Source organism: Comamonas sp. (genome assembly GCF_009360615.1).
GTDB lineage: Bacteria > Pseudomonadota > Gammaproteobacteria > Burkholderiales > Burkholderiaceae_C > Comamonas.
Genome location: NZ_SPEY01000030.1, coordinates 1 through 57,671, shown reverse-complemented (window position 1 = coordinate 57,671; position 57,671 = coordinate 1). Strand labels below are relative to the sequence as shown.

General features: G+C 63.3%; 45 protein-coding genes and 2 pseudogenes (1 of these 47 running past the window's edge). 10 read left to right on the top strand and 37 right to left on the bottom strand.

Annotation, left to right across the window (positions count from 1 at the left end):
- The 4 genes from E2583_RS11055 to E2583_RS11040 form a co-directional block, all read left to right on the top strand.
- A protein-coding gene (locus tag E2583_RS11055) for an efflux RND transporter periplasmic adaptor subunit (protein WP_291595717.1) crosses the window boundary here: on the top strand, nt 1–995 show its 3' portion. It extends 229 nt beyond the left edge of the window; the window shows 995 of its 1,224 coding nt (coding positions 230–1,224); the start codon falls outside the window, past its left edge; its stop codon occupies nt 993–995.
- Between the two features lie 28 nt (nt 996–1,023).
- Nucleotides 1,024–4,209, top strand: coding sequence for a CusA/CzcA family heavy metal efflux RND transporter (locus E2583_RS11050; RefSeq protein ID WP_291595716.1), 3,186 nt, complete (start codon nt 1,024–1,026; stop codon nt 4,207–4,209).
- Between the two features lie 46 nt (nt 4,210–4,255).
- Nucleotides 4,256–5,656 (top strand): efflux transporter outer membrane subunit, encoded by a 1,401-nt coding sequence (locus E2583_RS11045; protein WP_291595715.1) that lies wholly within the window; start codon nt 4,256–4,258, stop codon nt 5,654–5,656.
- A gap of 972 nt (nt 5,657–6,628) precedes the next feature.
- Nucleotides 6,629–7,483 carry an AlpA family phage regulatory protein gene (locus E2583_RS11040; protein ID WP_291595714.1) on the top strand — a complete coding sequence of 285 codons (855 nt, stop codon included), beginning with the start codon at nt 6,629–6,631 and terminating at the stop codon, nt 7,481–7,483.
- A gap of 343 nt (nt 7,484–7,826) precedes the next feature.
- Here E2583_RS11040 and E2583_RS11035 read toward each other — a convergent pair whose 3' ends face one another.
- The 3 genes from E2583_RS11035 to E2583_RS11025 all read right to left on the bottom strand — a co-directional run bounded on the left by E2583_RS11035 (nt 7,827) and on the right by E2583_RS11025 (nt 11,028).
- Nucleotides 7,827–8,330, bottom strand: a complete 504-nt coding sequence (locus E2583_RS11035; protein ID WP_291595713.1) for a macro domain-containing protein — start codon at nt 8,328–8,330, stop codon at nt 7,827–7,829.
- A 1,300-nt stretch (nt 8,331–9,630) separates the two neighbouring features.
- Entirely contained in the window at nt 9,631–10,434 is an 804-nt protein-coding gene (locus E2583_RS11030) for an anti-sigma factor (RefSeq protein ID WP_291595712.1), read from the bottom strand.
- Between the two features lie 18 nt (nt 10,435–10,452).
- Nucleotides 10,453–11,028 carry a sigma-70 family RNA polymerase sigma factor gene (locus E2583_RS11025; RefSeq protein ID WP_291595711.1) on the bottom strand — a complete coding sequence of 192 codons (576 nt, stop codon included), beginning with the start codon at nt 11,026–11,028 and terminating at the stop codon, nt 10,453–10,455.
- A gap of 236 nt (nt 11,029–11,264) precedes the next feature.
- Between E2583_RS11025 and E2583_RS11020 the strand changes: the two genes are divergently transcribed.
- Both E2583_RS11020 and E2583_RS11015 read left to right on the top strand, forming a co-directional pair.
- Nucleotides 11,265–11,858 carry a ferritin-like domain-containing protein gene (locus E2583_RS11020; protein WP_291595710.1) on the top strand — a complete coding sequence of 198 codons (594 nt, stop codon included), beginning with the start codon at nt 11,265–11,267 and terminating at the stop codon, nt 11,856–11,858.
- Between the two features lie 121 nt (nt 11,859–11,979).
- A pseudogene (locus E2583_RS11015) lies at nt 11,980–12,350 on the top strand (DUF3455 domain-containing protein); the annotation flags it as partial.
- 282 nt (nt 12,351–12,632) lie between these two features.
- Here the strand turns inward: E2583_RS11015 and E2583_RS11010 are convergent.
- From E2583_RS11010 to E2583_RS10990, 5 genes are all read right to left on the bottom strand, one after another.
- Complete coding sequence (locus tag E2583_RS11010; protein ID WP_291595709.1) at nt 12,633–12,977, bottom strand: DUF4148 domain-containing protein; 345 nt, start codon at nt 12,975–12,977, stop codon at nt 12,633–12,635.
- Between the two features lie 233 nt (nt 12,978–13,210).
- Entirely contained in the window at nt 13,211–13,828 is a 618-nt protein-coding gene (locus E2583_RS11005) for a YdeI family protein (protein WP_291595708.1), read from the bottom strand.
- A gap of 149 nt (nt 13,829–13,977) precedes the next feature.
- Nucleotides 13,978–15,333 (bottom strand): chromate efflux transporter, encoded by a 1,356-nt coding sequence (chrA, locus tag E2583_RS11000; RefSeq protein ID WP_291595707.1) that lies wholly within the window; start codon nt 15,331–15,333, stop codon nt 13,978–13,980.
- Between the two features lie 333 nt (nt 15,334–15,666).
- On the bottom strand, nt 15,667–16,950 hold the full coding sequence (locus tag E2583_RS10995; RefSeq protein WP_291595706.1) for a hypothetical protein: 1,284 nt from the start codon (nt 16,948–16,950) through the stop codon (nt 15,667–15,669).
- Nucleotides 16,951–17,028: 78 nt separating this feature from the next.
- Nucleotides 17,029–18,027 carry a tripartite tricarboxylate transporter substrate binding protein gene (locus E2583_RS10990; RefSeq protein ID WP_291595705.1) on the bottom strand — a complete coding sequence of 333 codons (999 nt, stop codon included), beginning with the start codon at nt 18,025–18,027 and terminating at the stop codon, nt 17,029–17,031.
- Nucleotides 18,028–18,195: 168 nt separating this feature from the next.
- Here E2583_RS10990 and E2583_RS10985 point away from each other — a divergent pair, with 168 nt between their 5' ends.
- Nucleotides 18,196–19,086 (top strand): LysR family transcriptional regulator, encoded by an 891-nt coding sequence (locus E2583_RS10985; protein ID WP_291595704.1) that lies wholly within the window; start codon nt 18,196–18,198, stop codon nt 19,084–19,086.
- A 147-nt stretch (nt 19,087–19,233) separates the two neighbouring features.
- Here E2583_RS10985 and E2583_RS10980 read toward each other — a convergent pair whose 3' ends face one another.
- The 18 genes from E2583_RS10980 to E2583_RS10895 all read right to left on the bottom strand — a co-directional run bounded on the left by E2583_RS10980 (nt 19,234) and on the right by E2583_RS10895 (nt 38,521).
- Nucleotides 19,234–19,518, bottom strand: coding sequence for an MliC family protein (locus tag E2583_RS10980; RefSeq protein ID WP_291595703.1), 285 nt, complete (start codon nt 19,516–19,518; stop codon nt 19,234–19,236).
- Between the two features lie 152 nt (nt 19,519–19,670).
- On the bottom strand, nt 19,671–21,140 hold the full coding sequence (locus E2583_RS10975) for a GGDEF domain-containing protein (protein WP_291595702.1): 1,470 nt from the start codon (nt 21,138–21,140) through the stop codon (nt 19,671–19,673).
- A 121-nt stretch (nt 21,141–21,261) separates the two neighbouring features.
- Complete coding sequence (locus E2583_RS10970) at nt 21,262–22,284, bottom strand: sensor domain-containing diguanylate cyclase (protein WP_291595701.1); 1,023 nt, start codon at nt 22,282–22,284, stop codon at nt 21,262–21,264.
- A gap of 152 nt (nt 22,285–22,436) precedes the next feature.
- Nucleotides 22,437–23,804, bottom strand: a complete 1,368-nt coding sequence (locus tag E2583_RS10965; RefSeq protein WP_291595700.1) for an ATP-binding protein — start codon at nt 23,802–23,804, stop codon at nt 22,437–22,439.
- Nucleotides 23,801–24,460: a response regulator transcription factor gene (locus E2583_RS10960; RefSeq protein WP_291595699.1), complete on the bottom strand. Its 660-nt coding sequence runs from the start codon at nt 24,458–24,460 to the stop codon at nt 23,801–23,803. Before E2583_RS10960 ends, E2583_RS10965 begins: the two co-directional genes overlap by 4 nt.
- Nucleotides 24,461–24,567: 107 nt before the next feature.
- On the bottom strand, nt 24,568–24,972 hold the full coding sequence (locus tag E2583_RS10955) for a hypothetical protein (RefSeq protein ID WP_003051562.1): 405 nt from the start codon (nt 24,970–24,972) through the stop codon (nt 24,568–24,570).
- An 88-nt stretch (nt 24,973–25,060) separates the two neighbouring features.
- Nucleotides 25,061–26,608 carry an ATP-binding cassette domain-containing protein gene (locus tag E2583_RS10950; protein WP_291595698.1) on the bottom strand — a complete coding sequence of 516 codons (1,548 nt, stop codon included), beginning with the start codon at nt 26,606–26,608 and terminating at the stop codon, nt 25,061–25,063.
- 281 nt (nt 26,609–26,889) lie between these two features.
- Nucleotides 26,890–28,425: a Do family serine endopeptidase gene (locus E2583_RS10945; protein ID WP_291595697.1), complete on the bottom strand. Its 1,536-nt coding sequence runs from the start codon at nt 28,423–28,425 to the stop codon at nt 26,890–26,892.
- Nucleotides 28,426–28,597: 172 nt separating this feature from the next.
- The gene (gene arsC / locus E2583_RS10940) at nt 28,598–28,978 is read right to left on the bottom strand and encodes an arsenate reductase (glutaredoxin) (protein WP_291595696.1); all 381 of its coding nucleotides are present in this window, start codon (nt 28,976–28,978) and stop codon (nt 28,598–28,600) included.
- Between the two features lie 371 nt (nt 28,979–29,349).
- A complete protein-coding gene (locus E2583_RS10935) occupies nt 29,350–30,702 on the bottom strand; it encodes a nucleobase:cation symporter-2 family protein (RefSeq protein ID WP_291595695.1) in 1,353 nt (450 codons plus the stop codon).
- A 284-nt stretch (nt 30,703–30,986) separates the two neighbouring features.
- Nucleotides 30,987–32,375 (bottom strand): 8-oxoguanine deaminase, encoded by a 1,389-nt coding sequence (locus E2583_RS10930; RefSeq protein ID WP_291595694.1) that lies wholly within the window; start codon nt 32,373–32,375, stop codon nt 30,987–30,989.
- Between the two features lie 103 nt (nt 32,376–32,478).
- Complete coding sequence (locus E2583_RS10925) at nt 32,479–33,387, bottom strand: LysR family transcriptional regulator (RefSeq protein ID WP_291595693.1); 909 nt, start codon at nt 33,385–33,387, stop codon at nt 32,479–32,481.
- A gap of 42 nt (nt 33,388–33,429) precedes the next feature.
- Nucleotides 33,430–34,200 (bottom strand): 1-acyl-sn-glycerol-3-phosphate acyltransferase, encoded by a 771-nt coding sequence (locus E2583_RS10920; RefSeq protein WP_291595692.1) that lies wholly within the window; start codon nt 34,198–34,200, stop codon nt 33,430–33,432.
- Between the two features lie 232 nt (nt 34,201–34,432).
- The gene (locus tag E2583_RS10915) at nt 34,433–35,725 is read right to left on the bottom strand and encodes a dihydroorotase (protein WP_291595691.1); all 1,293 of its coding nucleotides are present in this window, start codon (nt 35,723–35,725) and stop codon (nt 34,433–34,435) included.
- A gap of 207 nt (nt 35,726–35,932) precedes the next feature.
- Nucleotides 35,933–36,895 carry an aspartate carbamoyltransferase catalytic subunit gene (locus E2583_RS10910; RefSeq protein ID WP_003051536.1) on the bottom strand — a complete coding sequence of 321 codons (963 nt, stop codon included), beginning with the start codon at nt 36,893–36,895 and terminating at the stop codon, nt 35,933–35,935.
- 2 nt (nt 36,896–36,897) lie between these two features.
- Nucleotides 36,898–37,428 (bottom strand): bifunctional pyr operon transcriptional regulator/uracil phosphoribosyltransferase PyrR, encoded by a 531-nt coding sequence (gene pyrR, locus E2583_RS10905; protein WP_003051528.1) that lies wholly within the window; start codon nt 37,426–37,428, stop codon nt 36,898–36,900.
- Complete coding sequence (ruvX, locus tag E2583_RS10900; RefSeq protein WP_291595682.1) at nt 37,425–37,925, bottom strand: Holliday junction resolvase RuvX; 501 nt, start codon at nt 37,923–37,925, stop codon at nt 37,425–37,427. The genes pyrR and ruvX overlap by 4 nt, the downstream gene beginning before the upstream one ends.
- Complete coding sequence (locus E2583_RS10895) at nt 37,922–38,521, bottom strand: YqgE/AlgH family protein (RefSeq protein ID WP_291595681.1); 600 nt, start codon at nt 38,519–38,521, stop codon at nt 37,922–37,924. The genes ruvX and E2583_RS10895 overlap by 4 nt, the downstream gene beginning before the upstream one ends.
- Before the next feature lie 22 nt (nt 38,522–38,543).
- On the opposite strand from E2583_RS10895, the gene E2583_RS10890 reads away from it, so the two are divergent.
- A complete protein-coding gene (locus tag E2583_RS10890; RefSeq protein ID WP_291595679.1) occupies nt 38,544–40,034 on the top strand; it encodes a deoxyribodipyrimidine photo-lyase in 1,491 nt (496 codons plus the stop codon).
- 198 nt (nt 40,035–40,232) lie between these two features.
- On the opposite strand, the gene E2583_RS10885 is transcribed toward E2583_RS10890, so the two are convergent.
- The 6 genes from E2583_RS10885 to E2583_RS10860 are packed head-to-tail and all read right to left on the bottom strand — an operon-like array spanning nt 40,233 to nt 50,658.
- Nucleotides 40,233–46,823: an Hpt domain-containing protein gene (locus E2583_RS10885; RefSeq protein WP_291595677.1), complete on the bottom strand. Its 6,591-nt coding sequence runs from the start codon at nt 46,821–46,823 to the stop codon at nt 40,233–40,235.
- Between the two features lie 59 nt (nt 46,824–46,882).
- A complete protein-coding gene (locus tag E2583_RS10880) occupies nt 46,883–49,126 on the bottom strand; it encodes a methyl-accepting chemotaxis protein (protein WP_291595675.1) in 2,244 nt (747 codons plus the stop codon).
- 19 nt (nt 49,127–49,145) lie between these two features.
- Nucleotides 49,146–49,673: a chemotaxis protein CheW gene (locus E2583_RS10875; protein WP_291595673.1), complete on the bottom strand. Its 528-nt coding sequence runs from the start codon at nt 49,671–49,673 to the stop codon at nt 49,146–49,148.
- Nucleotides 49,674–49,687: 14 nt separating this feature from the next.
- A complete protein-coding gene (locus E2583_RS10870) occupies nt 49,688–50,050 on the bottom strand; it encodes a response regulator (protein WP_291595671.1) in 363 nt (120 codons plus the stop codon).
- Nucleotides 50,050–50,454, bottom strand: a complete 405-nt coding sequence (locus tag E2583_RS10865) for a response regulator (RefSeq protein WP_003051508.1) — start codon at nt 50,452–50,454, stop codon at nt 50,050–50,052. The genes E2583_RS10870 and E2583_RS10865 overlap by 1 nt, the downstream gene beginning before the upstream one ends.
- A 51-nt stretch (nt 50,455–50,505) precedes the next feature.
- Entirely contained in the window at nt 50,506–50,658 is a 153-nt protein-coding gene (locus tag E2583_RS10860) for a rubredoxin (protein ID WP_034399566.1), read from the bottom strand.
- Nucleotides 50,659–50,773: 115 nt separating this feature from the next.
- Here E2583_RS10860 and E2583_RS10855 point away from each other — a divergent pair, with 115 nt between their 5' ends.
- Nucleotides 50,774–51,742, top strand: a complete 969-nt coding sequence (locus E2583_RS10855) for a bifunctional hydroxymethylpyrimidine kinase/phosphomethylpyrimidine kinase (protein WP_003051503.1) — start codon at nt 50,774–50,776, stop codon at nt 51,740–51,742.
- A complete protein-coding gene (gene hemL / locus E2583_RS10850; RefSeq protein ID WP_043375092.1) occupies nt 51,726–53,030 on the top strand; it encodes a glutamate-1-semialdehyde 2,1-aminomutase in 1,305 nt (434 codons plus the stop codon). Before E2583_RS10855 ends, hemL begins: the two co-directional genes overlap by 17 nt.
- Before the next feature lie 164 nt (nt 53,031–53,194).
- Here the strand turns inward: hemL and E2583_RS10845 are convergent, their stop codons facing one another.
- From E2583_RS10845 to purH, 5 genes and pseudogenes are all read right to left on the bottom strand, one after another.
- The gene (locus E2583_RS10845) at nt 53,195–53,830 is read right to left on the bottom strand and encodes a DNA-3-methyladenine glycosylase I (RefSeq protein WP_291595665.1); all 636 of its coding nucleotides are present in this window, start codon (nt 53,828–53,830) and stop codon (nt 53,195–53,197) included.
- 138 nt (nt 53,831–53,968) lie between these two features.
- Nucleotides 53,969–55,453, bottom strand: coding sequence for an amino acid permease (locus E2583_RS10840; RefSeq protein WP_211457021.1), 1,485 nt, complete (start codon nt 55,451–55,453; stop codon nt 53,969–53,971).
- A 285-nt stretch (nt 55,454–55,738) separates the two neighbouring features.
- Entirely contained in the window at nt 55,739–56,434 is a 696-nt protein-coding gene (locus E2583_RS10835; protein ID WP_291595660.1) for a hypothetical protein, read from the bottom strand.
- 113 nt (nt 56,435–56,547) lie between these two features.
- Nucleotides 56,548–57,000: a c-type cytochrome gene (locus E2583_RS10830; protein ID WP_291595657.1), complete on the bottom strand. Its 453-nt coding sequence runs from the start codon at nt 56,998–57,000 to the stop codon at nt 56,548–56,550.
- Between the two features lie 186 nt (nt 57,001–57,186).
- A pseudogene (purH, locus tag E2583_RS10825) lies at nt 57,187–57,671 on the bottom strand (bifunctional phosphoribosylaminoimidazolecarboxamide formyltransferase/IMP cyclohydrolase); the annotation flags it as partial.

The following is a 57,671-nucleotide window of genomic DNA, read 5'->3' as shown; positions in this document are numbered from 1 at the left end:
AATTCAGCAATGTGCGCCACTCCATCGGCGTCATCGACTTCAACCAGGATCGCACCGCCAAGGTGCTCTCGCCGTATCAGGGTCGGGTTTCGCAAGTGCTGGTCAAGGCGGGAGACGATGTCCGGACGGGCCAGGTGCTCTACACCGTGGCAGTCCCGGAGATGGCCCAGGCCGCCTCCGCACTGATCAGTGCCAGTGCCACTTTGCGCAATTCCAACGAAACCCTCAAGCGCGCCGAGACGCTGTCCAGGGACAACAGCATTCCCCAGAAGGAATTTCTTCAGGCCCAGGCCGACCAGCAAAGCGCCAAGGCCGCCTATGACGCAGCCCACCAGAATCTGCGCCTGTTTGACCTGAGCGACGCGGACATCAGCCGCATCGAGCGTGAGCGCAAGATCGGCCTCGAATTCGCCGTCAAAAGCCCGATCTCCGGCCGCGTGACTTTGCGCAGCACACAGCCAGGGCAACTGGTGCAACCCGGTAGCGACCCTGCCCCGATCGTGGTTTCCGACATGCGCTCGCTGTGGATGGTAGCCAATGTTCCCGAGTCCGAGTTCAGCCAGTACCGGCTGGGCCAGCCGGTGCAGGTCCATGTCGCAGCATGGCCAGGCAGGAGTTTTGACGCCAAGGTCTCCTATGTCGGCGACAGTGTCGATGCCGAAAGCCGCCGTTTGGTGGTGCGTGCAGAGGTCGCCGATCCCGACCATGTGTTGCGCCCGCAGATGACGGCGGACTTCAATATCACCGTCGCCGCCGCGGAAGACAGTCTGGCTGTGCCCGCCCAGGCCGTGGTGCGCGAAGGCAACGGCCATGACGTGGTGTGGCTGGCCATGGGCAAGGATGCAAAGGGGCCGTTGTTTACCAAGGCCGTCGTAGTGCGCGGCAAGACTGCCGACGGCTGGGTACAGATCGAGCAAGGTCTCCACAGCGATCAGCTGATCGCCCGCAAAAACGCGCTGTTCCTGAGCAGCCTGTACGAGACAGGTGCGCAGTAAGACTGCCGTCTGCATCAGGAGTATTGCCGTGTTCAGACCTTTGCTGGCCTTTGTTCTTTCGCGCCGCCCCATCGTGCTGCTGGCCCTGCTGGCCTTCATGGGCGCGGGCCTGCTGGCCTTCTCCAAGCTCAATGTGGAGGCCTACCCCAACCCTGCGCCCGTGATTCTCGAAATCACGGCCCAAGCCTCCGGCCTGTCCGCCGAGGAGATGGAGCGCTACTACACACGTCCGATGGAGATCGGGCTGGCCACCACCCCCAATGTGGACAACATCCGCTCCACATCGTTCTACGGCCTGTCCTTTGTGCGCATCACCTTCAAATACGGCACGGACTATTATTTTGCGCTGTCGCAGGTGGCCAACAATCTGCAGGCCAATGTGAACCTGCCCGGCGGTGTGCAGCCGCAGATCCAGGCTTCCAGCCTGGTGGGGGAAATCCTGCGCTACCAGGTCAAGGGGCCTTCAAGCTACAGCCTGACCGATCTGCGCACCCTGCAGAACTGGGTGATCGAAAAACGGCTGCTGACCGTGCCCGGCGTGGTGCAAGTCGTGACCTGGGGCGGCACGACCAAGGAATACCATGTCGATGCCGACCCCAAGCGGCTTGAGGCCTATGGCATCACACTCAAGAACCTGCTGGATTCCATAGGCAATGCCAACCTCAACGTAGGCGGGCGCGCCATCAGCGTGGGCGACCAGTCGGTGAACATTCGCGGCCTGGGTCTGGTCAACAACCTGGACGATATTGCCAATATCGTCGTGGGCCAGAAAAACGGCATGCCCATTCAGATCAAGGATGTGGCCAGCATCCGGGAAGGCACGATACCGCGCTTGGGCGAGGCAGGCCGCGACAACCAGAACGATGTGGTGACTGGCGTGGTCATCATGAACCGCACCTTGCACACCAGCGATGTGATCGACAAGGTAAAGGCTGCGGTGCAGAAGATCAACGCCGACGGAAGCCTGCCCGCCGGCGTCAAGCTCGAGCCCTACTACGACCGCGCCGTGCTGGTGGGCGTGACGACGCATACCGTGCTGCATAACCTGATCTTCGGCTGTCTGCTGGTCTTCCTCATCCAATGGATATTTCTGGGCGATCTGCGCAGCGCCGTCATCGTCAGCATCAACATTCCCTTCGCATTGTTCTTCAGCATCATGATGCTGGTGCTGACGGGCGAGTCCGCCAATCTGCTGTCGCTGGGCGCGGTGGACTTCGGCATCATCGTGGATGCGGCCGTGATTCTGGTGGAGAACATCTTCCGCAATTTCCAGAGGCCGGCCCCCATCCGGGCCTCACTGCTCAAGGCCATGTCCAAGGGCCCCGACGGTGCGCGCACCCAGCCCGGGGATGGCTGGACCTCTCGGTTGCGCATGATCTATTTGAGTGCCACCCAGGTCGACAGCTCAGTGCTGTTCTCGACCTGCATCACGATTGCCGCGTTCACGCCGCTGTTTGCCATGCAGGGCGTGGAAGGCCAGATCTTCGGCCCCATGGCCAGAACCTATGGCTATGCGCTGGCCGGCGCGCTGATTGCCACGTTCACCATCACGCCGGTGCTGGCCAGCTATCTGCTTCCCGCCAAGATCGAGGAGAAGGAAACCTTTGTCGTTCACGCCATCCATCGCATCTATGAGCCGGCCCTGAGCTGGACGCTCAGGAACGCTCGCCTGGTGGTCATGCTGGGTGTCGCTGCACTGGCTGGCGGCGCGCTCATGGCCACGCAGCTGGGCAGCGAATTTCTGCCTGCGCTGGAAGAAGGCAATTTGTGGATTCGGGCCTCCATGCCACCCACCATCTCGCTGGAGTCGGGACGCTCGCGTACCGACCGTATGCGCCAGATCATCAACGAGTATCCGGAGGTCATCACCGTGGTGTCGCAGCACGGCCGACCGGACGACGGATCGGACGCTTCGGGCTTCAACAACGTGGAGCTGTTTGCCCCGCTTCAGCCCTTTGAGAAATGGCGCCCCGGCATGACCAAGACGCGTCTGGTCAACGAGCTGCAAAACCGTTTCGCCACGGAGTTCCCCGGGGTGAGTTTCAACTTTTCTCAATACATTCAGGACAATGTGCAAGAAGGCCTTTCCGGTGTGAAAGGGGCCAACTCCGTCAAGATCATCGGCCCCGACCTACCCACGCTGGAAAAAATTGCCGACCATGTCTACGACGTCATGGGGCATATCGACGGTGTGGCCGATCTCGGCGTATTCCATGTGCTGGGCCAGCCCAACATGAACATCCAGATCGACCGTCAGAAAGCGGCACGCTATGGCCTCAACACCGGCGATGTCGCCAGCACCATCCAGACGGCGCTGGCAGGCACCCAGGCCACCACGGTACTGGAAGGCGAAAAACAGTTCGGCCTGACGGTTCGCTTCGCGGAGACCAGCCGTGCCTCCCCAGAGAGCGTGCGCAATCTGCGCGTGGGCTACACCACCGCATCGGGCGGGACCTCGTATGTGCCGCTGTCGGACATTGCCACGATCACGCTGGACACGGGGGCGACCTATATCTACCGTGAAAGCAACGAGCGCTACATCCCCATCAAGTTCTCCGCCCGGGGACGAGATCTGGGCAGCACGGTCAGCGAAGTCCAGCGCCGCATTGCCCAGGAGGTGCAACTGCCTCAGGGCTACCGCATCATCTATGCCGGGGAGTTTGAAGCGCTTCAGCAGGCCAAGGCCCGCATGATGATCGCGATTCCGGTGGCTTTCTGCCTGGTCTTTGCATTGCTCTATGCGTTGTTCAACAACTTCACCTACTGCCTGCTGACGCTGGCCTCAGTGCCATTCACGGTGATTGGCGGCATTCTGGCCCTGTATGTCTCGGGTCAGGTGCTCAGCGTCTCCGCCATCATCGGTTTCATCTCCCTGCTGGGCGTGTCCGTCATGGACGGGATTCTGATTCTCAGCGTCTACAAGGACTTGCGTGCCATGGGACACGAGCCCACACGCGCCGTAGGCGAAGCCTACCGCAGTCGCATGCGTCCGCTGTTGATGACGGCTCTGTCGGCCTGCATCGGCCTGCTACCCGCAGCCATCTCTCACAGCATCGGCAGCGAGGTGCAGCGTCCCCTGGCCACCGTGGTGGTGGGCGGCATGCTGATCGGCCCGGTATTCCTGCTGCTGGTGGTCCCGGCACTGCGCCTGGTGGTGCTGCGCCGCATGAAACCCAATACACGCCGCGAAGGGCTGGGAGGCAAACGTGCGTAACACCGCTACATACCCAGAATGGCGCGCAGTCACCCTGGCAATCTGCTTGGCAGTCTTGCTGGCCGGCTGCGCCGTGGGCCCGGACTATGTACGCCCCGAGGTGCAGAAGCCGCAGTCGCTGACGCGCACCCCCGTGGCGACAGCGCTGCCTGTGAGTACCACTGGCGGCATCGGCCACCAGTGGTGGCAGGCTTTTGGCAGCGCAGAGCTGGACTCCATCGTGCAAGAGGCCTTGGATAAAAGCCCCTCCATCGAAGCCGCCCAGGCCACTTTGCGCGCAGCACATCAGAACGTGGTGGCTCAGCGGGGCTATTTCCTACCCTCGGCTCAGCTGGGCTACAACCCCACACGTCAGAACACGGGCCAGTCTCTCTCGCCGCCCCTGAACAATGGCGAATCGCTGTACACCTATCATACGGCCCAGCTCAGCGTCTCCTACGCCCCTGACCTGTTCGGCAGCAACCGCCGCCAGGTCGAAGGGCTGCAGGCCGCCGAGGAAAGCCAGCGCCTGCAGCTGCAGGCTGCCAGACTGAGTCTGGCAGCCAATCTGGTGGCGGCAGTGATCCAGACCTCCATGCTGCAGGAGCAGACCGACCTGCTCCAACAGGCCACGGAAGCGGCCCAGCAGCAGTTGCAACATATGCGCAAGCAGCAGGCCAACGGTTATGCCAGCGGCCTGGAAGTCGCCACTCAGCAAACCCTGTTGCTGCAGTTGCAGCAACAGCTGGTGCCTCTGCAAAAGTCTCTGGAGCAGACCCGCAACCTCGTGGCCACGCTCATGGCACGCACGCCTGACCAGGCTCCAGCCCTGCTGCCCTTGTCCGGATACCAGCTCCCCTTGCTGCCTCAGGTCGTGCCGTCACAACTGGTGGACCAGCGTCCTGATATCCGCGCTGCAGAGACCCAGGTGCAACAGGCCAGCGCAGCCGTAGGAGTAGCCACCGCTGCGCGGCTGCCGCAGCTGAGCATCTCGGCGGCCTATGGCGGCGGCGCCACCACGTTTGCGCGCATGTTCTCGGCTGGCAATGTGACCTGGGCTCTGGGTGCCAACCTGCTGGCACCCTTGTTCAATGGTGGTACGTTGCGGGCCCGTCAACAGGCAGCGGAGGCCGAGCTGCAGGCTTCTGCCGCCAGCTATCAGAGCACTGTGCTTTCGGCGTTTCAGGACGTGGCCAACGCCCTGTATGCCGTGGATGCAGATGCTCGCGCGCTGCGCATGAGCCGCGACAGCGAGGAAGCCAGTTATACGACCTGGAAACTGAGCGACTCTCAGCTCAAAGCCGGCTATGCCAGCATGCCCACATCCCTGGCTGCGAAGCAATCCTGGCTGCAGGCGCAAGCCGCCCGCGTGGCCGCACAAGGCAGTCTCTATGGAGATGTAGTGGCGCTGTATCAGTCACTAGGTGGAGGCGTGCTCCGCACAGATGCAAGTGCAAGTGCAAACTGAGATCGCTGTCGCGTCGCGTGATCAATGCAGTAGTTGTGGAGGTGGGGCACAGGCTTCTGGGATGTCCAGATCCAAACAGCGCACAAGCCAGCTTGCGCATCGGAGCGATGGCGGATGGCGGATAGCGATCGCAGGGACTGCGACGAGCACCGGCCCGGCTCGCCAGTGCATGGGACATGGTCTTCATCCATTTTTCCCGGGGTGGCTTGCATGCAGTCGCTGGCGAAGCTCCGCACAGCCCCGTCGCTCTTTTCACCCGTTGCCGGACGTTGACGATGCGGCAGCCTGCCAGCCATTGCCCAGCCTATCGATCTGGCCTGTATGCATGTGAAAGGCGAGCCCCTGCAACTGTCAGGGCATCATGCTCCGGTCGTCCGGCTAAACCGAAAAGGTAGAAACAGCCACCAAGGATTGCAGACTTCAACCCTGACGGCAGGACAGAGAATATCCGCCGCCCCAAGTGCCGGATAGGGAGGCGCACTGTCTGCAGCTCCGCCCAAACCCGCCGTTGTGCACCCGTCCGCATCTAAACCCCGATGAATGTCATGGCGCGGTGGTCGACAGTTCGCTCCCCCCAAGGGCCGGGGCAAGCTCTTTAGCAGCGGTCTCTGCAAACGATGAATGAGAGGCGGCAAGCTGCTGGCTGCGGCCGACGGCCGAGTCGTGCTTTCTTTCCATTGCGTCGCGTGGCGCTCACCACCAGGAGCCTGCACTCCCCCCTCTGTCAATCAATGCGGGCAGGCAGGACGCGTGCTCGGCAGACCGGGTTGCAATTCGCGCTCCTCCAAGCGTGCTGTATCGCAAGAGCGTCGCAGATGGGCAATGAACAAGCAACAACACCAGAAATAGAAATCGTTCGTATCTCATGGCAATGTTAGAGTCTCTCAGATTGATTGCAGCTATCGAAAACCAATATTTATTGCATCGATCAACTGTGATTCATGCCCCCGACGGCCGAACCAGAGAGACCACATGTCCAGGAAAAGCACGTTACGCCCCACCAAGAATGTCATTTCCATGGACGAGGTTCTGGCACGGACAGCGCTTTCCAAATCGAAGCTGTACAAGCTTTTGCGACAGGACAGGTTTCCGCATCCTGCCCCCATGAGCAACAGAAGCATTGGCTGGTTCGAGGCAGACATCGAAGACTGGCTGCAGGCCAGCCAGACCGCTCGCCAGAAGCATCCTGCACTCCCTGTCGTCTATATGGCGGGCAGAATGGGAGAGCCTGCAGACGGGCGAATACCAGGCAGCGACTGGTCTTGCCGGCCAATTTTCGACGTTTCACTATCTCTTGCCCTGGGCAATCCGGCCATCCAAAGCCCGGGAGCCGATGCGCTGATCGCTCCACCCCAGGAAATGGTCTTTCACGAGACGCGTACAAGATTCATGTATTCGGGTCCTTGGAAAGCCCAGGGCATCCACGGCAGGTTTATGCATGGCGTCACCTCATGCTCGTCCGACAAGGACCAGGATGCGGCATACCGCGCCGCTCTTCAAGGCATATCGCGCGCCGATGTCCTCGTTGCCTATCTCGAAGACCTCGAAACCCATGACACCTTGGTTGAGATCGGCTTTGCACGTGCGACGAACAAAAGGGTGGTCCTGATTACTTCGCCTGCACTGCACAAGCCGCCCCTGGGCGGAGGGCTCTGGTTTGCGGTCAGGGCCGCAGACCGACATATCCAGTTGCCTGACCGGCCCGGCTGTACCTCGAAGGACCTCTGGCGATTGGCCCATGCGCACGCAGCAATGACCATTTCGGAGTGGTATCCGCACAGCATGGCCTCCCCCTCCGAGCGCCTGCTCCTCCACCGATTCCTCTGAAAAAGTAGCTGGCTCGCTCAGCCCTCCCCAGGCACATGCAGCCTCACGGGCAAATGCCAGCCTGCAGCGCCGGATTTTCCGCAGGCGGCATGGCGACGCACCGAGGCAGTAGTCAGCAGGTGCAATCGGACCACATCGCCCGGCAGCATTCGGTAACGGGCCGGCATACGGCCTTGAGAAGCGTCCTGGTACGCCAACCGACTTGACCCGTCCCCTGACGAATCCCGGAGATGGCGTCGTAACGGACACGAGCGGGCAATCGCCCCGCAAGGCGGGGGCTCAAACAAGGCCGCTGAAAAGCTGCCTTTGCATTCAGCGGCTCACGGCTCTCCATCCTCAACGGTCAGAGACCCTCGTCGGCCTTCTCCCCCTTGCGGTACGTCGAATACACGATCACCGGAATACCGGACTCACCAAGGTACTGAGAGATCAGAGGCTGCACTGCGTCCCATTCCAGGCCACCCACACCGGTTGCCAGCCGGGGCAACGCAACGCTGCGGATCTTCTCTTCCCTGATGTATTTCGCCAGGTTCTGCAGCGCGCGGCGGACGTTCTCCACGCTCGCCTTGCCGGGCTTGGCACCCGGCCCTTGCCCCATCGTATTTTGCGTGACCAGATTGATGATCTTGCGCATGCCGCCACCTTCCTGCACACCTGTCCAGCCCCAGACGTCTCCGGGAACAATGGACTTGTTGCGGGTGTCATGACGGTAGTCCTTCACCAGAGAAGGCCAGCGCTCACGCAAGGCCAGAGCCAGCCCGCTGTCGAAGGGGTCAAACGCAGAGATACCGTGCCCCAGCAAATCTGCGTTGCTCAAAAGAATATCGCCGCTAACCTCTTTGATCATCAATTACTCCTTGGTCGGTGAAAGAATACGAATCCGCATTCACTATTGCATATATGCGAATGAAAATTCACAGATAACCAAGGAACCACAGGATATTCGATGAAATAATCGTAAACAGCCTTAGAATCAAAATAATAGTGCCCTGATAAAATAACTCTTACCTGTATTCTTTGATTTAAATCATCACCCAATCAAAAAATATGAATACAGGAGATTTTCCCCAAATGGCAGACCCCCCTGTGCCTTGGCGCTGTCAGACCCGCCATCGGGATCATGCAGGACCGAAAATAAAAGCGTGTGGACGACCCATACCAGCCACCACAATCGGAGCTTCCGCGACGGTGCCGATCCGTTTGCACTGCGAACCAGGTACTGATGCCGAGAATGAGAAAGGTGAGCCACTTCTTTCCCTAGGGATACCAATCAAGGCTCGCTCCGGCCATATTTCCCAATATGCACGCCTCCTCCCCGATAGCGAGAGAACCTGGAAACCAAGAAGATAGATTGAAGGCTTTTCATCCAGCACACCGCCGACAACGCTTGAAGACATTCTCCCAAGACTGTCATGGAGATTCATGACCCGACCGTGCCGTGTTCTCCAGAACCTGAACCGATTCCCATGCAGGTCAGCCGTCAGCGATTGATTTCTGCCCGACCTTCGGCTTCAGCCCCCTCCGCGCGAACCATTTCGTACGACGCCGGAATGACCTGCCCCGAGGCGGTTGCTAAGGCCGCAACAACGCCAGAGCGACCGCCCGCACAGGGACCGGTCGATACCGGCAAGTCGGCAGAGGAGTCAATCGCCTGACTGCTCGCATGGCGACCCACAGACCAAGACGCGGCGGCGGCAGACCATCTCGACCGCCATGCAGCAGCGCTGGCTGGGCGATCACCCGTACCTGTCGATCCAGCGCCTTCACCCCATCCTCCAGCGCCCTCTGGAAGCGGCCGTGAAAGTCAAAGAACCTGCCCTGGCCCCACGGACCAAGCCGACTCGCCGGGCTCTCGCCGCCTCCGCGAGATTGGCATGAAGCGCTTGGCACGGAAGGCAGCCCGGCTGCCGCCACCTCAATCGTCGTTACCGCTCCTCCGCCCGGGGCAGCGTGGGAAGGAGGCAGAAAGCGGCGATGTGAACGAGGAACTCGGGATGGCGGATCTTCGGCACACGGCGACTCGGCGCATGCATCGGTTCGAGCCGAGGGGCCGTCAGCAGGGCAATGGGAAAAAGCGGCGGCCCTTGCCCCGGATTACTTGCAAGCCGCTCCTGCATGGTGCGTCGCAGCACGCACCCAGAACAGAGTCAAAGATCCCGGCGAATGAGTGCGCCCTTGAACAGGACCGGCCCCGTCGGCCCCATTGAACTGGGCACGCCGCCTTTGGGCTCCAGGCTGATGGCCAGCGCAGGAATTGCTGTCATGTCATTCTCCTGCGCCGTGAGCTGTTCGAGCCTGCCATCGCCCATGACCCCCAAGGACCGTGGCGCACCCTGCTGGGGCAAGGCCCACAATTGCAGAGACTTGTTCTCCGCTTCCTTGAAGCCGCTCACGCGCTGCAGCACCAGCTGATTGTGCCGGGGATCAAAGGTCACCAGCATGGAGGCATCGGCCTGGCCGTCTGCAAGCACTGCCACGTATCGAATCTGGGGAGTCGCCTGCAACGCAGCCTGCGCCAGCTGGAGTTGCGTTTGCAGCGCAGACAGCTGCTGCTGTGAAGCCTCCCTGAGACCTTGGTGCGACCAAAGCCCCACCGAGACAGCTGCCACGGCAGCCATACCGCCAGCCAGGGCCAAGCCACGCCACCATGCAAGTGCCCTGACGGAGGACCTCGGTACGGCTGCTTCGCGCTGCTGTGCGATTCGAGTATCGGCCTTGTCGGCGTCAACCAGGTTGGCGATGCGGGTCCAGACCACGGCATCGGGCTGTACCGGCACCTGCACCTCGGAAAAGGCCGACCAGCGGCCTTGCCAGAGCAACGCCGCCGCACGGACCTGGGGATATTCTCGGGCCAGTTGCTCGAAGCGTCGGCGCGCACCGCCGTGCAAAGTGCCCAGCGAATAGGAGGCAGCGAGGCGATCCAGCAATTCGGGGTTTCGGTTCAGGTTCATGATGTCGACTCCTGGCGCTCAGACATGGCGAGCCATGCACTTGCGCAGCTGTTCCAGGCTGCGGCGCATCCATGTCTTGACGGTCCCCAACGGCAGCTGAAGGCTGTTGGCCAACTCGCCATGGCTCAAATCCTTCAGATAGGCCAGGCTCACCAGCTGGCGCTGGGGCTGCTCCAGCTTCTGCAGGCATTGGTGCAGGGCCACGGCCTGTTCACTGGCCTCCACGAGCTGCATGGGCCCTTGCGTGTCCTGGTCCTGAGGCCACTCTTCAAAATCCTCGATCGGGACGTTGAGATGCAAGCGCTCGGCCTTGCGCCTGCGCAAAAAATCCAGGGCCCGGCTGCGCACGAGCATGCCCATCCAGGCCAGCGGCGGGCTGAGTGAATCGCGGTAAGAGCCGGCACTGCGCCAGATTCCCAGAAAGCTCTCTTGCAGTACGTCCTCTGCCCACTCCCTGTTGCAGAGGATGCGCAGGGCCAGTCCATACAGCCGCGAGGCGGTCTGCTCGTACAGAAGCTTGAGAGCAACCTCATCCCGGGTTGCTACACGGTCGATCAAGTCCATCAGTTCGTTGTCCGGTGTATTGGCGCTCATGCAGCCATTGTGATCAGAAGGATCTCGTTCATGCGGTGCTGTTGGATAACTGCCAAGGCATGTTGCAGTCCCTGGTATTCCCCTATACGCAGCATCTCGGCTGCTGGATGTGGAAAACGCACGAACGGGTGAAAAAAATTTGCAGAAACTTGAATCCAGCGCGTCGGGGGCCGCGTATTACCAACGTCGGGCCTCGAAATTGGTCGACACAACCCCACAGTCAACTAGGAGTCATCATGAGCATCCATCTGTTTGAAGGTCATTCCTCTGCCATGGCCTCGCGTCGCGGATTTCTGGGCACTACCGGCACCTTGTCAGCCGTGGCGGTCGCCATGCTGGCAGGCAACGAGTCTCTGGCACAGGGCATGGCCAACGATCCTTCCAAGGATGTATCCATCCTCAATGTGGCTCTTGGGCTGGAGCATGAAGCCATCAACGCCTACCAGCTGGGAGCCGGCAGCGGCCTGTTGCAAAAGCCCGTGCTGGACGTGGCCCTGCTCTTCCAGAGCCATCACAAGGCTCACCGCGACGCACTGATTGCCACCATCCAGAAAATGGGCGGCAAACCGGTGGCCGAAGCCTCGATGCAGGCCTATGCCGACTCCCTCAAGGCTGCGACCCTCAAAACCCAGGCCGATGTGCTGGCTCTGGCCGCAAGACTGGAGCTGGGCGCGACCAATGCCTACCTGGGCGTCATTCCAGCCTTTGAAAGCCGCGACCTGGCCAAGGTTGCAGGACGTCTGGCCGCCGATGAGACCATGCACTACACCGCATTGATATCGGCACTGGGACGCCCACTGCCGGGCAATGCCCTGTCGTTCGGCGGCTGAGCAGCGACGCTCCCTGCTATCGGGCAAGTCTGCCCCGTGAGCTATTTCGGCCGGTTGACGAATCTTTCATGACGCGTCACCGGCACACACTTTCGCCGGCCTGTCGGGCAGATCACCCCCTGAATGCCGGGCCAAGAAAGCGATGGACGCCGAGCGTGTATGGGGGTTTGCCGGTCCTGACGCCAAACCTCAAACTCGAAGCGGGACGGTCATCGGCAAGTACGGGGGCCGCCTGCGACCGGGGAGAACCGCGATGGCTCCCGGGTCACGGCCACGCCGCTTGCCGTGGCTCCTGCCGGAGCGGGCAATATCCCGCTGCAACCGGTCCAGGCCCATCCGACCTCCGGCATGGAAGCCCTGCAGGGCGTGACCTATATCCAGCGCGTGGCCACCAGGGGAGGCGCCGCACCCATGGCCTGCGCAGCCGTGAACCTAGGCCGCAGGCAGATCGTGCAATACCGGGCAGACCACATTTTCTGGAAAGCAGCCTGACCGAGAATCCAGCGGCGTCCCTGTCCGAGTCAGGGACGCCGCACTGCTCTCGGGACAGGGCGCTGACATTCCCGACTGCATGCCATTTTCACGGAGACCCGCAGGCCGATTCGGGTCAGCAGCGCCGGCTCACGCCATCCCGTAGCGGGAAGCCAGGCTGGAGAAGTACGCAGATCCGCATGCCCTGCATTCTGGCTGGAACTTCGCTTTCCTGGCTGGCCAAGCTGCCGAGTCAGTTTGATCGACCCCGACCGCCACGCTGGAAACCGGTACCCGTACTCTCTAGCCCGAGATGGCCCGGAGACGCGCTTCCCGCTGCGAAGGAGACTCGTCACGCAATTCCTGAATCACTTGCTCGCGGGTTTTGCTGGACCCGCTGCGGGGACTCTCTCTCGGGAAACTGCTTTCACCAAACGACAGTCCACCCTGCTTGATGGCCGCTTCGGTCTCCGCCTTGACCTGAGCCCTGGTTTTCTGACTCACAAAGTGATCTGGATGAACGGTCACGCCTTGCTCGTTGTTCGCGGGATGCTCGTAGGCTGCGGAAGCAGTAGCCGGAAGAGCAAGTGTGATGGCTGCGGCCACGGTGGCCAGTGCAGAGTAGATTGAAATTCGCTGTTGAGACATATAGGGCTCCGGAAAGGTCTAGGAAACACCACTCCTCGGCCGGGTTCAAGCTGAGGAGAAGTTGTGTTGATGCTAGAGATCGGACCCCATCAAAATCAGGACAGCACGATGACATTCTTGTCAGATCTGCCGAGTGCCCCGGAGCGCGGGCCATGCGCCTCCCGCCAAGAGATCCGGCAGCCTCGGGAGCGCGGACAACTTCTTGTCAAAAGCCATGTGTGCATGCGCAGCAGTCAAGCCTTGGCACGGGGTTTGAAGAGGTGGATGGTCTGACCGCGAGCCAGCATCTCCACCAGCTGAGCGATGCGCCGGGCCCGTGTCTCGGCTTTCGCGGCCGTCTGGATGCGCCAGAGTATCGCGTAGCGACTGGAGGCATTGATGGAAGCGAAAAAGGCCATGGCCGCGGGCTCGGCCTCCAGTGCCGCCTGCAGGTCTTGGGGAACCGTTGACGTACGTGCGCCATCGTAGGCCCGTGCCCAGCGCCCGTCCGCCTTGGCGGCCTCCACCTGGGCGTGACCCGCAGCCTGCATGCGGCCCGCATCGATGAGTGCCTGGACCTTCTCGACATTGATCTTTGACCAGACGCTGCGCGCGCGCCGCGGCGTGAAGCGCTGAAGATAGTGCTGGTCGTCAAGACTTTTCTTCTGTCCATCGATCCAGCCCCAGCACAGCGCAATCTCCACCGCCTCGGGGTAGGTGACACTGGGAGCATGGGCTCCTCGCTTGGCGATCTTGAGCCAGAGCCCCCCGGAAGTGGCGTGATTCTTCTTCAGCCAGGCCTCAAAGGCTTGCGGGCTCTTGAACAGGATCGGTGCCGGTTCGAGCGGAATGACGGAGTTGGCAGCAGGCATCACCTGGACCTTCGCGACGAAAGCACCAGCCCGGCTCGTGACAAAGAAACCAGAGCCTGGCTGATGGCATGGATGAACCAGTGTAACCAGGGCTCCGGGCCGGTGGCCGTCCCTCCACGCCCCATGTCGCCTTGAAACCCGGGGGCCTGTCACCACAGTTGCACAAGCAGCCCCGTCATCCCCGCCGCGGCAATGACGTAGATGACATTGATCTTGAAGCGGAGCAATGCGATGCCTGCAGCCAGCCCAATGGCAATCGATGGCCACTCCACATGTCCTGCAAAGCCTTGGGGCCAGATGACGTGGTAGGCAAAGAAGACCGCCAGATTCAGGATGACACCCACGACCGCCGAGGTGATGCCGACCAATGGCGCAGTGAACTTCAGTTTGCCGTGGGTGGACTCGATGAAGGGACCGCCCAGCAGGATGAAGAAGAAGGAGGGCAGAAAAGTGAAGAAGGTCGCGATCACTGCAGCGACGACTCCGGCGAGCAGCAGCGAATCCGCGCCGAAGATCGCCCGGGTCCAGCCGCCTACAAAGGCCACAAAGGACACCACCATGATGAGAGGACCAGGAGTCGTCTCTCCCAGAGCAAGGCCGTCGATCATCTGTGTTGCAGTCAACCAATGGAAGCTCTCCACCGCACCCTGGTAGACATAGGGCAGCACCGCATACGCACCACCAAAGGTCATCAGCGCGGCCTTGGTGAAGAACCACCCCATCTGTACCAGAGGTGACTCCAGACCAAACGCCATGGCGAGCACGCCCATCACGCTGGCCCACAACGTCAGGCAAACCAGCGACACCCTCCAGAATCCCCGCCAGGAAAACAGCGCATGCGGCGGAGTCGGAGTGTCATCATCGACCAGTGCGGCCCCGGCTGAGCGAGGCGGACTGCCTTTTTCATGGCTGGCGGCACCAAAGGCCTGCGGGCGTAATTCACCCCCGACGAAACCGGCCACGGCAGCCGCCATGACGATGAGCGGAAACGGAATATTGAGCGTGAAAATGGCCAGGAAGGCCGCAGCCGCAATGCCCCAATGCCAGCGGCTCTTGAGCGATCTGGAGCCCAGCCGGTAGGCGGCCTGAGCCACCAGCGCCGTCACTGCCGGCTTGATGCCATAGAAGAAGCCCGCAATGAGCGGCATATCGCCATGGGCCAGATAAAGCCAGGCCAGGGCCATGATGATGAACAGCGATGGCAGAACAAAAAGAACCCCGGCCAGAATGCCGCCCCATGTCCGATGCAGCAACCACCCCAGATAGGTGGCAAGCTGCTGGGCTTCAGGCCCTGGCAGCAGCATGCAGTAGTTGAGGGCGTGGAGAAATCGCTTCTCAGAGATCCATCGGCGCCGATCCACCAGCTCCTCATGCATGAGTGCGATCTGACCTGCTGGGCCGCCAAAGCTGATGAAGCCCAGCTTCAACCAGAAACGCAGCGCCTGCGACAGCGAAAGAGAGACCGGCGCAACCGGATCGGTGGGCCTGGGCAATGCGGTGTCCATAGAAACTCCATAGAGAATATCCAGCTCTTGGACGGGACACCGTCTACCCTTGCGGGACGGGAGGCTGCATTCCCGATGCGGAAATTCTAGCCTAGTCGGCCGCGCTCTCGCACACCCCGGGGACAAGTTCTGAGCTCTCCGATCGCCGCTGCAGCAAACGGCATCCCGGTGCACCTGCCGCACCCCCTCAACCAAGGCATTTCGGCCCTCGACACCCAGGGCTTTTTCGCCCCGGATACCTCGCGCAGCCTAGGGCACGGTGCACCGGGATTGTCACTACCCTGCAACAGCGCACTGCTGAAGCCACATGGCCGGTGGAGCTGACGTCAATCCTCAGACCGCATCCACAATCGACGAGACATCCAGTACATACATCTGGCGCTGGCTCTCATGGACCGAGTCAATGCAGACCTGCCTTCCATCACGACTCCAGCGCGGGTGCAGGTCACAGCGGTTTTCCTTGCTCAATTCCGGAGAAGCATAGAAGCTGCCCAGATTGTGGCGCTTGCCCGTCTGCATATCGAACAAGAACAGGAAACGCTCGTGGGTCCTGTCGTCCGGATAGGTATCGCTCAGCATCCAGCGGGTATTCACCGGCGAGAAGGTCATATGGCCGTTTTCCACCAGCACATCGCGTCCGATCACTCTCACCCGGCCTCCTTCGACATCGTGATAGAGATGGTAGTGGATCTCGCCGGCATGCGGCCCCCAGACAATGATGTGCTCGTTGTCCTGCCACAGGGGGTGAGAGATCTGATACTCTGATTTTTCATAGTCGAACGTCCCCACGGCACCGGGATCGAAGTCGTCAGCCAGCTGCGGCAGCGGATGATCGGAGCACTCCAGCAAGCGCATCTCCGATCCGTCCGGATTCATGGTGATCAGACGGTGCAGAAAGCAGGTCTCATCTTTCACACGCTCCGTCCAGCGGTGCAGGAAAAGTATGCGTGAAGAAGCCGGATTGACTTCGATATGGCTTACCCAGTGGATGGCTTTGTCCATCGAGGACACAGGATGGAATGCCTTGAGTTGCGCATAGCTGACCAGCAACCGGGCATCCCCTGTCCCCAGCTCCATGCGCCAGATGCCGTCGTCGGCAGGAGCCAGAGGCAGTTCGAACGGCTGGCCCGGTTCGCTGTAACCGATGGTCTCGTGCGTGATGTACAGACGCCGGTAGTTGACCGACAGGGCCCACGCGCTGCTGGGCGCCACCACATAGACGGGCATGGGCAGAATGCGGCGCTCGTGCGTATCCACATCCACCACCACGGCGCCAAAGCCCGGGTAACGGGCGGACATATCGCCTGTGCGATCGTTGTAGATCAGCTTGCGGCCCGAGGCACCGTCCAGCCACTGCAGCTGGCTGCCCATCTGGAAATTCCAGGCACCGGTTTCGCCCACCGCGTGAAAGCGGTCACCATCCCGGGTGTCGAAATAGCCAATCGTGGCCTTGACCTGCGGGGTCAGATAGATGTCCATCCAGGGTATCTGCTGGGCAGCCAGCAGGCTGTCGCTCCTGTCCCAGCTGGACTTGTTGTAATAACCGAAGAAGTGATGCAGCGCGCCGTCGCCAACGCGCCGGCAGGGAACAAAAGAAGAGTCAGAGGAAATAGTCATGGGATGTCGGACATAGGCATCGCAGCGACGGGCTGCGACTGGAAAACGTAGCGGTCGTGCAAAAAGACACGGCTCTGATCAGTTCGCAGAGATATTTCCGGCAGCGATCACCTGGTCCCAGCGTTGCTTTTCCCGGGCCACGAAACTCTGCGCTTCCGGCAGGGTATTGGCCACGGCACTCATTCCCTGCTCCTGCAGCCCCTTGCGGAACTCAGGCGTATTGACCACCTTGCGGATGTCTTCGCTGAGCTTCTGCACCACGGACTGGGGCACCTTCGAAGACACGGCGACCGTGGTCCATGATGTCGCCACATAGTCCTTCATTCCAGCCTCGCCGGCCGTCGGCACATCCGGCAGTGCCGCCAGACGTTCCTGGCCGGTCACCGCCAGCGCCTTGAGCTTGCCGCCCTTGACGTGCGCCAGCACTGTGGGAGGATTCTCGAACATCAGCTGGATCTGGCCGCCCAGCAGATCGTTGAGCGCGGCAGAGCTGCCACGGTAAGGGACATGGACAATGGGCGCTCCGGACTGCAGCTTGTACAGCTCACCCATCATGTGAACCGAGGAGCCCACGCCAGCAGAGCCGAAATGGATGCTCCCTGGCGCCTGCTTGGCAAGCGTGGTCAGCTCCTGCAGATTCCTGACAGGCAGTTGGGGCGTTGCAACCACCACGTGCGGCATCTCCGCCAGCACGGTGACAACACGCAACTCCTTGGCGGGGTCGTAAGGCAGCTTTTTGTAGACCGCGTAAGCGGCATGCAGACCGATGGACCCCACCATCAGCGTATAGCCGTCTGCAGGCTGATCCGACACATATTTCCCTCCCAGATGGCCACCCGCCCCGGGCTTGTTTTCCACCACCACAGGCTGATTCCACAGGCGACCCAGCCTGTCGGCGAGCATGCGTGCCTGAACGTCCGAGCTGCCACCCGCAGTGAACGGAACGATGATGCGAATCTGACGTGCAGGATTGGGATAGACAAGGCTGCCTTCCGCCCGGGCAGATCCGATGCCGGCCAGCGTTGCGGCAGCCAGCACACCCAGACACAGAGAGCGACGAGCGCTGATGCAAACCATCGAATGACTCCTTGGATTGATTGGTGCGCTCTCGATGCCTGAAAGCGCACAGATGGATTCGTTGGAAGCCAGTGTAGGAAGCCGCTCCTAATCGGAAAAATTCATTTTTCAAACCTGCCTATACGCAGTTGGTATACCCTTGCCGATCGACGTTGAATTGCCTGCGCCATGCCACGCCCTTTGAGTTTTAAAGAGATCGAAGCCTTTCGTGCGGTGATGCAAACCGGCACCACGACCGCTGCGGCCCAGTTGCTGCACACCACGCAGCCGTCCATCAGCCGCCTGCTGGCACAGATGCAGACAGGCGCGGGCCTGAAGCTGTTTGATATGCACAAGGGAAGACTGCGCGCGACTGCAGAGGCACGGGAGCTGTTCTCGACCGTTCAGCAACACTTCGTCGGCCTGGAGCGCATCGAGCGCGACCTCCAGGGGCTGCGGCAATTCGGTGCAGGCACCTTGCGCATAGGCTGCACTCCGGCGCTGGGCTTGTCGATCGTCCCTGCGGCGCTTCACCACTTTCTGCACCGCTACCCGGGTACCCACATCAGCCTGCAGACGCTGGGCACCACGCACCTGCGGGAAGGACTGCTGCACGGCCGGTTTGACCTGGTTGTCAGCACCATGGCCATTGGTTCGCCCGAACTCAACGCAAGCGTGCTGCACCAGACCCGGGCTGTGTGCGTCATGCATCCAGAGCATCCGCTGGCTGTGCGCAGCAGCCTGCATGTCAAAGACCTGGAGAGCCAGCTGCTGCTGACGTTGAACTCCGACGACAACATCTACCTGCAACTGCAGCGAACCATGCTGGAGCATGACGTCCATCCCGGGGCAACCGTCGAAACCACCTACTCATCCACCATTTGCTGCCTCGCTGCGCAGGGCACGGGCCTGGGAGTCGTGAACCCCTATGTTGCGGCAACGTTTGCCTCAGCCCTCTGCATCAAGCCCTTTCTGCCCGAATGCTCCGTGGAAGTGGTGCTGGCACTGCCGGGCCATTCAGCCCCTTCGGAGCGCACGCAGTGCTTTATCGAGGCGCTGCACAGGCAGCTGGAAGCATAAGCCGCCCGGATTCGCGAAAAAGGCCTCCCACCCGTACCGCCCGCTGTATCCGAGGTGGCCGGCTCCGAATGGGATTCAGAGGTCTGTGCCCGCGCCCGGACACAGTGGCCTGGATGCCATGACGAACGGTGACATGCCAGGCGGGACTCAACGGGACTTGCATTGAATCGGCACCATGCGGCCGACCTCCACCGTCAGGTCCTGTCCTTTGCCTCGAATGGTATTGGGCCCATTGCTGTAGACAAACCCGGAGCCGCTCGGTTGCTGCGACAACTCCACGCCTTGACCGCCTCGAATCAGGACTGCCTTGCGGTTGCCCGGTGAAAAGCGCACCGCAACCGAATCGCCATTGGCACAGGTGAAGGCCACTTCACGATCTGCATCCGCAGGCGTCGCCGAACTGCAGGCACCGACAGCCATTGCGATCAGCAAGGCGGATCCGGAGACTCTCATCGTCATAGATTGCTCCCTTGGCATTTCAGTGTCAAAGCAAGGCTGTGGCAGCCGTGCCGCCCGCTCTTACAGGGCTCGCAAGACGGTCCGGGCGACGACAGCTCGCCATTTGCCCGCACGCGGACCTGATCTCAGGCGGGGCTCACGCGCCGGTCGCGCTCCTTGGCCCGGTATTGGCGTGCTTTTTCAGCATACATCGCCTTGTCGGCCCCCTGGACAATGCTCTCTATCGACGTGCCCTCCTGGCCGCAGGCATGGCCCATAGAGACCTGAATAACGTGCCCCGGATAGAACTGATTGTTCAACTCCAGCAAGGACAGGATACGCTCCTGCAATGCCACGGCACCGCGCTCATCGGTTCCCGGCAAGAGCACGACAAACTCGTCGCCGCCAATGCGTGCGGCGCAAGCCGGCGCGTCGACCGCCTTGAGCAGCACCTCCCCCATGCGCCTGAGCATGGCATCGCCTGCCGTATGGCCATGCTCGTCGTTGACGACCTTGAGGCCGTTCATATCGATGGCGATCATGGACAAGGGCCAGGGGCCCTTGCGCGACAGCCGGTTCAGTTCTTCGGTATAGAAAGCACGGTTGCGCAGCTGGGTCAGCACATCATGCTTGCCCAGATACTCAAGATACGCCTCGGCCTTCTTGCGGGCGGTGATATCCACCAGCGAGAGCAGCACCAAGCCCCATTTCTCCGCATGGCTGCTCATGATGGCGAACTCCATGTGAATGTGCAGCACATCGCCGGCCAGTCCGTAGTTCACCACTTCCCGCTGCTGCACAAGCTTGCCATCCCAGAGGTCAATCAGCTGCTCGGCAAACGAGTCATACATTTCGCCCCGGAAAACCCTGGACAGGTTCTGCAGCAGTTGCTGCTTGCTCTCGGCCCCGAACATCTGCAGCGTCTGGCGATTGACATCCAGGACCTGGATTTCCTGCATGCAGCGCGTGACGAACTCCGGGTGCACTTTCAGAAAGGTCCTGAAATCGGTGATCCCGCGCGCCCGCACCTCGTCCATCAGGCGCTTGACCACGCTGAAATCCTCAACCCACAGCGACACCGGAGAGTACTCGAACAGGTCTCTGGCATATTGTTCGCTGCGCTGCAGCTGGGCCGTTCCCTGCACCTCGGCCGTCACATCTTCCAGAGAGACCAGCACCCTGCTCCAGCTTTGCTCGTAGCCCGGCAAGACGCGCGCCCTCACCTGCACATCGAGCCGCCTGCCATCCAGGGCATAGTTGACCGAACGGGTCTCGAAGGAGAGCGCCCCCTGCCAGAGGGCGACCAGTTCGTTCACGATGCTGTCCAGCATGTCGCCACGAAAGACGTCGTGAAGGCGGCTCTTCAGGGTTTCCTCATCGGCGGCCTTGAAGAGATCCAGCGTGTACTGGTTGACCCGCAGCACCTTGTAGGATTGGCTGCAAAGCCTGAGCCGTTCCGGATCCTCCCTGAGAAAGCTGAGCAGATCGCTCACCCCCTGCGCTCGCCATCGATCGAAGATCTGTTTGAGACCGCTGTAATCCTCCATCCAGAGCGATACCGGGGCCAGGTTGAACATATCTTCGAAATCCAGACCTTCTGCGAGCGAATTTTTCACAAACGATACCTCCGCCAACGATTATTACCGAGACGACAGGCCTGTCGCGCCCCCTCTGTCGCGAGCTGCCGCCGCATTGCCGTGCAGCGCAGAAAAAGACTCCCGAAGGAGTCCTGGCGGCTCAGATCATCTCGAGCTGCCTCTGCCTTGCCGCCTTCACTTTGTACATCGCGGCATCGGCTTTCTGCAGGGCATCATCGACATCTGTTGCATCGGGCATCAGACAGACCATGCCCACGCTGGCTCCGGCATAGTCGATCTTGCGCCCGTCGGCCAACTGCAAGCTGGCGACAGAGGCATTGCTCAGCCGCAGTTGCATCTCCCTGATCACGCTCTCACCGTCTTCATCGAGCAAGGGGCCTGTGCCAACCATGACGAATTCATCGCCTCCAAAGCGAGCCAGCATGTCACTGCTGCGCATGGCGGCTCGCAGTTGTTCGGCCATGGCGCGCAGCAACGTATCCCCTGCTTCATGGCCAAACTGGTCATTGATCTGCTTGAAGCGATCAAGATCCACAAATCCGACCAGCACCCATTCGCGGGTACGTCGGCAATGGGCGATGAGCCGGTTGAGTTCCTCGGTCACACAGCGGCGATTGGGCAGTCCGGTCAGAGAGTCGAGCATGGCCAGCGAGGCCAGCTCCGCATTGGCAAGCTGCAGCGATCGCAACAACTGCTCGCGCTCGGCAAAGCCGGCAATGATCTTGGCGAACAGGCGCATCAGATCTTCGGCCTCGCCTGCCAGCGCGACGGAGTGGTCGCTGGCGGCACACAAGGTGCCAAACAATGCACCATTGGAGAATCGAACGGGCGTGCTCACATAGGTCTGTATACCCAATTGGCGCGCCGCCGCCGAGTCCCCCCAACACTCGCCAACGTTGTCGGTAAAGGTACGCCCTTCGTCGAGCGAGCGTTTGCACAGGGTGTCGTGCCAGGGAACCTCCAGCCCTTCGGGAATCTTCATCCCCCCCGTATTGAGGGAGTACAGAACGTTCTGAATGCCACGAGCCTCATCCACCGTGGTGAGATAGGCCGACTCCAGATCCGTCACCTCCACCATGATTTCCAGAAGAGGCCGAGTGAAGCTGGGCAGATTCTGGGAGCTGGATACGGTCTGGGAAAGGCGCTGAATAATTGATGGCATGGTGCAATTGGGGGGGAACACACGACAAATACGGCCGCTCAAACAGGAGCCGAAGTCTCGACATCATGGCCTTGACGCAGCTTGGATGAGCGATCCATCATGCAATGAAAGCAGGATTCCAACGCCTGTATTTTCAAGCAATCGTTGTCGGACTAGGCCTGAGGCCAGAGGACCCGGACACGCAAGCCTCCCAATTGCGGTGACTCGTCAAGCAAAAGCCGGGCGCCACTGCTTGTGGCAATGCTCTGAACAATCGCCAGCCCCAGACCGCTGCCGCCCGCCATGCCTGCAGCCCCCTGGCCACGCACAAAGCGCTGCAGGACGCGCTGGCGCTCGGCCGCTGCGATGCCGCCCCCCGAATCCTCCACCACCAGCGCTCGGCCGTGCTCGTCCTGCAGCCAGCCCACGTCGACACGCCCACCTTCGGGGACGTACTTGATCGCGTTGTCCAGCAGATTGCGCAGCAGTACCGCCAGAGCCTCCGCATCTGCGGACACGCAGAAAGAGGACTGCTGGTGCGGCGCTTCACTCAACCCCATGTCCAGCCCTTTGTCCTGGGCAGCCGGCGCCGCATCCACCAGAGCCTGCTCCACCAGCAATCGCAAGTCTGCCAGCGATGCGCCTTCGGTCTGCGGCTTGGCTTCCTGCCTCGCCAACGCAAGCAACTGCTCCACCAGCCGTCTGGCGCGCCCGATGCCCTCCGCGAGGCGCGCCTGGGCCGCCTCGCGCTCGGCGCTGTCCGTTGCCTTGCGCAGCAGCTGCAGCTGCAGCTGCAATGCAGCCAGCGGCGAGCGCAGCTCATGAGCGGCATCTGCCACGAAATTCTGCTGCGTCTCGAAGGCCTCGCGCACGCGCTGCAGCAAACTGTTGAATTCCTGCACCAGAGGGCGCATCTCATCCGGCAGATCATGCTCCGCAACCGGAGCCAGATCCTGGGGCTGACGCAGGGCCAGCTCCCTGCGCACCCGCTGCACGGGGGTCAGGGAGCGGCGAATCACCCACCACACGGCCAGCGCCAGCAGCGGCAGCAGCAGCACCACGGGCAGCAGGCTGCGCCAGGCCGCAGCGCGCGCCAGCAGTTGACGCACGCGCATGTCCTGGGCAATCTGAATCACCTGAGAGCGCGTCTGGAGCGAAAACACACGATAGATGGTGCCGCGCGCCGGCACGTCGGCAAAACCCAGCACGGCCATCTGGGGCAAGGCATCTCCCAGGGCCGATTCGAAGATTCTCAAGCCTTCGTTGGTCCAGACCTGAACGATGAATTCGTTGTTCTCATCTTCGGGTGGCGTCCCCTGCGGACGGCCCTTGGCATCGACTGGAAGGCCTGCGCGCAGTGCAAACGCCGTCTGCTGCATCTGGTAGTCGAACAAGGTATCGGTCTGCTCCAGTGCATTGCGATAGGCAAAAGCCCCCTGCAGAACAGCCACCAGCAAAATCGCCATGCCGATGAACAGCAGCAGGCGCGCGCCCAGCGAACCCGGAAGCCTCAGCCGCTTCAATGCCTGGCTTTTGCTCATGGTCTGGGTACCATGTATCCGAGGCCACGCACATTGAGCACGGCGGCAGCACCGAGCTTTTTCCGCAGTCCGTGGATATAGACCTCCACGGCATTGCTGCTGACCTCATCGCCCCAGCCGTAGAGTTTGTCTTCGAGCTGCTGGCGCGACAGCGTGGCTCCCGGCCTTGCCAGCAATGCCTGCAGCACCGCCCATTCTCGGCCTGACAGGGTGACCGGCAGACCATTCACACGGGCCTCGCGGGTATTGGGGTTCAGCATGATGCCGCCATGCTCGTACACGGCCTCCAGATGCCCTGCGGCACGTCTGGCCAGCGCACGAATGCGGGCCAGCAGTTCGTCCATGTCATAGGGCTTGATCACATAGTCATCGGCACCGGCATCAAGGCCCGCAATGCGATCACGCACGGCATCACGCGCCGTGGCAACCAGCACGGGAGTCGCGTCCTTGCGCGCACGCATCTGGCGCAGCACCTGCAGGCCGTCCATCTGCGGCAATCCCAGATCAAGCAGAACCAGATCGTAATGGTGGCCCCGCAGCGCCGTATCGGCCCGGGCGCCGTCCTGAACCCAGTCCACCGCATAGCCTTCGCTGCGCAGCAGCGCCAGCACGGCCTGGCCGATCATGGTGTCATCTTCAACGAGCAATAAGCGCATGGCGCAAGGATAGCGCCGCTTCTGCGGGAGTGAACAGCACCCGATTCAAAGGGAGCATCGCAACCCGCCTTCTCGCCCCGACGGCACCTTGCATGCAGGGCTGGCAATCACACCGCAGCCTCGATGCCCGGCATCGCCATGCGCGCCTTGGTCAATGCCATGCCCAGGTTGGCAGTACGGCGACAGACAAAGACGGCCACATAGTCGGGGACTGCCTTGCTGCGCAGAAAGACATGAATCAGGTTATCGCTGTTGATGATGATTTCCTGAAAGTAGTGATGGCCGTCATCGCTGATGCCGCGCGAACGCTTGAACAAGGTCTCGATCATGGAGACATTGGGGCCGTTGAACAGATCGGCCGTGGCAGCCGCCACCAGATCGATCACTTCACGCGGATGGGAGTCCACGGTGCGAATCGATAGCAGCATGCCGGAGGCAGCATCCACATAGCCAGCGGCCAGACATTCAGGCACCGAAGCCACGGCCTGCGTCAACACAGCATCCAAACTCATGGGGTTCTCTCTTTCCTATTGCTTATCTTTTTGCGCGATGCGCTCTATCCCGGCCGGCAGGAATCCTGCCGGAGCGGCCCTGAAAACATCACGCCATCTTTTGCAGCAATGCGTTTTCGAATTCGTATACCAGCGCCTCCTGCGCCTCGGACTGCACGTACTGGGCATCGATCAATCGCACACGACGCAAAGCCTCTTCGGCAGTCAGGCCCTCGCGCACCAGCCAGGCCGCCAGCACGGTGCCGGTGCGGCCCAGTCCGGCAAGGCAGTGCACCGCCAGCACCTCTCCACGGCGCAGAGCGGCAGACATGCGCGCCAGCAGCATCTGCATCTGCGCCACCGTCGGCGGCTCGTGGTCATAGACCGGCAGGTGAAAGTTCCTGAGTCCGTTGCGGGCCAGCGCATCCTGCGGAAAGTCCTTCTCCGTCAACGTGATCAGCATGGTGATGCCGCAGCGTTGAAGCGCCTTGAGATCGGCGTCCATGTCGTACACCACGCCCGGCCAGGGAGTACCCGCCAGCCGCCCTGGCACCAGCCAGGAAAACCCGCTCGGGCCCCGGCTGGCAGGCACGGCATTTTCAGCGGCCTGCAATGGCTGCATCTCCATCAGCACGGCCGCACTGACGGTGCGAGCCTGATAGCGGTATCCAGAGATCTCGCCAGATGCTGAAAGCACCAAGGCTGCGGCCGGCCCAGACGCCCCCGGCTCGGGTGCCGCGACAAACTCCGGCGCAGGCCGCTCGGGATCCTCCACCGCGACCGGCGACGATGGACACGGCTCCGAAAATTCAGCGATGGCCGCCAGAGCTGCAGCAGGCAGCGGCGGTGGGGGCAGCACATCATCGGCCAGCTCCTGCACAGGCGTTCCCGGCATGGGTACGGCGCAGCTGCCGCTACGCACGAACTGCTGGCCGGCAGCGCTGAGCGGATGCTGGATGAACTGCTCCATTGCTGCGGCCTCCTGGATACGCCCGCCTGCGAGCAGCAGCATCTGCTGCGCAGCAGCCTGTGCATGCTGCTGCTGGTGCGTCACCATCAGCACACAGCGGTGCTGACCGATCTGCTTGATCACGTCCAGCAACAAAAATGCCTCATAGCCCTCCAGCTCGGCCGTGGGCTCATCGATCATCAGCACTGCCGGCCTGGCCCAGGCCTCGCGCAAAATGGCCACGGCACGCTGCTGCACTGCACTCAACAGCATGGTGGGCTTGTCCAGCACCTGGGCAAGCTCGGCCAGGCCATAGTGTTGCAGCTGTTCGGTCACCCAATGACGCCATTGCAGTGGCGCACGTGACTCGCACTGGCGCGCGTTCTCGATCAGGGCATCCAGGGTATTTGCGCGCATCAGCCTGGCGTGCTGCTGCACCAGGCGCGGCAAGGCCTGCACGCCATCGGCGCTCCAAGGCATACGCAGCGGCTGATCGGCATAGACCACCTGTCCCCAGCTGCGAAAGCGCGGATTGCTGGCATTCAGCCCGGCCAGCGTGCGCAGCAACGTGGACTTGCCGGTTCCGGCGGGGCCCAGCAAGGCGGTTACGCCTGATTGCGGCAGCGTGAAGTCCACTTCGGCCAGAACCACCCGCGGACCAAATGAAGCGCCCAGGCCTTGCAATTGCAGACTGTGTTGCTGATCCAAGAATGTCCCCCTCGCAGCGCCTGTTTCGAGGGCCGTCACGATTTGTTCGCGGTCACACCGAATTGCCACCGCATGGCGCCCCAAAGGCGAACGAATGTTTTGGCCGGCAGTCTATGGCATTACATCCCCTGCAACTCGTTACCTCTTGAAACATGACAACAATATGGGGAAATCCACTTTGAAGTCATTGATTCAGATATTTTTAGTTTTGAATCAACCAATGCGGATCAAGAAAAACCGCAACCGGAAGGTTGCGGTTCTCTGCAGGGTCAAGGCACCCGTCAACCCAGCCGTACCGGCACAAAGATCTTGTTGCCATCGCGCCAGATCAGCACGGCCACGGTCTTGTCCGCCCTGGCGACTGCCGCCCGCACTTCGTCGATGTTTCCGGCAGGAGCGCCGTTGATGGACAGCAGCACGTCGCCCCGACTGATGCCTGCGGCTGCAGCAGGGCCGCTGGCCTGCGCCACCAGCAGTCCGGAATCCACGCCAATCTGCCGTTTCTCCTCGGGCTGCAGCGGGCGTAGCGCCAGACCCAGCTTGCCCTTGTCGCCATCGCTTGGGGAGCTGGCCACCTTCACCGATTTGTCGCTGGCATCGCCCAGGGTCGCACTCAGGGTCTTGGATTCACCCTTGCGCCAGACTTCCAGCGTCACTTTCTGCCCGGGCAGGGCCTGGCCGATGAAGGCCGGCAGATCGCCGGATCCGACAATGGGCTTGCCATCCACCTTGCGCACCACATCGCCGGGCTCCAGTCCGGCCGTGGCGGCAGGGCCGTTCTTTTCGACACTGGCGACCAAGGCCCCTTCCGGCTTGTCCAGCTTGAAGGAGTCGGCAAAGGCCTGGTTCACTTCCTGCACACTCACGCCCAGTTTGGCGTGCTGGGCTTTGCCGGTTGCCTGAATCTGCTGTTGGACACGGGTTGCCAGTTCGATGGGAATCGCAAACGACACTCCCTGATAGCCCCCCGAGCGGGTGTAGATCTGGCTGTTGATGCCCACGACCTCGCCTTGCGCATTGAAGAGCGGACCGCCGGAGTTGCCGGGGTTGATGGCCACATCCGTCTGCAGAAAAGGCACAAAGGAGTCGTCGGGCAGGGAACGCCCCTTGGCGCTCACCACACCGGCCGTCACGCTGTTTTCGAAACCGAAGGGCGAGCCGATCGCCAGCACCCAGTCCCCCACACGCAGCTGGCTGGTCTGGCCCAGCTTGACCGTGGGCAGGCCGCTGGCGTCGATCTTGAGTACTGCCACGTCGGTCCTGGGATCGGCTCCCAGCACCTTGGCCCTGAACTCGCGGCGATCATTGAGCTTGACCGTCACCTCCTTGGCACCATGCACCACGTGGGCATTGGTCAGGATCACGCCATCACTGGAGACGATGAAGCCGGAGCCCTGTCCGCGCATGGGTGTATCGGGCTGCTGCGCACGCGGCCCCATGCCCTGACCACCGGGCATGCCTGGAATGCCGAACTGGCGGAAGAATTCAAAGAAGGGATCGTCAGGGCTGATGCCCGGGCCCTGTTGCTGACGTTCGCTGGTCGGGTCGCCTTCATCGTCGCTCATGGCACGAGAGGAACCCACCACGCTGATATTGACCACGGCCGCGCCGTTACGTGCCGTGATATCCGCAAAATTGGGAGCATTCACCGCAGGCAGGTTAAGCGCTGTGGGCTGTGCAGCCACTGCAGACTCGGTGGCCTGGGCTGCGCTGCGGGTTCCCACCAGACCGGCACCGGTGGCGCCCAGTGCGCCAATCGCACCAGCCGCCACGAGGGCCATGACCAGTCGGCGAGGCGTGGACAGAATTGTGTTCATGGTCATCCTTTCAAAGAAAAGCACCGGATCGGTGTCATTGAAGGGAAGTTTGACCTTCCACACTTAGGCGAGACTTAGGCGCTCGTGGTTTTCAGCCTGGCTCCTGAACCGGCATTCGCCGGCACCTGCCGCGCCGCGACCTCAGGCCTCTTGCGACCGGGAATCACTTTCCTCAGATCAGCTCCAGCACCAGCTCCGGCGGGCGGCAAAGCCTGGCCCCCTTGGGCGTGACCACGATGGGGCGATTGAGCAGCACCGGATGCGCAGCCACGGCCTGAATCAGTTGCACATCGCTGACAGCGGCATCGTCCAGCCCCAGCTCCTTGAAGCGGGGCTCCTTGCTGCGCAGCACGTCACGCACAGGCACGCCCAGGTGCGCGACCAGCTCGGCCAGCTCGGGCGCCGTCAGTGGCGTGGCGAGGTAATCCACGATGTTGGGCTCGATGCCACGCTCGCGCAGCAATGCCAGCGCGCCACGCGAATTGCTGCAGCGGTTGTTGTGGAAGATGGTGATATCGGGACGATTCACGGGGGTGTCGGTACTGGTGATCATGGCTGCAGTGTAGCGAGCCCGTGCACGGACAAGGCTTTGCCCGCATCCGCTGCGCCCCCCCGATGCCGGCCGCACCAGAGCCCGGCCGTGTGCCAGCTCCGGGCCTGTCTGAAAACGCCGAGAGTCGGCAGCATGAGCGCTTTTTCCCAAGCACGGGCCCCAGGCGCTGCACGCCGCCAATGACCAGCGGGCTGCGGCAGCCACGCAGGGCACGCCCGGCGGCCCTGCATCCACACTGTGGCATGCCATCGGTCCCGGCCCGCACACGGCACGCACCGGGTCTTCGGCGCTCGGATCGCCAAGGACCTTGCACGCTGGCACCAGGTCTATATCCGCACCAAGGCAACGCGGTGGGGCGTCCGCCTGGAGCATCAGGCCGCAGCGGAAGTGACCGCCACCGCAGCCGGCACGGGCTCCGTCTCTTCCTCATGCGCGTCAAATTCGCGCCCCGGCAACAGCAGATTCATCCCCACGGCCACCAGAGCCGCCACGGTGATACCCGACCCAAAGACCTCGCGGACAAAGGCCGGCATCCTGGAGAGCAGATCGGGGCGCACCGTCACGGCAAGCCCGCAGCCCAGCGAGACCGCGATGATCAGACCGCTGCGGCGTGTCTGCTCGGCGCTGCTGAGCATGCGAATGCCCGCCAGGATGATCATGGCGAACATCATCAGACCCGCTCCGCCAAGCACCGGCTGGGGAATCGTCACCACCAGCGCACCGAGCACCGGGAACAGTCCGGCCAGCAGCAGCATCACGCCCGTCAGCATTACCACATGGCGGCTGGCCACGCCGGTGAGCGAAACCACGCCCACGTTCTGCGCGAAGGTGGATACCGGAGGGCTGGACATCACGGCGGCAAAGGCCGAGCCCACGCCATCGCACAACATGCCGCGGGCCAGGCGCTTGCCGCGGATCGGCGTCTGCGTTGCCGCTCCCAGCGCCATGAAGGTTCCGGTGGTCTCGACAATGGTCACCAGAAAGGCGATGGACATGGCAACGATGCCCGATACCGGAAAGCTCATGCCGAAATGCAGCGGCTGAGGAATCGCGAAGATCGGTGCCTCGCGCACCTGGGTGAAGTCGATCAGGCCCAGGGCCAGGCACAGCAGATAGCCACAGGCAATCCCCAGCACCACGGCCGATGCCGAAATCACGCCCTTGCCCCATTGCACAAAACCGATCACCAGCGCCAGCACGAAGCCGGCGATCGCCAGGTTGCCCACGGTGCCGTAGCTGCCGCTGCCCACACCGCCTGCGGCCCAGTCCACGGCCACGGGGGTGAGCGACAGCCCGATCATGGTCACGACCACGCTGGTCACGGTATGCGGGAAGAAGCGACGGATCACCGGCATGAAAAAACTGCCGATGATCATCACCAGCGAGCCCAGCAGCGAGGAGCCCAGGATGCCGGTCACGCCATGCTCCAGCCCCACGCTGATGCCTGCGCCGACAAAGGCAAAACTGGTGCCCATCACGCAAGGCAGGCGTATGCCGACCGGCCCCACGCCTCGGCACTGAATGACGGTGACCACACCCGAGCCCAGCAAAGCCGCGTTGACCAGGGCCACGATCTGGTCGGCCGGCAGCTTGAGCGCACCGCCGAACACCAGCGGCACGGCGATGATGCCGCCCAGCGCGGCAAGCAGATGCTGCAGCGAAAGCAGCGTGGTGGTGATGAGGCTGGGCGGACGGTCTTCCACCCCGTAAAGCAGTTTTTCCATGGTCTTGTCTCCTGTTTTTTAGGTATGCAATCGCCGGGGAATAGGCTTCCCCGCGAAGGCCACAAGACTAAGCACGCAACCGGGAGTTCTCATACGCGATCGCCGATACCGCCCATGCAGGGCGCCGTATAGCTTGGCCAGCATCGAGAAAAAGCTTCTGGCACTCCAGGTCACCCGACACCCGTCCCGGGCCCGCCTTTCTCCAGCGCCCCGAAGGCCTGGAATCTCTCTCGCCGATGTGCAGCCATCGCATTCGACCAGCGATGGCCGCCACCGAAAAGGTCTCAATGCCCGGCTGCGGCTCGCTCGAACAAGCTTCGCGCAAGATTGCGATGCCGGCCCAGCACCGCGGGCAGGTCGGCCGTGAGCAGGCGGCCGTCCTCGACCACCACACGGCCGTTGATGACGCTGCTGGACACATTGCCCGGCGTGCAGAACACCAGCGCCGCCACGGGGTCGTGGCCTGCGCCGGCATAGCCGACGGCCTCCATGTCGAAGGCCACGAAGTCGGCCGACATGCCTGGAGCCAGCGCGCCGATGTCGTCGCGGTTGAGCACGCGTGCACCGCCCAGCGTGGCAATTTCCAGTGCCTCGCGGGCGCTCATGGCCGCCGGTCCGTAGCCCACGCGCTGCAGCAGCATGGCCTGGCGCGCCTCGCCCAGCATGTGGGCTCCGTCATTCGACGCGCTGCCGTCCACCCCCAGGGCCACGGACACACCCGCATCACGCATGCTGCGGATAGGCGCAATGCCCGAGGCCAGGCGCATGTTGGAGCAGGGGCAGTGCGCCACACCGGTGCCGGTGCGCGCAAACAGCGCAATGCCTTCGGGATCGAGCTTGACGCAGTGCGCGTGCCACACGTCGCGGCCCACCCAGCCCAGGTCCTCGGCGTATTGCGCCGGGGTCAGGCCGAATTTCTCCCGCGAGAAGGCCACGTCGTTGTCGTTCTCGGCCAGATGGGTGTGCAGCGAGACGCCATGCGCACGCGCCAGCACCGCCGACTCGCGCATCAGATCGCGCGTCACCGAGAACGGCGAACATGGGGCCAGCACCACGCGCAGCATGGAGTGACGCGAGCCGTCATGGTATTGCTGGATCAGGCGCAGGCTGTCGCGCAGGATGGCCTCCTCCTCCTCCACCACCACATCGGGCGGCAGGCCCCCCTTGCTGCGCCCCAGGCTCATGGAGCCGCGCGCCGCATGAAAGCGCATGCCCATCTGCTGCGCAGCCGCAATGGAATCGTCCAGGCGCGAGCCATTGGGGAACAGGTAGAGGTGGTCGCTGGTCGTGGTGCAACCCGACAGCATGAGCTCGGCCATGGCCGTCTGGGTCGAGACATGGATCATCTCGGGCGTCAGATGCGACCACAGCATGTAGAGGTTCTGCAGCCAGGCAAACAGCTCGGCATCCTGGGCGGCCGGCACGGCACGCGTCAGGCTCTGGTACATGTGGTGGTGGGTGTTGACCAGGCCCGGCGTCACGACCTTGCCGCGCATGTCCAGCACGCGCGCCTGGCCCTCGTCCGCCATGCGGCGGTATGGCGCCGGCAGTTCAGCCGTTGGCCCCACCCAGAGCACGGCAGGCCCGTCCGACACCAGCGCGCCATCGCGGATCTCGCGGCGCTGCGCATCCATGGTGACCAGTACGTCGGCATTCAGGGCAATCAGGGTCATGGGTTTCTTCCTCTCTAAACAAGAAGCGCCAGTCTAGAGAGCCGCCCCGGTGCGCGATAGCGCCGAATTGCGCCAACCATGTCCACAAAATGTGGACAAAGAATCAGTGCTTTCTGGCGTAGAGCCGCGCCAGCGCGGATTCGATGCTCGCGGCCATGAGTGCCGCTGCGGAACTCAGCTCCGCCCCCTTGCGCACGAACAGCATCAGGGTCTGGCGCTGCAGATGCGCATCGCGCAATGGCACAAAGCTGAGCGAGCCGCGGTCCAGCTCTTCCAGCACATCCAGCGCGTTGAGCAGGGCGATGCCCTCGCCCAGCATGACCAGCCGCTGTATCAAGGCCATGGAGGTGGACTCGGCCACCGGCGTCACCTCGATCGCACTGCGCACGAAGGCTTCGTCCAGCAGACTGCGTATGGTCAGAGCCGGTGCCGGCAGAATCAGCGGATGCCCCAGACATTCGCTGAGCAGCAGCGACGCCTGGTTCGCCAGCGGGTGCTTGGTGGGCACGATGGCGCCGATCTGCCATTCACTGGCCGCCAGCATGCGCAGACCTGGTCTGGGCGGCAGGTCGTAGGCAAGACCCAGATCCACCTCACCGGCTTCCACGGCAGACACAATGGCCTGCGTGGGCAAGTCGATGACACGCACGACCATTCCCGGATGGCTGCTGCGGAAGTCATGCACCAGGGATGGCAGCAGGGAACCCGCCAGGCCAGACGTCGCCGCCACCGTGATCTCGCCGCGCCGCATGCCCTTGAAGTCGGCAATGCGTTCGCGCAGCACAGCATGCTCGCGCAAGGTGCTGCGCACATGGGCCAGCACCATCTCACCCAGTGGCGTCAGGCGCAGACGATTGTGAATGCGGTCGAACAGCGGCGCGCCGAGTTCGGCCTCCAGATCGAGAATCTGCCGATTCACGGCCGTGGGCGCCACATGCAGATACTCTGCCGCCTTGCGGATGGAGCCGCGGCGGACCACTTCATCGAGATAGCGCAAAACTCTGGCGTGCATGCGCGCAGCCTACACGGGTTTGAGCGGCTGGGGAAAGCGCCGTCAGGACGCCTCGTTCTGGCGCAGCCTGTCCACCCTGGCGTGCAAGTCCTTGGCCCAGGCGCGTCGGTCGCGCCCCTGGGCAGTCTCCGCCTCGCCGTAGTGCACCACGGCAATCAGCTGTTCCGAGCAAAGCACGCGCCAGATGGAACCCAGCAGCGTCTCGTCCCCTACGTAGGTGGCCGCATAGCTGGTGCCACCGGTTCTGCCATCGACAAAACGCAGCCCCACGGGCTGCACCGGTGCATCGCATTGGACGGCGGCTTCGATCAGATTGGAATGAAATGTGAGCAGGCTGCGACCATCGCCCGTCGTCCCCTCGGGAAAGACGGCCAGGATTTCGCCGCGTCTGAAGGCCTCCTCCATGGCCCCCACCATGCGCAAGGCATCACGGCGCGAGCTGCGCTGGATATAGAGCGTGCCCGCTGCCGTCGCCAGCGTGCCGATGATGGGCCAGCCCTTGACGTCGGACTTGGAGATGAAGCGACAATGGCGCGCCGCATGCAACAAGGGTATATCGAGCCAGGAGATATGGTTGCTGACCATGAGCACCGGCCCTTGGGCTGGAGGCTGCCCCCGGACCTGCAGCTGCACCCCCGCCCGCAGCAGCAGCGCTGCGGCCCAGGCCTGGACATGCTCGTGCTGCTGCAGGTAGTGCATCTGCGGAAAGCGAAACGCCACGATCCAGGTGCCCTTGCCCACATGGGCCAGCAAACGCAGTCCGCGCCAGACTGCGCGCAAGCCGGTTCTGATTTTGTACAAGCCGTTTGCCATGATTCTCGGACAGTGTAGCGGCTCGTTGTGACGCCGTTGCTGCAACATGAAACGGGGCCCCCCGCTTGCTGCCGGCAGCGCACAGCAATCAAGGCCCCCCGGCAAGCGCCGTCGTGCAGCTCAGCGGCCTCACCCTGCCCCGGCCCGGCGCACCGAGCGAGGGGCTCCCGACGAGGCGTGCCCGACGAGGGGTGCCCGGCGAGGGGCTGGGCGCCAGGCGACTCGGTGGATATCAGCGCTGATAGGCCACCGTACCCTCCACGATGGTCAGACCCACACGGGCGGGCAGCTCGTAGCCATTGAATGGCGTGCTCTTGCCCTGGCTTTGCAGCGCCTTGGGATCGACCGTCCATTGGGCATCCGGGTCGACGATGCACAGATCGGCCACGCCGCCTACCTTCAGCTGCCCCAGCAACGACTGCTGCTCGCCCAGCGCACCTCCCAGCACGGCCACCGGTGCGCAAGTCACGACTGCCAGCGCGCGGTTCAGCGGCACCTTGTAGTCGCGGCTCCACTTCACGGCAATCGACAGCAGCAGCTCCACGCCGGTCGCACCCGGTTCGGCCTCGGCAAAAGGCAGCACCTTGGCGTCCTCATCCACAGGGCAGTGATCGGAAACCAGCGCATCGATGGTGCCGTCGGCCAGCGCAGCCGACAAGGCGTCGCGGTCGCGCTGCTGACGCAGCACGGGCACCACACGGGCGCTGCTGTCGAAGTAACCGATATCGTTCTCGGTCAGCAGCAGCGAATTGATGGACACATCGGCCGTCACGTTCAGGCCCTCGGCCTTGGCCCGGCGCACCAGCTCCACGCCGGCCGCACTGGAGATGCGGCACAGATGGACCCGGGTCTGCGACCCACGGATCAGCTCGAAGATGGTGTGCAGCGCAATCGTCTCCGCCGCCACGGACACGCCGGCCAGACCCATGCGGGTCGCCAGAGCGCCGCTGGCGGCCACGCCCTTGCCCAGATCCTTGTCCTGCGGTCGAAGCCACACGGCATAGCCGAAGGTGTTGGCGTAGCTCAGCGCACGGCTCAGCGTGGTGATGCTGGACAGCGGCACGTCCGCCTGACCGAAGGCCACGCAGCCGGACTCGGTCAGCTCGGCCATCTCGGTCAGCGTTTCGCCCTTGAGGCCTACGGTCAGCGCTCCCATGGGGAACAGACGCGACTTGTGCTGCTTCTCGGCACGGAACTTGAGCATTTCCACCAGGCCCTGCTCGTCGAGCACGGGCTCGGTATCGGGCGGGCAGACCAGGCTGGTCACGCCGCCGGCCACGGCAGCCGCCATCTCGGACTGCAGCATGCCTTCATGCTCGTGACCGGGCTCGCGCAGACGCACGGCCAGGTCCACCAGACCGGGCAGCACCCACTGGCCCGAGGCGTCGATTTCACGCTCGGCCACAAAACCCTCAGGCACCGTGCCGACGGCGGCGATCACGCTGCCATCGATGGCGATATCGGCCTGCTGGTCGAAACCTCGTGCCGGGTCCATCACCCGGCCATTGCGAATCAGAATCTTCATGGTTTGGCACCAAATTGGCTTCCAGCCCTTGCCACACAAGCGCTAGCAGCTATAAAAATATCTCTCAAAACCCTCACCACCAGCAACTGCAGTTTGCTTCGTCGACTTTCGCACGGGACACCAAGCTAGGGCCGCCCCGACGCGAGGGTGTCGTCCCCCTCCCGCATCGCGAGAGAGGGGGAAGCCGCGCAGCGGCTCAGGGGGTGTTCAAGCCTCATTCCCCGCGACGATGGACATGACCGCCATGCGCACGGCGATACCGAAGGTCACCTGAGACAGGATCACGGCCTGCGGGCCGTCCACCACGGCGGAGTCGATCTCCACGCCGCGGTTGATGGGGCCGGGGTGCATGACGATGGCATCGGGCTTGGCCAGTTCCAGGCGCTTTTCGGTCAGGCCGAAGCTCTTGAAGTATTCCTGGCTCGAAGGCAGCAGCGCGCCGCTCATGCGCTCGTTCTGCAGGCGCAGCATGATGATGACGTCGCAGTCCTTGATGCCCTCCTCCAGATTGTGGAAGACGCGCACGCCCATGCTGGCCATGTCCGAGGGCACCAGGGTACGCGGGCCGACCACGCGAACCTCGGCAGCGCCGAGCGTGGTCAGGGCGTGGATGTCCGAGCGCGCCACGCGCGAGTGCAGCACGTCGCCCACGATGGCCACGCGCAGATTGGAGAAGTCCTGCTTGTAGTGGCGGATGGTGTACATGTCCAGCAGGCCCTGGGTGGGGTGGGCATGGCGGCCGTCGCCGGCATTGACCACATGCACATGGGGCGCCACATGCTTGGCGATCAGATAGGGAGCACCGGACTCGCTGTGGCGCACGACAAAGATGTCGGCCGCCATGGCCGAGAGGTTGTCGATGGTGTCCAGCAGGGTCTCGCCCTTGCTGGCCGAGCTGCGCGCGATGTCCAGGTTGAACACGTCGGCCGACAGGCGCTTGGCCGCAATCTCGAAGGTGGTGCGGGTGCGCGTGCTGTTCTCGAAGAACAGATTGAACACGCTTTTGCCGCGCAGCAGAGGCACCTTCTTGACTTCACGGTCGTTGACGCTGACGAAGTTGCTGGCCGTATCGAGAATCTGGGTCAGGATGTCCTTGGACAGGCCTTCGGTGGAGAGCAGGTGGATCAGCTCGCCGTTCTTGTTGAGTTGGGGGTTGCGCTTGTACAGCACGATCAGGCCTCTTGAATGCGGAAGTGGAAAACACCGCTCTCGTCGCGCGCCAGCGCCAGGGAACGGTCGGCCGGCAGCGCCACGCGCGCTGCGGCAAAGTCGGCCTGGATGGGCAGCTCGCGCCCTCCCCGGTCCACCAGAACGGCCAGTCGCACACTGGCGGGACGGCCGTAGTCATAGAGTTCGTTGAGCACGGCACGCACGGTGCGGCCGGTGTAGAGCACATCGTCCAGCACCAGCACATCGGCGCCGTTCACATCGAAGGCGATCTGGGTCTGAGCGCTGGAAGCCATGCCGCGCTGGGCAAAATCGTCGCGGTGCAGCGAGGAAGACAGCACGCTGGGCTTGCCCTTGAGATTCAGATCCTTGTGCAGACGCTCGACCAGCCAGGCACCGCCCGAGGTGATGCCCGCCAGACGGGTATTGGGGCCCATGATGCGCTGCACACCGCGCAGCAGCTCGCTATACAGGGCTTCAGCGTCCAGGATCAGGCTGCCCTGACCCGGCTGGTTTCCTGCAATGGTTTCACTCATGGGAGACTCCTCAAAAACTGTTCAAGAATGATGCAGGCCGAAGCCGCGTCGGCGTCGCGTGCGCCACCCGCCAGGGCTTCGGTCGTGCTGTAGCGTTCGTCCACCTCGTACACCGGCAGCTTGAAGCGGCTTCTGAGCTGACGGCCGAATTTCAGGGCCCGGGCCGTGTTCTCGTGCGCCGCCCCATCGGGGTGATAAGGCACGCCGATCACCAGGGCACTGGGCTGCCACTCGCGGATCAGCTTTTCCACGGCGGCCAGGCGCGCATCCGCCGCTTCGGCCCTGATGGTGGGCAGCGGGTTGGCACCGCCCAGCACGCGGTTGCCCGAAGCACAGCCCGTGCGCTTGATGCCGAAGTCGAAGCCCAGGAACTGCTGGAAATAGGCAGGCACCTCGGGCTTTTGCGGCGCAGGTGCCGCCGCAGCCCTGGCAGACGCAGCTTCGGCCGAGGAAAAGGCCGCATCGGCGGCCTTGTTGGAAGAGGAGATATCGCTCATGCGCGACCCGACTCCGGGGACAGCATCCAGCGCTGAAGACCCAGCAAACCCAGAGCGCGGTCGTAGCGCTCGTCCACCGGAGTGCTGAAGATGACGTCGGGGTCGGCTTCCACGGTCAGCCAGGCGTTTTCGCCGATTTCGGATTCGAGCTGGCCCTCGTCCCAGGAGGAATAGCCCAGCGTGACCAGCACGCGCCTGGGACCGGCCCCATCCGACAGCGCTTCGAGCACATCCTTGGATGTGGTCATCTCCAGCCCGCCGGGAATGGTCATGGTCGAAGCATAGGCCGACTCGTTCTCGGCTGCGCCTTCGATGACCATCGGTTCATGCAGCACAAAGCCGCGGTCGGTCTGCACCGGGCCACCGGTAAAGACCTGCTGGTCGCGCAAATCATCGCGCTTGAGACCCAAATCCACTTTTTGCAGCAGGCTTTGCAGGCTGAGCTTGGAGGGCTTGTTGATAATCAGACCGAGCGCGCCACGCTCGCTATGCTCGCACAGGTACACCACACTGCGCGAAAACGACTCATCTTCCAGGCCGGGCATGGCAATCAGGAAGTGGTGCGTCAAGTTGATAGGCGCAGATTCTGCAGACATGCAGCGATTTTAATGGCGATCCATGACTCCTTCTTACCCTGTGGGCTTGATCTGGCTGCGGCGCGACCTGCGCCTGGCCGATAACGCGGCCCTTAATCATGCATTGCAGCAATGTGAAAAGCTGTATTGCGTCTTTGTCTTCGACGACGGCATTCTGGCCCCCCTGCCCCGAGCAGACCGTCGCGTGGAGTTCCTCTGCCAGAGCCTGGCCGAACTGGATGCATCCCTGCGCGATGCTGCGGCACGCCCGCAGACCGGTCTGATCACGCGGCGTGGCCTGCCGCAGGACATCATCCCGGCGCTGGCCCGGCAACTGGGCGCGGGCGCTGTCTTCTGCAATGACGACGACGAACCCTCAGCCCTCGCCCGCGACGCCCAGGTGGAACGCAGCCTCCAATCCCAGGGGCAGTTGCTGCTGCGCTTCAAGGACCACCGTATCTTCGCGCGCGACGAGGTGCTGACCCAGAGCCTGTCGCCGTTTTCAGTCTTCACGCCCTACAAGAACGCCTGGCTGCGAAAAATCACACCGTTCTACCTCTCTGCCTACCCCAGCGAACGCGCCCTTGCTGCCCGGCTGGCCGACCTGCCGGAGTCCGAGCGCCGCCCGGTTCCCACGGCCGCCGAACTGGGCTTCGCCCCGGACACACTGGCCGGCCTGCGCCTGCCTACCGGAGTCAGCGGAGCGCGCCAGCTGCTGGCCGACTTTCTGCCGCGCCTGCCGCAGTACAAGGCGGCGCGCGACTTTCCGGCCCTCAAGGGGCCCAGCTACCTCAGCGTCCATCTGCGATTTGGCACCGTATCGATACGCGAGCTGGCCCGCCTCGCCCACGAGTCGGCACACAACGAGGAGTGGACGGCCGCCGCGCGCGAAGGTGCCGCCACCTGGCTCAGCGAGTTGATCTGGCGTGATTTCTACTTCCAGATCCTGGCCCATCAGCCCCATGTCGTGGGGCGCAGCTTCAAGCCTGCGTATGACGCCATCGAATGGGAGACGGGAGCCGAGGCCGACGCGCTCTTCGCCGCCTGGAGCGAGGGGCGCACCGGATACCCGCTGGTCGATGCCGCCATGCGCCAGCTCAATACCAGCGGCTATATGCACAACCGGCTGCGCATGGTCACGGCCAGCTTTCTGGTCAAGGATCTGGGCCTGGACTGGCGCCGGGGGGAGGCCTATTTCGCCGAGAAGCTCAATGACTTCGACCTGGCGGCCAACAACGGCGGCTGGCAATGGGCCGCCTCCACGGGCTGCGATGCCCAACCCTGGTTCCGCATCTTCAACCCGGTGACCCAGAGCGAGAAGTTCGATCCGGACGGCAAATTCATCGCGCGCTATGTGCCTGAAGTGGCCAGGCTACCAGCCAAGCTGCGTCACGCCCCCTGGCTGGCCAGACCGCTGGAACTGGCCGAGGCAGGCATCACGCTGGGGCGCGACTATCCCTTGCCGGTGGTGGATCATGCGGCGGCGCGGGAGAAAACCCTGGCCCGCTACGGAATCCTCAGAAAAGAGTCCTGATCTGCCGTCCTGCCTCCAGATCCTGCAACGAACCCATCCGAAGACGCAATGCGGACTGCGGTGCGCAAGGCTGTCGGGCTTGAGCCGGCTACAACAAAAAAGAAGCAGATTGCGTACGCCTCTCATGCATTTCAGATTGATATCAACCTTCAATGCACTAAAGAACGACGCAATCCGCTTCTTTATCAGGAGCAGCGCCTATTCGAGCACCGCCTCCGATTCTTCGGTGGGCCCGCCAAGCGGCCTGCTCTCGGGGGCGGGGCCGCTGCGCTGCAGTGCGTAATGCCGGATCAGGCCCAGCAGCTCCTCGTCGGAATAGGGCTTGCCCAGATAGTGATTGGCCCCCAGGTCACGGGCCATTTCACGATGCTTCTGGGCAATGCGTGAAGTGATCATGACCACGGGCATGCCCGCGAGCGTCTGATCGGCGCGGATGTTGCGCAACAGATCGAAACCGTCCATGCGCGGCATTTCGATGTCCGACAGCACCAGGGTCGGACGCTCGTCCTGCAGACGCTCCATGGCTTGCAAGCCGTCGGCAGCCAGCGTGACACGGTAGCCTTCGCGCTGCAGCAGACGCTGGGTGACACGGCGCACGGTGATGGAGTCATCCACCACCAGCACCAGCGGCACCGAGGTCTGCGCGGCATCGGCGCCCGGCAGATCGATGCCGCCTGCCCGCGCCTGCTCGCCACCATCGGCGGCCGCCTGCTCGGCCTTGGCCAGCATGGCCCGCACCTGCTCGCCGTGGACGTTGGCCAGCGCCACCGGGTTGTAGATCTGCACCACAGCCCCCGAGGGCAGCACGGACATGCCGGTCAGGCCCGGCAGGCGCGACAACTGCGGACCCAGATTCTTGATCACCACTTCCTGGTTGCCCAGCACTTCATCCACATGCAGCGCCACACGCTGCGAGGCACTGCGGACAATCACCACGGGGCGTGTGCGGCCAAGGTTCTCCTCGCTGCGCAGCGAGCTCTGCCACAGTGCACCGGCCCAGTAGAAAGGCATGACTTCGCTGCCGTCCCGGAACTCCTGCCTCCGATAGCTGTCTTCCAGCACATCGACGGGTACGCGACGCACGATTTCCACCAGATTGGCGGGCACGCCCATGGACACGGCCCCCATGCGCAGCATCACCACCTGGGTGACGGCGGTGGTCAGCGGCAGCACCAGACGGAAGGCACTGCCCCTGCCAGGCTCGGTATGGGTCTCGACACGGCCGCCCAGGGCGTTGACTTCTGAACGCACCACATCCATGCCGATGCCGCGGCCGGCAACACCCGTCACTTCGGTGGCCGTGGTGAAGCCCGGCTCGAAGATCAGACGCGCCGCATCCTCCAGCGTCATGGGGCGCTCTTGCGTCCACAGCTTGAGGCTGATGGCCTTGCCGCGAATCCGCTCCAGATCCAGGCCGGCACCGTCGTCCTCCACCGACAGCGCCACATCGTTGCGCTCCTGGCTCAGCACGATCTCGATGGTGCCGACAGCCGGCTTGCCCAGCGCCTCGCGCTGCTCGGGCGACTCGATGCCGTGTGCCACGCAGTTGCGCAACAGATGCTCGAAGGCCGGCATCATGCGCTCCAGCATGCCGCGGTCCATTTCGATGGTGCCGCCCAGGATGTTCAGGCGCACCTGCTTGCCCATTTCCTTGGAGGTCTGGCGCACCACGGCATACAGCCGCTCGGCAAAGGAGTCGAACTCCACCATGCGCGTGCGCAGCAGATCGCGCTGCAGATCGCGCGCCTGGCGGCCCTGGGCCACCAGGTCGTCTTCGGCTGCCGCCAGATCCCTCTGCAGGTTGCGCTGCACGGTGGCCACGTCGTTGACCGACTCGGCCATCATGCGGGTGAGTTCCTGCACGCGGGTGAAGCGGTCGAACTCCAGCGGATCAAAGCCGGCCGCCGTGTCCTTGGACAGGGCCAGACGCGACTGCATCTGGCTTTCGGCCTGCACCTCGATGTCGCGAAGCTGCGTGCGCAGACGCTCCAGGTTGCCTGTCAGATCATGGAGCGCCGAACGGGCCTGCGACAGACGCGCATCGACGCGCGAGCGTGCAATCAACACTTCGCCGGTCTGGGAAATCAGGCGGTCCAGCAACTGGGCACGCACGCGCACGGTCTGCTGCGATGCGGCACGCGGCACCACCGGCGCGGGCAGCTCAATCGACTGCGCCGTCTCGGCGGAGCTCTTCTCACCGGCTTCAGCAGACGTCGCGGCCGGCCCTGCCCCGGACTCTGCCGCACCCAGGTGCAGCGGCGCCTGCACCAGGTGATCGTCCAGCTGGGCCAGCGGCTGCTCGGGCTCCTGCTCGCCGGCCATGCGCAGCACATCGAAGCTGGCCTGCAAAGCGTCGAAACTGCTCAGCAGCGGCTCTATCGCGTCCGCCGAGGGCCGCTCCTGGTCGATGCGCTCCACGGCCGATTCCAGGCGGTGGGCCATTTCGCCCATGCGCATGGCACCCGCCAGGCGTGCGCTGCCCTTGATGGTGTGCAGCGCACGCAGGACTTCGTTGCGGGCTTCATCCAGGGAAGGACGACCATGCCAGCGGCGCAGTGCGGCGCCGAGCTTGGGCAACAGGTCGATGGCTTCCTCTTCGAAGATGGGAAACAGGTCGGGATCGACCTGATCGAGCACGTCGATGTCGTCCTCATCCTCGCCGGCATGCACCGCCAGCGCAATGGCTTCATCGATGCGCCGCTGCAGCTCGGCCTCATGCTCCACGCTGCCTCCGGCAGGCACCATGGAATACGGAGGCTGCACCGGATCGTGTGCCGCATCCGGCAACAGGTCGGCAGCCGCCTCCAGGACCTGCTCGGACGGCTCCTGCGCGGCAGCCTCGGCACGCTGGGGCGCAACCGATGCCTCAGACAAGCCGGCGGCGAAGTCCAGCGGCACATCCTTGGGGTCGGCGGGCTGCTGCAGGGCCTGCACCTCGGGCCACTCGGCCGCGTCCAGCCCGGCGAGATCGACAGGTTCGAGGTCGAGCGGCTCGGCCAGGACGCTGGCGTCGATGGGGGTATCCAGAATGCTGCGCAGCGCCTCTTCGACCGCGGGCAAGGCGTCCTTGAGGAAGCCCGCCGCAAACTGATGCAGGAGGCGCCGCACCTCGTCGGACGCACTCAGGCATTGCTGAATCTGCACTGCGCTGGCATAGCCCTGAGGCTGCAGATGCAGCAGTGCATGCTCGAGCAGGCGCGCCAGCTCCGACAAGGCCTTGAAGCCCACGGTGCCGGAGCTGCCTGCCAGCGAATGCGCCAGCGCGATCGCATCGTCGGGAATGGCTTCGCCGGGCTCTTGCAGCCACTGCTGCAACACCTCGCCGAGACGCTCGGACCAGTCGTCCGCTTCATTGAGATAGACGTTGTACAGCGCTGCGCTGATGCGCAGGCCGTCAATATTGCGATGGCCGTCATCCGGCTCGGCCTGCTCCATCGCCGGGACTGCGGAACCTGCCGCCTGAGCAGGTTCTTCGGCCACGACGGGCTCGGGCACGCCTTCCAGCAAGGCTTCGATCGCCTCCAGCTCGAGTACGGCCTCTGCGGAGGGCAACTCGGCCGCCGTGTCCACGGGGTCCGTCCCAACGGGGGGCGTCCCGACGGAAGCTGTTTCCACGGGAGCTGCTTGCGCCCCGATGGCGGTCTGAGCGGCGATGGAAGCCTGTTCGCTTTCGCGCATGGCCGCCTCGAAGGCCGCAAAGTCCAGCTCCTGCACCTCTTCCGAAGTGCTGCTGTGCCCTGGCGAGGGTTGAGCCTCGATCCCGACATCGGCGGCAGCGCCTTCAATCCGCTGCGGCTCGGGATCGCCTGCCGACTCCAGCGCGGGCAACGCCGATGCATCGTGCACCACCGGCGCCGCCGGTGGCTGCAGCAGATCGTCGGGGAAATCCAGCTCCGGCAAGGTGAAGTCGTCCGTTCCCGCTTCCGGCTCCGGCCCGGCCCCGGAAGATAGCTCCTCCAGGGAGAAGTCCAGTTCGGGCATGGCAAATGCGGGCTCGCCCTGGGCCGTCTGCAGGTGAGAGCCGCGCTCCTCGGCCACGGTCTCCTGCGGCCACTCCGGCACCGGCTCATGCACTGCTGCGGCTTCCACCGGGGCCGCATCCGGCACCGGATCCCTGCGCTCGGCGCGACGCGGCACCAGGGCCACGTCGGCACGCTCACCCTGCAGGCGCATGGCGTCGGCCGCCGCGCGGAAGGGCGTGGCCGACCAGTTCTGCGCCTGCTGGTTCTCGATACCCTGGGCCCATGCGGCAAAGGCCTTCAGGGCATCCCGGGCCAGCTGCTGCATGTCCTGCGGCATGGGCCGCTGCTCTGCCAGCCAGGCATTGAGCATCTGCTCCATGGCCCAGCCGGCTTCGCCAAACTCATCCAGCCCCACCATGCGCGAGCTGCCCTTGAGCGTGTGAAACGCCCGGCGCAGCGTGGTCTGCTCGCTCAGATTGCCGGGCTCATCGGCCAGGGCCTGCAGAGCCTGCAGGCCGTTATCGACGACTTCACGGGCCTCCTCCAGGAAGATGGACAGCAGCTCGTCGTCGCCATCGAGCTCTTCGGCACTCAGCTCCGCGGACGCAGACGGGGGCTCTGTCGCAGCCACTGCTGTGCTGCTCGGACCGGCCGGATCCTGGCCTGAATGGGAGGCGGTGGCGGCGTCATCCTCGACCGGCCTGCCCGATTGCATGTCCGCAAACACCTGGGCCATGGCGTCGGCCAGGGCATCGGAGCCTGCCACGGCCGGCTCGGCCGCAACGGGTGCGGCCATGGCCTCGAAATCGGGCAAGGCACCGGGCTCGGTCGCGGCCCAGGGAGGACTGTCCTCGTCGTCGGTGAGTCGGGCGTGCAAGGGCTGCGGCCGGGCCACCGGCCGCACTTGTTCGGGCGGCGGCGGTGCAGCAACCGAAGGCTCGACGGCCGCGGCTGCTGTTGGAGTGGCCGCTGCGGGGACTGCAGAGACCGCAGGCGGCGCAGACGGCACGCCATCCATGGGAATGTCCACGGTCGGACGGAAGGCTTCGGGGCCGCGACTGCGGCTGTGACCCATGACGATGCGCAGCTCGTCCTTTTCCTCGTCATAGACAAACAGCTTGCGCGCCATATTGCGCTGGTAGCTGAGCATGTCGATGAGAAAGCCCATGGCGCCCAGACTGCTGCCCAGCTTCTCGAAGATGCGAGGCTGGTTCTCGACCGTCACCTCGCCGAGCATCAGATGCTCGACGGTGTCACGCATGCGCTGCATGGCGGTCGCGGCCTGCTCGAAGCCCAGCACCGACAGCACGCCGCGCATTTGCGCCATCTGACCCGGCACCGAGGCCAGCGCCGAGGTATCCGAGGGATTGCGGAAGAACAGATCCAGCTGCTTCTCTGCCTCGCCCAGGGTGATGCGCAGCTCACCAACCACCGATCCCATGGTCTGCTGGTCGCTGGCCTGACGGTAGAGCTCCTCCATCCAGATTTCCAGCGGCTCGGACTGGGCACCATGCAAGGCGGCATCCAGGCGCTGAACCAGCACGCTGGACTGGGCGGCCTGTACTTCGTCGTCATGCCCGGCCGTCATGAAGCTGGCCTGCAGGTACAGCACGGCGGTCGCCACCTCCATGGCCAGCTCGGCCGGTGGAGGCTCGCCGATCCGCTCCACGGTCTCGGCGACACGAATCAGCGCGCGCGCCAGACCATGACTGACAGGCTGCAACTTGACCAGCGACTCGGACACCTGCCCGAACTGCTCGGCCATGGACCTGATCTTGCTGCGGTCGCCGCCGGCGACGGCCGACCAGGTCTCGGCCGCCGCCGCAATGCGCTTGCGCGCCTGCAGGAGCACCGATGGATCGAAGCGGCCATAGCGCGCGACGTGGTAGTCCACCACCGGCATGTGCTCCATGGCATAGGCTTCGTGCACGGCCTTGAGACTCTCACCGGCCTGCTCGCGGGGCTTGGCCTGGGAGCAGAAGAACATCAAGTCCTGCAGCAGACGTGCGGGCGGCAGGCTGTCGCCCCTGGCCATGCTGGCGTACTGCATGAGCACGCGCGAGGCCATGCGCTTGACGTAGATATCGGCGGTGATGAGTCCGCGCGCCAGGCCTTCGAAGAAGGCCGCAGCGATCTTCCAGAAACTGCGTGCCGCCACGTCTTCGGGATGGGCCGCTGCAAAACGCCGGCAAAGCTCGCACATCTGCGCGGCCGCCTCCCGGTCGTCGCTCTTGACCATGCGCAGCACCACGCCGTCCAGCATGGCGCGCGCATGCGGCCCATAGGCCAGCGGCTCGGGCATGGCCCCGGTCCAGCGCGGCTCGCGCGCGCGGCGCTCCGCCGGCCACAGGTCTGCCGGGTGTGCCTTGTCGTTGCCTGCCAGCAACTGGGTCTCGCGGTACTGGGGGAACAGGGCCACTGCAGAGACCTGCTGGCCGGCCAGCACGGCCTCCAGGAATTCCATCAGCGCAAAGTGCGTGCGCTCCAGGGTGGTCGCCGCTTCCTGCGTGCAGTATTCGGGACGCTGTACAAAGCGGTTGACCGCAGCTTCCATGCTGCGCATCACCTGGGCAGGAGCGGTCACGCCCACCATCTCCAGAGCACCGCAGGCCTGATGCAGCTGCTGGCGGGCAATGCGCAGTGCCGATGTATCCAGCTCCTCCAGATCGGACAAACGGGCTGCATCCGCATCGCGCATGAAGCGGTTCACCGCCTTGGACGCCGCCTCCAGCGACTTGCGCACCTCGTCGAGCACCCAGGCCAGCGGGCCCAGATCCTGCTCTGCAGACAGGGCTGCACGTATTGGCGAGTCGTCAACCACTGACATGCTCCAGTTCCTTAACCCTCAAGGGTCGTGCATTTTTATGAGAGAAAGAGCCAGTCAAATCAGGCAATCTTGAATCGGGAAACGGACTGACGCAGCTCTTCAGCCATGTGGGAAAGCTCGCGCACCTGCTGAGCCGTGGTGCGTGTGCCCTCGCCGGTTTGCTCGGTCACGGCAAAAATATGCTGGATGTTTTCGGCCACGCCGTTGGCCATACTGGCTTCACGCGATGTGGAGTTGGAAATCTGCTCGATCAGCTCGGCCAGTCGGCGCGACACGCTGTCGATTTCAGACAGCGCGGTACCCGCAGAGTCGGACAGACGGGCCCCTTCGACCACACCCTGCGTGGAACGCTCCATGGCGGCCACGGCATCCTGGGTATCGGTCTGGATCGCCTTCACCAGCGCGGCAATCTGTCGCGTGGCATCGGCGGAACGTTCCGCCAGACGCTGCACTTCTTCCGCCACCACCGAGAAGCCGCGACCGGCTTCACCGGCAGACGCGGCCTGAATGGCTGCGTTCAGCGCCAGCACGTTGGTCTGCTCGGTAATGTCCGAAATCAGTTCGGTAATCTCACCAATCTCCTGGGACGACTCTCCCAGGCGCTTGATTCGCTTGGAAGTGTCCTGAATCTGATCGCGGATGGAGTTCATGCCGCCGATGGCGTTCTGCACGGCCTTGAGACCCGAGTCCGCAGCCTGCAGCGACTGGCGGGCCACCTGGGCCGATTCCTGCGCCTGGGCAGAAACGTTGTTGATACGGCCGGCCATGTCCAGAATCGACTTGCCGGTCTCGCGAATTTCATGCAGCTGCTCGTTCGATGCAGCCAGCAGCTCGGTCGATGTGGCGTCCACCTGCTCGGTGGTCTGGGCCACTCGGGTCACGGTGTTCTGCACGGATCCCACCAGAGCGCGCAGCTCTTCCACCGTGTAGTTCACCGAGTCGGCAATCGCGCCGGTGATGTCCTCGGTCACGGTGGCTTCCTGCGTCAGATCGCCTTCGGCCACCGACTGCAGCTCGTTCATCAACCGCAAAATGGCGGCCTGATTGGCGTCGTTGATACGCTTGGCTTCCTGCTCTTGCAGACGGGCATCGACCTGGTGGCGCTCGGCTTCCTGCTGACGCGCACGGCTGTCCAGCAGCTGCACGCGCGAAATGCCGATACCGCTCAGAACCGCAGCCAGAATGGCCGCGGCCAGCAGCGCCAGCTGCAGCATGCTGGCTCCGCCCAGTCCCTGCAGAGCCGTCTGCAGCTGCTCCAGCTGCTGACGCAGCGGTTCGCTGTCGTTGTTGATGCTGGCCTGCGCTTCACGGGCCGACACAAGACCCTGCAGATTGCCCAGGATGGCGCTGGCCTGCGTGCGCGTGTCGTCGTACTGCTTGATCAGCGTCTCGAGCTGTTCGCGCACCTGGGGATCGCGTGCCGCCGACAGCCGCATCTCGGAGCTGCCATTGAGCAGGCCTTCGGAGATTTCCTTGAAGGAGTTCAAATCCTTGCCGAGCAGGAACACGGCTTCGGGGCTCACGCCCTCCAGGGTCTGGAATTCGTTGGCAGACTTGGCAATACGCTGGGTCAGCATCACCAGCTGGCCGGCCGCAGAGATCTCGGCCGCACCGGCCCCCTGCTGCAGCTTCAGCGAAGAAATGGTTTCAGCGGTTTCCAGCAGATCGGAGGACTGACGGTTGATGGTGCGCAGCGCCTCGCCCACCTGGGTCAGTGTCTTTTGCTGTCCAAGAATCAGCCCCGCGCTCTTTTCCGCGCGCTCCATCAGGGTGCTGATGGAGCTGAGCTCGTCCTGCAGGCCACCGCCCAGCGCTTTCACGCCCAGCTCGGAATCGCCGCCGGCCAGCGCTCGCACGTTGCGCGCCAGCACGCCGGCGCTGTCCTTGACGTCGGCGAACGCAGGAGCGGCCCCCGTCATGGCAATGGAGACCGACTTGGCCAGACGCTGCGACTGCATCAGCGCCTGACCGGTTGCCGCCAGCTGCTGGTTGGAATTGCTGGCTTCGCGCAGCATCCACGCCGACAGCACCACCAGCACCAGCACCGAGCCCCCCAGCAGGGTGAACAGGGTGCGCTGATGCTTGGCCGTGGTGGCCGTTCCGAGAATGGGCAGGCTCACCAGCTCATCCGCGCGACCGGTCTCCTCCACGCCGAAGACGGAGGGCGCCCCCTGCACGCTGTTGAGCGAGCCGTCATACAGGTCCTGTACGACCGTGTCTCCCATCATGCTGCTATCACCACTGGCGGCTGCCGCGATGGGCTTGCGACGGAACAACTGATTTATTTTCTGTGCAAAGGACATAGCGCTGTATCCAGGAACCTCAAGCACGAATGCTCAAAAATTTGGCAGTTTGAGACAGAGGCTGCAACTTCAGCTCCTGCCAGCGGCGGCCGCTCGCATCGATATGGACGGCTCCAAAGAAACTCGGGGCGTGCTCGGGCGCGGGCTCCGACCGGGTAAACGCGTCTGCGGCACGCAGGCCCAGCAGGCGATCGGCCAGCAGGGCCGCATTGACCTCCAGAGCGGGATTGAAGGCCAGCAGGCTGCAATCCAGAAGTTCCTGCTCGTTGCGGAAATGACCATGACCCAGGAGCCTGGCCAGATCCACAACGCCCATCAGGGATCCGCGCAGATTGGCGATGCCCAGGAACCAGGACTGTGTATAGGGTACGGGCTGAACGCCGGTCCAGGGGAAGATCTCTCCCGCCTGATTCAGCGGCAGCAAATAATCCCGTCCGCCCGCCTGCACTGCCAGCCATGCAGCCACGCTGACGCCTTCGCTGCGCGCTGCCTGCAGGCGCCCGGCCAGACGGGATTGAAGATCTCGGAGGGCTTCGCGGTTCGCCATAGCAGCGCAGCTCGTTACAGAGCGGCGATCTTGGCTTGCAGCTCGGCTGCATCCACGGGCTTGGTGATGTAGCCACGTGCGCCCTGACGCATGCCCCAGACCCGGTCGGTTTCCTGATTCTTGCTGGTGCACATGATGATGGGCACATCGGCATACAGGGGATCACGGGAGATGGCGCGCGTCAGCTGAAAGCCGTTCTGTCCGGGCATGACCACGTCCATCAGGATCAGGTCGGGCTTGTCCTCGGCCAGGCGCTTCATGGCTTCCTCGCCATTTTCCGCCGTGCGCACCTGCAGGCCCTGCTTCTGCAACATATCGCTCAGAGCCATCAGCTCCGTCTTGGAATCGTCAACGACCAGAACTTTTTGAATTGTCATCATGCAGCTCCCACATCTGCAGCCTGCAGCGCGAACTGTTGTACGGCTTGCAGCAATTGATCTTTGGTGAAGGGTTTGGTCAGATAGTCCTGACAGCCCACCATGCGTCCACGGGCCTTGTCGAAGACACCGTCCTTGGATGACAGCATCACGATGGGCGTATTGGCAAAACGCGCATTGCGCTTGATGATGGCGCAGGTCTGATAGCCGTCGAGCTTGGGCATCAGAATGTCGCAGAAGATGAGCTGCGGCTGGTAGTCGTTGACCTTGGACAAGGCATCGAAGCCGTCATCGGCCAGAAGAACCTCGTAACCACCTTGCTTGAGGAAAATTTCAGCGCTGCGGCGGATGGTATTGCTGTCATCCACGACCAGAACGCGCAAAGGCGCAGCAGATGCTGTCACGGTGAAATCCCTCCCAATTCGGTCGTCAATGGAATCGAGTGTCTGAGGCACTCAGATTTCCACCATTTCAAAGTCTTCTTTGCGCGCACCGCATTCCGGGCATGTCCAGTTCATGGGCACATCTTCCCAGCGGGTGTTCGGAGCAATTCCATGTTCGGGGCAACCTTGGGCTTCGTCATAGAGCCAGCCACAGGTCAAACACATCCAGGTTTTAGGGTCAGTCACAGCTTAAAGGGGCTTCACATAGAATGCAACGATTGTATCTAGTCACAACCCCGGCTCCCACCCTTGCATTCCCGGGTGCAAACTGGGGTGCGCCATGGCATTGAATCCCATCTCCTCCCCCCCCCCTCGCCGCACCCGCCAGGAAGAAGCGACAGAATCCGCTCCCGTCTGCGTGCTGTCCTTCAACAGCAGTGACCCCAGCGGAGCCAGCGGACTCTCGGCCGACATCGCCACCATCTCCTCCATCGGCGGTCATGCGCTGCCGGTGGCCTGCGGCGCCTACGCCAGAGACACGGCGCGCATCTACGAGCACTTTGCACTCGACGACGACGCGGTGACCGAGCAGGCACGCATGGTGCTGGAGGACATTGCCGTCACCGCCATCAAGGTCGGCTTCGTGGGCAGTCCTGCCAACCTGGCCGCCATTGCCACGATCTCCTCGGACTACCCCGACATTCCCATCATCAGCTACATGCCGGACCTGTCCTGGTGGGAGGACGACAAGCAGGATCAGTACCTCGATGCGTTCAAGGAGCTTGTCCTGCCTCAAACCTCGGTGTTGGTTGGAAACCACAACACGCTGTGGCGCTGGCTGCTGCCGGACTGGGAAAACAGCCGTGCGCCCACGGCGCGCGACATTGCCATGGCCGCCGAGGCACTGGAAGTGCCTTATGTGCTGGTGACCGGCATCCCCCTGCCCGACCAGTTCGTGGACAACGTGCTGACCACGGCCCAGTCCGTATTGGGCAACAGCAAGTACGAGATGTTTGACGCCACGTTCACAGGTGCCGGTGATACGCTGTCCGCAGCGATCACGGCCCTGCTGGCCACCGGCAACGACCTGGGTGCTGCGACCCTGGAGGCGCTGGAATACCTGGACCACAGCCTGGATGCAGGCTTTCGCCCCGGCATGGGCCACTATCTGCCGGATCGTCTTTTCTGGGCACAGCCCACCGAGGACGAGGAGTCCGAAGACGAGCAGGCCGAAGACTCCACCGATGACGAACCCGACTCCAAGCCGATTGAAGGCTTTGTGATTCCTTCCCATGACACAAAACACTGATCTGAATACTGCACTGTTCGAGCGCGCCAAGGGCGTGATCCCCGGCGGCGTGAACTCGCCCGTGCGCGCGTTTGCCGCCGTGGGCGGCACTCCCCGCTTCGTGAAGCGTGCGCAAGGTGCTTATTTCTGGGACCAGAACGATCAGCAGTTCACCGACTACATCGGCAGCTGGGGCCCCATGATCCTGGGCCATGGCCACCCCGAAGTGGTCGAGGCCGTGCAGGCCGCAGTGCTCGAAGGCTTCAGCTTTGGCGCCCCCACCGAGCGCGAAGTGGTGCTGGCCGAGAAGATCCGCGCCCTCGTGCCGAGCATGGACATGGTGCGCCTGGTCAGCTCCGGCACCGAAGCCGGCATGAGCGCGCTGCGCCTGGCGCGCGGCTACACCGGCCGCAACAAGATCATCAAGTTCAACGGCTGCTACCACGGCCATGCGGATTCGCTGCTGGTCAAGGCCGGCTCGGGCCTGGCTACCTTCGGCGCCTCGTCCTCGGCCGGTGTGCCCGCCGATGTGGCCAAGGACACCATCGTGCTGGAGTACAACGACATCGCCCAGCTCGAAGAGGCCTTTGCCAAGATGGGCAGCGACATCGCCTGCGTCATCATGGAGCCGATTGCCGGCAATATGAACTTTGTGCGCGCCTCGGTGGACTTCACCCGCCGCATCTCCGAGCTGACCCGCGAGCATGGCGCGCTGCTGATCTATGACGAAGTCATGACCGGCTTTCGCGTCGCCCTGGGCAGCGCACAAAGCCTGTATGCCAAGGAGATCGAAGGCTTTGCGCCCGACATCACCGTGATGGGCAAGGTCATCGGCGGCGGCATGCCCATGGCGGCGTTCGGTGCGCGCCGCGAGATCATGGAAAAGCTCTCGCCGCTGGGCCCCGTCTACCAGGCCGGCACGCTGTCGGGCAACCCGATTGCCACGGCCTGCGGCCTGAAGACGCTGGAGCTGATCAGCCGCCCCGGCTTCCACGCCGAGCTGCACCTCAAGACCGGCCACCTGATGCAGGGCCTGAAGGCCGAAGCCAATGCCGCCGGCATTCCCTTCAGCGTGGACTGGCAAGGCGGGCTGTTCGGCTTCTATTTCCTGCCCGAGCTGCCCACGCACTACGCCCAGGTCATGAAGACCGACGGCAAGGTCTTCAACAAGTTCTATCACGGCATGCTGGAGCGCGGCCATTACTTTGCTCCGGCACTGTACGAGGCAGGCTTTGTCAGCGCCGCGCACAGCGATGAAGACATCGACCGCACCATTGAGGCGGCACGCGAAGTCTTCAAGACACTGTAAATCTCAACCCGCCCACCAGGCCCTGCAGCCTATGTCTGCAGGGCTTTTTTGCTTTTTGCGGCAGACGGTGACCAGACCTCGGCAGCCAGCCATCCAGGCTCAGCCCTCGATGCCCTGCAAGCCACACGCCCGGGACAGCGGCCGGGGCGCACTCTGGCAGTTGCTCAGGGCCGCTGGAAAGCGGCTCTGGCGCGCTCCACTTCGGCTCGGGTGATGCAGCCTGGCGCATGGTCGTTGACCATGCCCATGGCCTGCATCAGCGCATACATGGTGGTCGGCCCGACAAACTTCCAGCCTCGCTTCTTGAGTTCCCTGGACAGGGATTGCGACTCCGGCGTCTGGGCCTGAATGGTCGTTCCCGTCGATGGCACAACCGGCTGATAACGCCAGAAGAACGCGGCCAGCGAGCCTTCGGACTGGACCATTTCGATGGCCCTCTGGGCGTTGTTGATCACGGCCTCGATCTTGCCGCGGTGGCGCACGATGCCCGCGTCCTGCAGCAGGCGCTGCACATCGGCCTCGCCGAACTGCGCGACGCGCCGGAAATCGAAACCCGCAAAGGCCGCCCGGAAGTTCTCGCGTTTGTTGAGAATGGTCAGCCAGCTCAGGCCGGACTGGAAGCCTTCCAGGCAGAGTTTCTCGAACAGGCGCTGATCGCTGTCCACCGGGAATCCCCATTCGCGGTCGTGATAGTGCACATAGCCCGGCGTGGCCAGACACCAGCGGCAGCGTTGCTGGCCATCTTCGGCGGACTGGGTGGGGGCGCGGGTCGGCGTGGTCTCGGTGGGTTCGGTACTCATGCCCAGCACTCTAACCAATGCAAAAGCCCTGCAGGGCGTTCCGTGCAGGGCTTTTGTTTTGATAGCTTTTTGCGATTGATATCAAACGATTTCAGATATAGAACATATTGAAATCAAGCAATATCATGCGCTGGCAGCTCACTTTTTATCCGCCTGGGCCAGACGCGAATGGCGCATGCCATAGGCCATGTAGATCACCGCACCCAGCGCCATCCAGCCCAGAAAGCGCAGCCAGGTCAGCGTGGTCAGATTCAGCATCAGATAAAAGCACAACAGGGCCGAAAGCAGGGGCAGCACCGGCACCCAGGGCACGCGGTAGCCGGTGCCGGCGTCGGGGCGCTTCCTGCGCAGCAGCAGCACGCCGATGCTGACCAGCACAAAGGCCGACAGCGTGCCGATGTTGATCATCTCCTCCAGCAGCTCCACCTTGGTGAAACCCGCCAGGACCGCGACGACGGCACCCACCATCAGTTGCAGGCGTACCGGCGTCTTGCGCCTGGCCGAGGTCACGCTCCAGCTGCGCGGCAGCAGGCCGTCGCGCGACAGCGCCATCAGGATCCGGGCCGAGCCCATGAGCAGCACCATGACCACCGTGGTCAGGCCCAGCAGCACGCCCACGGCGATCACCTGGGCGGCCCAGTTGGCGCCCACGCTGATGAAGGCCGTGGCCAGCGAGGGATTCTCGGCCTTGGCCAGCTCGGTATAAGGGACCATGCCGGTCAGCGCCAGCGTGACCAGGATGTAGAGCAGAGTCACCAGCGCCAGGCCGCCGAAGATGCCGCGCGGCAGCGTTTTCTGTGGCTCCCTGACTTCTTCGGCCGAGGTGGCGACCACGTCGAAGCCGATGAAGGCAAAGAACACCAGCGATGCGCCCGAGATCACGCCCAGCCAGCCGTACTGGCTGGGGCGGGCACCGAACAGCCAGGCCAGCATGGGCTGGCCCCAGACATCGGCGGTCACGCCATGACCTGCCACGGGCGGCTGGGCCGGCGGCACAAAGGGCGTGAAGTTCTTCAGGTCCATATAGGTGAAGCCCACCACGATCACGAACAGGGTGATGGCGATCTTGATCAGGGTGAACACATTGTTGACCCGAGCCGACTCCTGCGTGCCCAGGATCAGCAGCCCGGTGAACACCGCCACGATGAAGAACGGCCCCCACTCCAGGCTGATGGCTCCCAGATGCAGGGTGCTGGGAATGTCCACGCCTGCCGTGGCAAACACCGTGGACAGGTAGATGCCCCAGTACTTGGCGATCACCGCGCCGGCGGCAATCATCTCCAGCAGCAGATTCCAGCCGATGATCCAGGCCACGCCCTCGCCCAGCGTCAGATAGGTATAGGTATAGGCGCTGCCCGTGACCGGCACGCTGGAGGCGAACTCCGCATAGCACATGGTGGCCAGCGCGCAGGTGGCAGCAGCCAGGATGAAGGAGAAGATCACCGCCGGCCCCGCAAAGCTGCCCGCCGCGCGCGCGCCCACCGAGAAAATGCCGGCACCGACGGCCACGGCCACCCCGAGGATCATCAGGTCGAACGCGCCCAGGCTGCGTTGAAGTTGACGGCCCGGCTCGTCCGAGTCGGCCAGGGCCTGTTCAATGGTTTTGGTTTTCAGCCACTGCATGCATATCGCCGGGCCCCCGGCCGCACTCGTGGCGCGGCATCTTTCGCCCGGTCTTTTTGGTCAAAACGGCATCCTAGGGATTTCACCAATAAGGCGCAGATACCCTGCCGCATCACCGGTCTGTTTGCATGTTTTGTGCAAGCCCTGCTGCACTGCCCTCTCAAACCAGACTAGGCAGGCCCGCGTTTCACGAAGCCTGCACCGCGCTCAAAAATCGCGCCGCAGTCCTGCATGCAAGCGATCACTGACGCAGGATTCGCAATGGGCCGGGCCGGCCCCGAAAAGTCAGATGCGTGGAGGCTGCGGCGGCACATCGGCCGGACGAATCAGCAGACAGAGCACTGGCACCAGCAGCAGCGCCGTGACCACATCCAGCACGTGGTGCTGATGCACCAGCATGGTTGAGGCGCAGATGGCCGCGCTCCATAGCGCAATCAGCAGACACAGCCCCCAGCGACCACGCTGCCATTGCGCCTGGCAGATGGCCAGACAGGTCAGCGCCGTGTAGACGATGTGCAGCGAGGGCAGCAGATTGTGGGGCTTGTCCACCAGGAACATGGTCGCAAAAATGCTGCGATAGGGCTCGAATTCGGGAATCGCGCGCTCGAAGGCCAAATTTGCCGGGAACAGCACGAAAACCAGACCGCAGATCAGCGTGCCCAGCACCTGGCGCTTGCCCAGCGCCGCCGTACCGGGCTGGCCCACCAGCCAGAACGGCAGGGCCAGAAACGGGAAAAACGAGAAATAGACAAAGATGAATTCCGGCACCAGCGGAATCATCGCGTCCCAGCGCGTGATGAAGTCATAGCGCTGATCGCGCAGGCTGGCCAGCCAGTTGGCCGTGGGATAGATCGCGTAGGTGGCGATGTTCACCCAGATGGCCCAGAAGACAAAGCCGCGCTGGCGCGCCGGGGCGTGCACAGGCGTGTGCAGGGCTTGATCGGCTTGGCTCAGCACAGGAGCGGGCGCGGGTTTTCTCATTTGAGGATTATGGAAGCAAGGCCTGCCACCCTGCACAGGCTGCAAAGCAAAAAAGGCTGCAAGCGCCAAGCGCCAGCAGCCTTTGAATTCACGCACGATCTCAGCAACCCGGCTTATTGAGCCGCAGCCGATAGCGCCTGAGCCGACAGCACCCAACGGGCCATCTGCAGAGAATCGGCCTCGCTGATTTGCGGGTGGCGCGGCATGATCACATTGCCCCAGGCACCCACGCTGCCGCTGCGAATCTTGTCTGCCAGATAGCTCTGGGCATCGGCTTGCGAGCCGTACTTCTGTGCGATCTCCGTAAAACCCGGGCCCACAAATTTGCGGTCCAGACCATGGCAGCGCATGCAATCTGCTCCCTCCACCAGCTTTCGGGCTGCCGCCAGCTCGGGCCTGGCTGCCACCAGCGCATCGGCAGCCTTCTCGGCCGTGCTCACCCGCATGATGCGCCAGCCGATATTGGCCACACCTAAGGCGCTAGCCGCCATGACCAGCCCGATCAGCCAGCCAATCCAGCGCGGCCTGGGCGGATAGTTTTCTTCGTCGTCGATGGGATCAGTCATACCAAGCACCAGATTCACAAAAAAGTATGGCCGACAGACGCCAGCCATTGAGCACCTTACCCGAACAGGCATGACCCATCAAAGGGACAGCGAGCAACAGCCGCCTCGCAGCGAGGCTGTCGTCCCCCCTCCCGATGCCAAGCATCGAGAGAGGGGGAAGGCGCGATAGCGCCTCAGGGGGAGCGATCAGTGCCTGAAATGGCGCACGCCGGTGAACACCATGGCCACGCCACGCTCGTTGGCCGCATCGATCACTTCCTGGTCGCGCATGGAACCGCCGGGCTGGGCCACGCAGGTCGCGCCTGCATCGACCACCACATCGAGGCCGTCACGGAACGGGAAGAAGGCATCCGACGCCACGACGGTGTTCTGCAGCGACAGTTTGGCGGCTTCGGCCTTGATGGAGGCGATGCGCGCCGAATCCAGGCGCGACATCTGGCCCGCACCCACGCCCATGGTCATGCCGTTCTTGCAGAACACGATGGCATTGGACTTGACGAACTTGGCAACGTTCCAGGCGAAGAGCAGGTCGTTCAGCTCTTCGGGGGTGGGCTGCTTGACGGTCACGACCTTGAGGTCGGCCAGCTTGAGCTCGTGGTTGTCGGAGGTCTGCAGCAGCAGGCCCGAGCCGATGCGCTTGGACTCGATGGCGTTGCGGCCGTTGTCCCAGT

Bases quoted from the DNA above. Each gene is read 5' to 3' on its own strand.
- E2583_RS11040 (WP_291595714.1), top strand. From the start codon at position 6,629: ATGTCCAGGAAAAGCACGTTACGCCCCACCAAGAATGTCATTTCCATG.
- E2583_RS11035 (WP_291595713.1), bottom strand. From the start codon at position 8,330: ATGATCAAAGAGGTTAGCGGCGATATTCTTTTGAGCAACGCAGATTTG.
- E2583_RS11030 (WP_291595712.1), bottom strand. From the start codon at position 10,434: ATGAACCTGAACCGAAACCCCGAATTGCTGGATCGCCTCGCTGCCTCC.
- E2583_RS11025 (WP_291595711.1), bottom strand. From the start codon at position 11,028: ATGAGCGCCAATACACCGGACAACGAACTGATGGACTTGATCGACCGT.
- E2583_RS11020 (WP_291595710.1), top strand. From the start codon at position 11,265: ATGAGCATCCATCTGTTTGAAGGTCATTCCTCTGCCATGGCCTCGCGT.
- E2583_RS11010 (WP_291595709.1), bottom strand. From the start codon at position 12,977: ATGTCTCAACAGCGAATTTCAATCTACTCTGCACTGGCCACCGTGGCC.
- E2583_RS11005 (WP_291595708.1), bottom strand. From the start codon at position 13,828: ATGCCTGCTGCCAACTCCGTCATTCCGCTCGAACCGGCACCGATCCTG.
- chrA (WP_291595707.1), bottom strand. From the start codon at position 15,333: ATGGACACCGCATTGCCCAGGCCCACCGATCCGGTTGCGCCGGTCTCT.
- E2583_RS10995 (WP_291595706.1), bottom strand. From the start codon at position 16,950: ATGACTATTTCCTCTGACTCTTCTTTTGTTCCCTGCCGGCGCGTTGGC.
- E2583_RS10990 (WP_291595705.1), bottom strand. From the start codon at position 18,027: ATGGTTTGCATCAGCGCTCGTCGCTCTCTGTGTCTGGGTGTGCTGGCT.
- E2583_RS10985 (WP_291595704.1), top strand. From the start codon at position 18,196: ATGCCACGCCCTTTGAGTTTTAAAGAGATCGAAGCCTTTCGTGCGGTG.
- E2583_RS10970 (WP_291595701.1), bottom strand. From the start codon at position 22,284: ATGCCATCAATTATTCAGCGCCTTTCCCAGACCGTATCCAGCTCCCAG.
- E2583_RS10965 (WP_291595700.1), bottom strand. From the start codon at position 23,804: ATGAGCAAAAGCCAGGCATTGAAGCGGCTGAGGCTTCCGGGTTCGCTG.
- E2583_RS10960 (WP_291595699.1), bottom strand. From the start codon at position 24,460: ATGCGCTTATTGCTCGTTGAAGATGACACCATGATCGGCCAGGCCGTG.
- E2583_RS10955 (WP_003051562.1), bottom strand. From the start codon at position 24,972: ATGAGTTTGGATGCTGTGTTGACGCAGGCCGTGGCTTCGGTGCCTGAA.
- E2583_RS10945 (WP_291595697.1), bottom strand. From the start codon at position 28,425: ATGAACACAATTCTGTCCACGCCTCGCCGACTGGTCATGGCCCTCGTG.
- arsC (WP_291595696.1), bottom strand. From the start codon at position 28,978: ATGATCACCAGTACCGACACCCCCGTGAATCGTCCCGATATCACCATC.
- E2583_RS10935 (WP_291595695.1), bottom strand. From the start codon at position 30,702: ATGGAAAAACTGCTTTACGGGGTGGAAGACCGTCCGCCCAGCCTCATC.
- E2583_RS10930 (WP_291595694.1), bottom strand. From the start codon at position 32,375: ATGACCCTGATTGCCCTGAATGCCGACGTACTGGTCACCATGGATGCG.
- E2583_RS10925 (WP_291595693.1), bottom strand. From the start codon at position 33,387: ATGCACGCCAGAGTTTTGCGCTATCTCGATGAAGTGGTCCGCCGCGGC.
- E2583_RS10920 (WP_291595692.1), bottom strand. From the start codon at position 34,200: ATGGCAAACGGCTTGTACAAAATCAGAACCGGCTTGCGCGCAGTCTGG.
- E2583_RS10915 (WP_291595691.1), bottom strand. From the start codon at position 35,725: ATGAAGATTCTGATTCGCAATGGCCGGGTGATGGACCCGGCACGAGGT.
- pyrR (WP_003051528.1), bottom strand. From the start codon at position 37,428: ATGAGTGAAACCATTGCAGGAAACCAGCCGGGTCAGGGCAGCCTGATC.
- ruvX (WP_291595682.1), bottom strand. From the start codon at position 37,925: ATGAGCGATATCTCCTCTTCCAACAAGGCCGCCGATGCGGCCTTTTCC.
- E2583_RS10895 (WP_291595681.1), bottom strand. From the start codon at position 38,521: ATGTCTGCAGAATCTGCGCCTATCAACTTGACGCACCACTTCCTGATT.
- E2583_RS10890 (WP_291595679.1), top strand. From the start codon at position 38,544: ATGACTCCTTCTTACCCTGTGGGCTTGATCTGGCTGCGGCGCGACCTG.
- E2583_RS10885 (WP_291595677.1), bottom strand. From the start codon at position 46,823: ATGTCAGTGGTTGACGACTCGCCAATACGTGCAGCCCTGTCTGCAGAG.
- E2583_RS10880 (WP_291595675.1), bottom strand. From the start codon at position 49,126: ATGTCCTTTGCACAGAAAATAAATCAGTTGTTCCGTCGCAAGCCCATC.
- E2583_RS10875 (WP_291595673.1), bottom strand. From the start codon at position 49,673: ATGGCGAACCGCGAAGCCCTCCGAGATCTTCAATCCCGTCTGGCCGGG.
- E2583_RS10870 (WP_291595671.1), bottom strand. From the start codon at position 50,050: ATGACAATTCAAAAAGTTCTGGTCGTTGACGATTCCAAGACGGAGCTG.
- E2583_RS10860 (WP_034399566.1), bottom strand. From the start codon at position 50,658: ATGTGTTTGACCTGTGGCTGGCTCTATGACGAAGCCCAAGGTTGCCCC.
- E2583_RS10855 (WP_003051503.1), top strand. From the start codon at position 50,774: ATGGCATTGAATCCCATCTCCTCCCCCCCCCCTCGCCGCACCCGCCAG.
- hemL (WP_043375092.1), top strand. From the start codon at position 51,726: ATGACACAAAACACTGATCTGAATACTGCACTGTTCGAGCGCGCCAAG.
- E2583_RS10845 (WP_291595665.1), bottom strand. From the start codon at position 53,830: ATGAGTACCGAACCCACCGAGACCACGCCGACCCGCGCCCCCACCCAG.
- E2583_RS10840 (WP_211457021.1), bottom strand. From the start codon at position 55,453: ATGCAGTGGCTGAAAACCAAAACCATTGAACAGGCCCTGGCCGACTCG.
- E2583_RS10835 (WP_291595660.1), bottom strand. From the start codon at position 56,434: ATGAGAAAACCCGCGCCCGCTCCTGTGCTGAGCCAAGCCGATCAAGCC.
- E2583_RS10830 (WP_291595657.1), bottom strand. From the start codon at position 57,000: ATGACTGATCCCATCGACGACGAAGAAAACTATCCGCCCAGGCCGCGC.